This window comes from Streptomyces sp. NPDC051976, from assembly GCF_040680795.1.
Classification (GTDB): Bacteria; Actinomycetota; Actinomycetes; order Streptomycetales; family Streptomycetaceae; genus Actinacidiphila.
In genome coordinates, this window is record NZ_JBFAXL010000039.1 from 1 (window position 1) to 55,985 (window position 55,985).

General features: G+C 71.8%; 56 protein-coding genes and 1 riboswitch (1 of these 57 running past the window's edge). Of the genes, 11 read left to right on the forward strand and 45 right to left on the reverse strand.

The window, feature by feature from the left end; translation table 11 throughout:
- A partial coding sequence (locus AB0M29_RS30580) for an aldehyde dehydrogenase family protein (RefSeq protein WP_365388495.1) occupies positions 1-869 on the reverse strand: 869 nt, incomplete at its 3' end.
- Positions 870-1,054: 185 nt separating this feature from the next.
- Between AB0M29_RS30580 and AB0M29_RS30585 the strand changes: the two genes are divergently transcribed.
- The 4 genes from AB0M29_RS30585 to AB0M29_RS30600 all read left to right on the forward strand — a co-directional run bounded on the left by AB0M29_RS30585 (position 1,055) and on the right by AB0M29_RS30600 (position 5,055).
- Positions 1,055-1,531, forward strand: coding sequence for an Lrp/AsnC family transcriptional regulator (locus AB0M29_RS30585; RefSeq protein WP_365388497.1), 477 nt, complete (start codon positions 1,055-1,057; stop codon positions 1,529-1,531).
- On the forward strand, positions 1,516-2,904 hold the full coding sequence (locus AB0M29_RS30590) for an aspartate aminotransferase family protein (RefSeq protein WP_365388655.1): 1,389 nt from the start codon (positions 1,516-1,518) through the stop codon (positions 2,902-2,904). Before AB0M29_RS30585 ends, AB0M29_RS30590 begins: the two co-directional genes overlap by 16 nt.
- A gap of 182 nt (positions 2,905-3,086) precedes the next feature.
- Positions 3,087-3,815: an ATP-binding cassette domain-containing protein gene (locus AB0M29_RS30595; RefSeq protein ID WP_365388500.1), complete on the forward strand. Its 729-nt coding sequence runs from the start codon at positions 3,087-3,089 to the stop codon at positions 3,813-3,815.
- Positions 3,816-3,867: 52 nt separating this feature from the next.
- Positions 3,868-5,055, forward strand: a complete 1,188-nt coding sequence (locus AB0M29_RS30600) for a hypothetical protein (protein ID WP_365388502.1) — start codon at positions 3,868-3,870, stop codon at positions 5,053-5,055.
- A gap of 389 nt (positions 5,056-5,444) precedes the next feature.
- Here AB0M29_RS30600 and AB0M29_RS30605 read toward each other — a convergent pair whose 3' ends face one another.
- From AB0M29_RS30605 to rpsB, 9 genes are all read right to left on the reverse strand, one after another.
- Positions 5,445-6,512 carry an ABC transporter ATP-binding protein gene (locus tag AB0M29_RS30605; RefSeq protein ID WP_365388504.1) on the reverse strand — a complete coding sequence of 356 codons (1,068 nt, stop codon included), beginning with the start codon at positions 6,510-6,512 and terminating at the stop codon, positions 5,445-5,447.
- Positions 6,513-8,126 (reverse strand): iron ABC transporter permease, encoded by a 1,614-nt coding sequence (locus AB0M29_RS30610; RefSeq protein WP_365388658.1) that lies wholly within the window; start codon positions 8,124-8,126, stop codon positions 6,513-6,515.
- A gap of 125 nt (positions 8,127-8,251) precedes the next feature.
- Positions 8,252-9,355 (reverse strand): thiamine ABC transporter substrate-binding protein, encoded by a 1,104-nt coding sequence (locus AB0M29_RS30615; RefSeq protein WP_365388506.1) that lies wholly within the window; start codon positions 9,353-9,355, stop codon positions 8,252-8,254.
- A riboswitch (TPP riboswitch) is annotated at positions 9,348-9,460 on the reverse strand. Its footprint overlaps the gene before it by 8 nt.
- Before the next feature lie 54 nt (positions 9,461-9,514).
- A complete protein-coding gene (gene rlmN / locus AB0M29_RS30620; protein WP_365388507.1) occupies positions 9,515-10,621 on the reverse strand; it encodes a 23S rRNA (adenine(2503)-C(2))-methyltransferase RlmN in 1,107 nt (368 codons plus the stop codon).
- Positions 10,622-10,659: 38 nt separating this feature from the next.
- Positions 10,660-11,643: a phosphatidate cytidylyltransferase gene (locus AB0M29_RS30625; protein WP_365388510.1), complete on the reverse strand. Its 984-nt coding sequence runs from the start codon at positions 11,641-11,643 to the stop codon at positions 10,660-10,662.
- An 86-nt stretch (positions 11,644-11,729) separates the two neighbouring features.
- A complete protein-coding gene (gene frr, locus AB0M29_RS30630; RefSeq protein WP_365388660.1) occupies positions 11,730-12,287 on the reverse strand; it encodes a ribosome recycling factor in 558 nt (185 codons plus the stop codon).
- A gap of 138 nt (positions 12,288-12,425) precedes the next feature.
- A complete protein-coding gene (pyrH, locus tag AB0M29_RS30635; RefSeq protein ID WP_365388512.1) occupies positions 12,426-13,196 on the reverse strand; it encodes a UMP kinase in 771 nt (256 codons plus the stop codon).
- A gap of 174 nt (positions 13,197-13,370) precedes the next feature.
- Positions 13,371-14,207 carry a translation elongation factor Ts gene (gene tsf / locus AB0M29_RS30640; protein WP_365388514.1) on the reverse strand — a complete coding sequence of 279 codons (837 nt, stop codon included), beginning with the start codon at positions 14,205-14,207 and terminating at the stop codon, positions 13,371-13,373.
- A gap of 101 nt (positions 14,208-14,308) precedes the next feature.
- Positions 14,309-15,220: a 30S ribosomal protein S2 gene (gene rpsB / locus AB0M29_RS30645; RefSeq protein WP_365388516.1), complete on the reverse strand. Its 912-nt coding sequence runs from the start codon at positions 15,218-15,220 to the stop codon at positions 14,309-14,311.
- A gap of 261 nt (positions 15,221-15,481) precedes the next feature.
- Here rpsB and AB0M29_RS30650 point away from each other — a divergent pair, with 261 nt between their 5' ends.
- A complete protein-coding gene (locus tag AB0M29_RS30650; RefSeq protein ID WP_365388518.1) occupies positions 15,482-16,150 on the forward strand; it encodes a M23 family metallopeptidase in 669 nt (222 codons plus the stop codon).
- Here the strand turns inward: AB0M29_RS30650 and AB0M29_RS30655 are convergent.
- From AB0M29_RS30655 to proS, 18 genes are all read right to left on the reverse strand, one after another.
- Positions 16,119-16,676 carry a helix-turn-helix domain-containing protein gene (locus AB0M29_RS30655; protein ID WP_365388662.1) on the reverse strand — a complete coding sequence of 186 codons (558 nt, stop codon included), beginning with the start codon at positions 16,674-16,676 and terminating at the stop codon, positions 16,119-16,121. The genes AB0M29_RS30650 and AB0M29_RS30655 overlap by 32 nt on opposite strands.
- Before the next feature lie 54 nt (positions 16,677-16,730).
- The gene (whiG, locus tag AB0M29_RS30660) at positions 16,731-17,564 is read right to left on the reverse strand and encodes an RNA polymerase sigma factor WhiG (protein ID WP_365388520.1); all 834 of its coding nucleotides are present in this window, start codon (positions 17,562-17,564) and stop codon (positions 16,731-16,733) included.
- A 282-nt stretch (positions 17,565-17,846) separates the two neighbouring features.
- Positions 17,847-18,989, reverse strand: a complete 1,143-nt coding sequence (locus AB0M29_RS30665) for a DNA-protecting protein DprA (protein WP_365388522.1) — start codon at positions 18,987-18,989, stop codon at positions 17,847-17,849.
- On the reverse strand, positions 18,989-20,602 hold the full coding sequence (locus tag AB0M29_RS30670) for a YifB family Mg chelatase-like AAA ATPase (protein WP_365388524.1): 1,614 nt from the start codon (positions 20,600-20,602) through the stop codon (positions 18,989-18,991). Before AB0M29_RS30670 ends, AB0M29_RS30665 begins: the two co-directional genes overlap by 1 nt.
- Entirely contained in the window at positions 20,602-20,961 is a 360-nt protein-coding gene (locus AB0M29_RS30675; RefSeq protein ID WP_365388526.1) for a YraN family protein, read from the reverse strand. Before AB0M29_RS30675 ends, AB0M29_RS30670 begins: the two co-directional genes overlap by 1 nt.
- Before the next feature lie 99 nt (positions 20,962-21,060).
- Entirely contained in the window at positions 21,061-21,387 is a 327-nt protein-coding gene (locus AB0M29_RS30680) for a DUF2469 domain-containing protein (protein ID WP_033173060.1), read from the reverse strand.
- A gap of 40 nt (positions 21,388-21,427) precedes the next feature.
- Positions 21,428-21,916 (reverse strand): NUDIX hydrolase, encoded by a 489-nt coding sequence (locus AB0M29_RS30685; RefSeq protein WP_365388528.1) that lies wholly within the window; start codon positions 21,914-21,916, stop codon positions 21,428-21,430.
- Positions 21,913-22,638 carry a signal peptidase I gene (gene lepB, locus AB0M29_RS30690; RefSeq protein ID WP_365388529.1) on the reverse strand — a complete coding sequence of 242 codons (726 nt, stop codon included), beginning with the start codon at positions 22,636-22,638 and terminating at the stop codon, positions 21,913-21,915. Before lepB (AB0M29_RS30690) ends, AB0M29_RS30685 begins: the two co-directional genes overlap by 4 nt.
- 54 nt (positions 22,639-22,692) lie before the next feature.
- Positions 22,693-23,778 (reverse strand): signal peptidase I, encoded by a 1,086-nt coding sequence (lepB, locus tag AB0M29_RS30695; protein WP_365388665.1) that lies wholly within the window; start codon positions 23,776-23,778, stop codon positions 22,693-22,695.
- Positions 23,681-24,970: a signal peptidase I gene (lepB, locus tag AB0M29_RS30700; RefSeq protein WP_365388531.1), complete on the reverse strand. Its 1,290-nt coding sequence runs from the start codon at positions 24,968-24,970 to the stop codon at positions 23,681-23,683. The genes lepB (AB0M29_RS30695) and lepB (AB0M29_RS30700) overlap by 98 nt, the downstream gene beginning before the upstream one ends.
- Positions 24,963-25,682, reverse strand: a complete 720-nt coding sequence (lepB, locus tag AB0M29_RS30705) for a signal peptidase I (protein ID WP_365388533.1) — start codon at positions 25,680-25,682, stop codon at positions 24,963-24,965. Before lepB (AB0M29_RS30705) ends, lepB (AB0M29_RS30700) begins: the two co-directional genes overlap by 8 nt.
- Positions 25,683-25,714: 32 nt before the next feature.
- On the reverse strand, positions 25,715-26,065 hold the full coding sequence (rplS, locus tag AB0M29_RS30710) for a 50S ribosomal protein L19 (RefSeq protein ID WP_093716565.1): 351 nt from the start codon (positions 26,063-26,065) through the stop codon (positions 25,715-25,717).
- Positions 26,066-26,197: 132 nt separating this feature from the next.
- On the reverse strand, positions 26,198-27,019 hold the full coding sequence (gene trmD / locus AB0M29_RS30715; protein ID WP_365388535.1) for a tRNA (guanosine(37)-N1)-methyltransferase TrmD: 822 nt from the start codon (positions 27,017-27,019) through the stop codon (positions 26,198-26,200).
- A gap of 1 nt (position 27,020) precedes the next feature.
- Complete coding sequence (gene rimM / locus AB0M29_RS30720; RefSeq protein WP_365388537.1) at positions 27,021-27,593, reverse strand: ribosome maturation factor RimM; 573 nt, start codon at positions 27,591-27,593, stop codon at positions 27,021-27,023.
- A gap of 148 nt (positions 27,594-27,741) precedes the next feature.
- The gene (locus AB0M29_RS30725) at positions 27,742-27,981 is read right to left on the reverse strand and encodes an RNA-binding protein (RefSeq protein WP_037913728.1); all 240 of its coding nucleotides are present in this window, start codon (positions 27,979-27,981) and stop codon (positions 27,742-27,744) included.
- A 2-nt stretch (positions 27,982-27,983) separates the two neighbouring features.
- Entirely contained in the window at positions 27,984-28,427 is a 444-nt protein-coding gene (gene rpsP / locus AB0M29_RS30730; RefSeq protein ID WP_365388540.1) for a 30S ribosomal protein S16, read from the reverse strand.
- 147 nt (positions 28,428-28,574) lie between these two features.
- Complete coding sequence (locus tag AB0M29_RS30735; RefSeq protein ID WP_365388542.1) at positions 28,575-29,165, reverse strand: hypothetical protein; 591 nt, start codon at positions 29,163-29,165, stop codon at positions 28,575-28,577.
- 189 nt (positions 29,166-29,354) lie between these two features.
- Entirely contained in the window at positions 29,355-30,767 is a 1,413-nt protein-coding gene (gene proS / locus AB0M29_RS30740; protein ID WP_365388544.1) for a proline--tRNA ligase, read from the reverse strand.
- Positions 30,768-30,922: 155 nt separating this feature from the next.
- On the opposite strand from proS, the gene AB0M29_RS30745 reads away from it, so the two are divergent.
- Positions 30,923-31,738 carry a class I SAM-dependent methyltransferase gene (locus AB0M29_RS30745; RefSeq protein WP_365388546.1) on the forward strand — a complete coding sequence of 272 codons (816 nt, stop codon included), beginning with the start codon at positions 30,923-30,925 and terminating at the stop codon, positions 31,736-31,738.
- A gap of 64 nt (positions 31,739-31,802) precedes the next feature.
- The gene (locus AB0M29_RS30750; protein WP_365388548.1) at positions 31,803-32,324 is read left to right on the forward strand and encodes a DUF402 domain-containing protein; all 522 of its coding nucleotides are present in this window, start codon (positions 31,803-31,805) and stop codon (positions 32,322-32,324) included.
- 39 nt (positions 32,325-32,363) lie between these two features.
- On the opposite strand, the gene ffh is transcribed toward AB0M29_RS30750, so the two are convergent.
- The 5 genes from ffh to AB0M29_RS30775 form a co-directional block, all read right to left on the reverse strand.
- Entirely contained in the window at positions 32,364-33,917 is a 1,554-nt protein-coding gene (ffh, locus tag AB0M29_RS30755; RefSeq protein WP_365388550.1) for a signal recognition particle protein, read from the reverse strand.
- A 109-nt stretch (positions 33,918-34,026) separates the two neighbouring features.
- Entirely contained in the window at positions 34,027-36,459 is a 2,433-nt protein-coding gene (locus AB0M29_RS30760; RefSeq protein ID WP_365388552.1) for a [protein-PII] uridylyltransferase, read from the reverse strand.
- Positions 36,460-36,484: 25 nt separating this feature from the next.
- A complete protein-coding gene (locus AB0M29_RS30765) occupies positions 36,485-36,823 on the reverse strand; it encodes a P-II family nitrogen regulator (protein WP_365388554.1) in 339 nt (112 codons plus the stop codon).
- Entirely contained in the window at positions 36,820-38,163 is a 1,344-nt protein-coding gene (locus AB0M29_RS30770) for an ammonium transporter (RefSeq protein WP_365388556.1), read from the reverse strand. The genes AB0M29_RS30765 and AB0M29_RS30770 overlap by 4 nt, the downstream gene beginning before the upstream one ends.
- A 396-nt stretch (positions 38,164-38,559) precedes the next feature.
- Complete coding sequence (locus AB0M29_RS30775; RefSeq protein WP_365388557.1) at positions 38,560-40,023, reverse strand: hypothetical protein; 1,464 nt, start codon at positions 40,021-40,023, stop codon at positions 38,560-38,562.
- Between the two features lie 300 nt (positions 40,024-40,323).
- Between AB0M29_RS30775 and AB0M29_RS30780 the strand changes: the two genes are divergently transcribed.
- Positions 40,324-41,022 (forward strand): bifunctional DNA primase/polymerase, encoded by a 699-nt coding sequence (locus AB0M29_RS30780; RefSeq protein WP_365388559.1) that lies wholly within the window; start codon positions 40,324-40,326, stop codon positions 41,020-41,022.
- A gap of 133 nt (positions 41,023-41,155) precedes the next feature.
- On the opposite strand, the gene ftsY is transcribed toward AB0M29_RS30780, so the two are convergent.
- Positions 41,156-42,361, reverse strand: a complete 1,206-nt coding sequence (ftsY, locus tag AB0M29_RS30785) for a signal recognition particle-docking protein FtsY (RefSeq protein WP_365388562.1) — start codon at positions 42,359-42,361, stop codon at positions 41,156-41,158.
- Positions 42,362-42,499: 138 nt separating this feature from the next.
- Here ftsY and AB0M29_RS30790 point away from each other — a divergent pair, with 138 nt between their 5' ends.
- Positions 42,500-43,486, forward strand: a complete 987-nt coding sequence (locus tag AB0M29_RS30790) for an LLM class flavin-dependent oxidoreductase (protein ID WP_365388565.1) — start codon at positions 42,500-42,502, stop codon at positions 43,484-43,486.
- A gap of 15 nt (positions 43,487-43,501) precedes the next feature.
- Here the strand turns inward: AB0M29_RS30790 and AB0M29_RS30795 are convergent, their stop codons facing one another.
- The 4 genes from AB0M29_RS30795 to AB0M29_RS30810 form a co-directional block, all read right to left on the reverse strand.
- Positions 43,502-44,917, reverse strand: a complete 1,416-nt coding sequence (locus AB0M29_RS30795) for a sugar porter family MFS transporter (RefSeq protein ID WP_365388567.1) — start codon at positions 44,915-44,917, stop codon at positions 43,502-43,504.
- 120 nt (positions 44,918-45,037) lie between these two features.
- Entirely contained in the window at positions 45,038-48,628 is a 3,591-nt protein-coding gene (gene smc / locus AB0M29_RS30800) for a chromosome segregation protein SMC (protein WP_365388569.1), read from the reverse strand.
- Between the two features lie 200 nt (positions 48,629-48,828).
- Positions 48,829-49,029, reverse strand: coding sequence for a hypothetical protein (locus tag AB0M29_RS30805; RefSeq protein ID WP_365388571.1), 201 nt, complete (start codon positions 49,027-49,029; stop codon positions 48,829-48,831).
- A gap of 297 nt (positions 49,030-49,326) precedes the next feature.
- Complete coding sequence (locus tag AB0M29_RS30810; protein ID WP_365388573.1) at positions 49,327-49,608, reverse strand: acylphosphatase; 282 nt, start codon at positions 49,606-49,608, stop codon at positions 49,327-49,329.
- 128 nt (positions 49,609-49,736) lie between these two features.
- Here AB0M29_RS30810 and AB0M29_RS30815 point away from each other — a divergent pair, with 128 nt between their 5' ends.
- Entirely contained in the window at positions 49,737-50,633 is an 897-nt protein-coding gene (locus tag AB0M29_RS30815) for a CAP domain-containing protein (RefSeq protein WP_365388575.1), read from the forward strand.
- Between the two features lie 97 nt (positions 50,634-50,730).
- Positions 50,731-51,123, forward strand: coding sequence for a helix-turn-helix domain-containing protein (locus AB0M29_RS30820; RefSeq protein WP_365388577.1), 393 nt, complete (start codon positions 50,731-50,733; stop codon positions 51,121-51,123).
- Here the strand turns inward: AB0M29_RS30820 and mutM are convergent.
- The 7 genes from mutM to rsmD form a co-directional block, all read right to left on the reverse strand.
- The gene (mutM, locus tag AB0M29_RS30825) at positions 51,096-51,962 is read right to left on the reverse strand and encodes a bifunctional DNA-formamidopyrimidine glycosylase/DNA-(apurinic or apyrimidinic site) lyase (protein ID WP_365388579.1); all 867 of its coding nucleotides are present in this window, start codon (positions 51,960-51,962) and stop codon (positions 51,096-51,098) included. The two genes, AB0M29_RS30820 and mutM, sit on opposite strands and share 28 nt — an antisense overlap.
- A gap of 230 nt (positions 51,963-52,192) precedes the next feature.
- A complete protein-coding gene (gene rnc, locus AB0M29_RS30830) occupies positions 52,193-52,933 on the reverse strand; it encodes a ribonuclease III (protein ID WP_365388581.1) in 741 nt (246 codons plus the stop codon).
- 19 nt (positions 52,934-52,952) lie between these two features.
- Complete coding sequence (rpmF, locus tag AB0M29_RS30835; RefSeq protein ID WP_188281855.1) at positions 52,953-53,126, reverse strand: 50S ribosomal protein L32; 174 nt, start codon at positions 53,124-53,126, stop codon at positions 52,953-52,955.
- A gap of 2 nt (positions 53,127-53,128) precedes the next feature.
- A complete protein-coding gene (locus tag AB0M29_RS30840; protein ID WP_365388584.1) occupies positions 53,129-53,659 on the reverse strand; it encodes a YceD family protein in 531 nt (176 codons plus the stop codon).
- 198 nt (positions 53,660-53,857) lie between these two features.
- Positions 53,858-55,063, reverse strand: coding sequence for an ATP synthase F0 subunit B (locus tag AB0M29_RS30845; RefSeq protein ID WP_365388585.1), 1,206 nt, complete (start codon positions 55,061-55,063; stop codon positions 53,858-53,860).
- Positions 55,064-55,073: 10 nt separating this feature from the next.
- Positions 55,074-55,553, reverse strand: a complete 480-nt coding sequence (gene coaD, locus AB0M29_RS30850) for a pantetheine-phosphate adenylyltransferase (protein ID WP_365388667.1) — start codon at positions 55,551-55,553, stop codon at positions 55,074-55,076.
- Between the two features lie 77 nt (positions 55,554-55,630).
- Positions 55,631-55,985, reverse strand: partial view of a 16S rRNA (guanine(966)-N(2))-methyltransferase RsmD gene (gene rsmD / locus AB0M29_RS30855; RefSeq protein WP_365388587.1) — the 3' portion only. It continues 227 nt past the right edge of the window; only the last 355 of its 582 coding nucleotides appear in the window; its start codon lies beyond the right edge, outside the window — the gene reads right to left on this strand; its stop codon occupies positions 55,631-55,633.

Genomic DNA, 55,985 nt, shown 5'->3' on the forward strand with positions numbered 1-55,985 from the left:
ACGCGGGTGGCCGCCGTGCAGTCCTGGCCGGCGTTGAAGAACCCGGCCACCGCGATGTCCTCGACGGCCTTGGGGATGTCGGTGTCCTCGAAGACGACGACCGGGGCCTTGCCGCCCAGCTCCAGGTGCACCCGCTTGACGTCCTTGGCCGCCGAGCCCGCGACCTGCACACCGGCGCGGACCGAGCCGGTGATGGAGGCCATCGCCGGGGTCGGGTGCTCGACCATCGCGCGGCCGGTGTCCCGGTCGCCGCAGACGACGTTGAAGACGCCCTTGGGCAGGACGCCGCCGAGGATCTCGGCCAGCAGCACCGTGGAGGCAGGGGTGGTGTCGGACGGCTTGAGCACCACGGTGTTGCCCGCGGCGATCGCCGGGGCGAACTTCCACACGGCCATCATCATCGGGTAGTTCCACGGCGCGACCTGGGCGCAGACGCCGACCGGCTCACGCCGCACGATCGAGGTCATGCCGTCCATGTACTCGCCCGCCGAGCGGCCTTCGAGCATCCGCGCGGCGCCCGCGAAGAAGCGGATCTGGTCCACCATCGGAGGGATCTCCTCGCTGGCGGTCAGCCCGATCGGCTTGCCCGTGTTCTCGCTCTCGACGGCGACCAGCTCGTCGGCCCGCGCCTCGACGGCGTCGGCGATCTTCAGCAGCGCCTTCTGCCGCTCCGACGGGGTGGTGTCGCGCCAGCCCGGGAAGGCGGCGGCCGCGGCGGCCATCGCCGCGTCGACATCGGCCTGTCCGGAGAGCGGGGCGGTGGCGTAGACCGTGCCGGTCACCGGGTTGACCACCTCGGTGGTCCGGCCGTCGGCGGCGTCGCGGAACTCCCCGTCGATGTAATTACGCAGCGTACGCAGCTCGCTCACGGCGCTCTCTCTCCCTTGAGTTCTGTCCACTTGCTGAGACGCCTTCCAGCTTAGTCGCAGGACTGCCGTATTCGACACACCCAGATCCACCGAACAACTGAATCAGTCAAACTGAGACCCCTGAGCTACGAATTTCATCGTGGAGGGCTTGCGTGACCGTCGACCTCTCCTGCACAGTGGTGCTCGTGGCCACACGTGACAAGAACGGCGCGTCGCCGGCGATAGATGCCGTGTCGAAGGCGATCATCGAACAGCTCCAGGAGGACGGGCGCCGCCCGTACGCAGCGATCGGCAAGGCCGTGGGCCTGTCGGAAGCGGCCGTACGGCAGCGCGTCCAGAAGCTGCTCGACCAGGGTGTCATGCAGATCGTCGCCGTCACCGATCCCCTCACCGTGGGGTTCCGGCGGCAGGCGATGGTCGGCATCAACGTCGAGGGCGACATCGAACCGGTCGCCGACGCCCTGGCCGCGCTCGACGAGGTCGAGTACGTGGTCGTCACCGCCGGGTCGTTCGACCTCCTGGTCGAGATCGTCTGCGAGGACGACGACCACCTGCTGGAGATGATCAACAAGCGGATCCGCACACTGCCCGGTGTGCGGTCCACCGAGAGCTTCGTCTACCTCAAGCTCCGCAAGCAGACCTACACCTGGGGAACCAGATAGCCATGAACTCCACCAACACAGAGCTGTCGAAGACCGCTTACGACCACCTGTGGATGCACTTCACCCGCATGTCGTCGTACGAGAACGCCCCGGTGCCGACCATCGTCCGCGGCGAGGGCCCGTACATCTACGACGACCACGGCAAGCGGTACATCGACGGCCTGTCGGGGCTCTTCGTGGTCAACGCCGGGCACGGCCGGCACGAGCTGGCCGAGGCCGCGTACAAGCAGGCGCAGGAACTCGCCTTCTTCCCGGTCTGGAGCTACGCCCACCCCAAGGCCGTCGAGCTGGCCGAGCGGCTGGCGAACTACGCGCCGGGCGACCTGAACAAGGTCTTCTTCACCACCGGCGGCGGCGAGGCCGTCGAGACCGCGTGGAAGCTGGCGAAGCAGTACCACAAGCTCACCGGCAACCACACGAAGTACAAGGTGATCTCCCGGGCCGTCGCCTACCACGGCACCCCCCAGGGCGCCCTGTCGATCACCGGCCTGCCCGCGCTGAAGGCGCCCTTCGAGCCGCTGGTGCCCGGCGCCCGCAAGGTGCCCAACACCAACATCTACCGCGCGCCGATCCACGGCGACGACCCGGTGGCGTTCGGCCGCTGGGCCGCCGACCAGATCGAGCAGGAGATCCTCTTCGAGGGCCCCGAGACCGTGGCCGCCGTCTTCCTGGAGCCGGTGCAGAACGCGGGCGGCTGCTTCCCGCCGCCGCCCGGGTACTTCCAGCGGGTCCGCGAGATCTGCGACCAGTACGACGTGCTGCTCGTCTCCGACGAGGTGATCTGCGCCTTCGGGCGGCTGGGCACGATGTTCGCCTGCGACAAGTTCGGCTACGTGCCGGACATGATCACCTGCGCGAAGGGCATGACCTCGGGCTACTCCCCGATCGGCGCCTGCATCGTCTCCGACCGGCTCGCCGAGCCGTTCTACCAGGGCGACAACACCTTCCTGCACGGCTACACCTTCGGCGGCCACCCGGTCTCCGCCGCGGTCGGCCTGGCCAACCTCGACATCTTCGAGCGCGAGAACCTCAACCAGCACGTGCTCGACAACGAGGACGGCTTCTTCCGAACCCTCCAGAAGCTGCACGACCTGCCGATCGTCGGCGACGTACGCGGCAACGGCTTCTTCTACGGGATCGAGCTGGTCAAGGACAAGGCGACCAAGGAGACCTTCACCGACGAGGAGACCGAGCGCGTCCTGTACGGCTTCCTGTCCAAGGCGCTCTACGACGCCGGTCTGTACTGCCGGGCCGACGACCGCGGCGACCCGGTCGTACAGCTCGCCCCGCCGCTCGTCTCCGACCAGGCGCTCTTCGACGACATCGAGGGAATCCTGCGCACCGTGCTGACGGAGGCGTGGACGAAGCTCTGAGAGCTGGTCCGCCCGGGTGAATGGTGTAACGAACACACACCCGTCCGGACTACTCGGCCGCCGCGCCTGCGGGTCACTGCCCCGGCACCTTGCCTACGGTGCCGGGGCAGTGACCGCTCTCCCCCCGATTCGTTGACGCAGGTGTCGACGTGCCAGGGGGAACGAACCGCGGAGGTAACGGCATGGTGGCCCCGCCCGACAACGATGTGCTCTGGGCCCGCGCCCTGCGCCACTCCCACCAGGGCTCGCCCGCGCTGCTCGGCGTCTCGCTGGGCGTACGCCAGGGCGAGATCCTCGCGGTGGCGGGAGCGCGCGGCGCGGGCAAGACCACACTGCTGCACTGCCTGTCCGGGCAGCTCGTCCCGGACCAGGGCGAGGTGTGGTTCAACAGCGCGCCCGTGCACACCCTGCCGGAGACCGCGCGCGACCAGCTGCGCCGCGACCGCTTCGGCTGGATCGGAAGTACGCCGCAGCTGCTGCCCGAGCTGACCGCTTGGGAGAACGCCGCGCTGCCGCTGCTGATGAGCGGCGCCGGCCACCGCACCGCCAGGAGCAGCGCGCAGGAATGGCTGGACCGGCTCGACATCGGCGGCCTCGCGCGCAAGCGCCCCGCCCAGCTGCTGCAGGCCCAGCGGCAGCGGGTCGCGGTGGCGCGGGCGCTGGTCGCCAAGCCGGAGGTGGTCTTCGCCGACGACCCGACGGCGCCGCTGCACCGCGCCGACCGCGCGCTGGTGCTGCGGACGCTCACCAACGCGGCGCGCTCGCACGGCATCACCGTGGTGCTGGCCACCGGCGACCCCGAGGTCACCGGGTTCGCCGACCGGACCATCACTTTGGTGGACGGCCGCCCGAGCACGGCGATGCCGGCCCAGGAACGCGACGGCGCCAACCCGTACCCCGCCTCCGTATGAGCGCCCGGAAGAACCCCGGCGTCGGCTCCGGCCCGCGGGGAGGTGCCCGCGCGTGCTGAGTCTGCGCATCCTGCGGGGGGCTCGGACCACCGCGCTGCTGCGATGGGCGCTTGTCACCGCGGCCTCCGCGGCGACCGGCCTGCTGCTACTGTCCGCGCTCGGCTACGCGCTCGGGCATCCCGAACCCATCACCGACGCCGCGGTACGGCTGGCGTGGTGCGTGGTGCCGGTCGTGGTGACGGTACGGCTCGCGGTGGTGGCCGCGCGCGCGGTGCCCACCGGCTGGCCGCGCACCGGGCTCTCCTCGGTCGGCCTCGGGCCGATCAAGGTGGCCCTGCTGGCCGCGACCACCACGGCGGTGGCCTGCGGCCTCGGCAGCGGCGCCGCCCTGCTGGTCTTCCTCCGCCTCCGCGGCGACCTGGCGGGCGTGCCCTTCGACGGCGCCGGGTCCGACGGCCTCGGCGACGGCAAGCCGCTGCCGCTCGCGGGCACGATCACCCTGCTCTCGCTGGTGCCAGTGGCCGCCGCCGCGATCGGCGCCGCGGCGCTGTGGCCGGCCCGCGGCGACCGGAGGACACCGCCGAAGCGGCCCGCCCCCGCCGCACCGGCGGCACCGGCCACTCCAGCCACTCCGGCCAAGCCCCCGCAGGCGCCCGCCGGGCTGCCGTGGGGTGTCGCGCTCACCGCGGTCGGGCTCGCCATCGAGGTCAGCGCGCCCGGCGGGACCCCGCTGCCGCTGCCCGGCGGCCTCGGCTCGATCACCCCGGCCGCGGTGGGCGGCTGGATCGTCACCACCGTCGGCATGGTGATGGCCGGACCCGGCGTCGTCCACGCCTGTGGACGGCTCCTCGCCGCCTTCCGCCCCGGCGCCCTGCGGATGCTCGCGGGCCGCGCCCTCCAGGAGGAGGCCCGCCGTCTCGGCCGCCCCCTCGGCGTGGTCAGCGCCACCGCCACCGCGGCCTTCGCCGCCTACCACCTCCACCAGGAGGGCGGTCGCCCCTTCGGCCCCCTCACCTCCATGGCCGCCGTCCTCATCGCCGTCTGCGTCCTCGCCACCGCCGCCACCGCGATCTCCGAAACCAAACGCGCCCGCGAACCCTCCACCACCGCCCTCCGCCAACTCGGCGCCTCCCCCGCCCTCCTGAGAACCGCCGTCGCCTTGCGCGTGGGGGTACTCCTGCTAGTGGTCCTCCCCCTGACCGCGGTGATCGCGAACTTGGCGACGACGCCGGGGAGGTGAGGGGGGCGGTGCCTCGTGCGGGGGGGCCTGGCAGGGGTGCCTGGTGCGGGGGGCCTGGCAGGGGTGCCTGGTGCGGGGGAGCCGTCTTCCGTGGGCGGCACCGCATCAGCCCCTTTTTTGCCGCCCTCTCGCCTCCGGCGGCTTAGACCCGGTGTCGACGGTCGATCGTGCTCGATCCCCTCGTTCCTCGGGGAACTCCGCGCGTTCTCCCTTTCGACACCGGCGCCGCCTTTGGCTCGCTGGCTACATCACCGCACCCCGCGACGCAGAGGCACCGTTCCGGGGTGCCGGACCGTGCCCCGAAGGGGCGCGGGGAACTGCGCGGCCAGCCCCCCGCCGGGGGAAGGTCCCGGGGACGGGCTCGGGCGGCAGCCCGGGGGGAAGGCCGCTCACCCTTCGTCCGGGAGGACGACCGCCTCGTCCGGGGTGAAGGTGACCCCGACCCGTTCCCCGGGCTCCGGCGCGGAGCGCAACCCGCATTCGGCCTCCAGTCGGGGGCCCTGGTCGGGGCTGAGGATGAGGGCGATGTGGCTGCCGCGGAAGGTGCGGGCGAGGACGGTGCAGGGGAGGCCGGCGTCGGGAGTGGTCAGGCGGACGCCCGCCGGACGGACGAGGAGGCGGCGGGCGCCCTGGGGCGAGCCCGGGGGGACCGGCACCTTGCCCCAGGGGGTGGCGGCGACGGTGCCGCTGACGGTGGCGTCGGCGATGTTGTCGAAGCCGAGGAAGGAGGCGACGAACGCGGAAGCGGGGTGCTGCCAGACCTCCAGCGGCGTCCCCGACTGCGCGATCCGCCCGTCGCGCATGACCACGACCCGGTCCGAGAGCGCGAACGCCTCGCCCTGGTCGTGGGTGACGGCCAGCACGGTGGTGCCCAACTGCCCGAAGAGCTGGCGCAGTTCCACCACGAGCCGCTCCCGCAGCGAGCGGTCGAGCTGGCCGAGCGGCTCGTCGAGCATGAGCAGCCGCGGCTCGGGGGCGAGCGCCCGGGCCAGCGCGACCCGCTGCTGCTCGCCGCCGGACAGCGTGGCGACCGCGCGCCCCTGGGCGCCGGGCAGCCCGACGAGGTCGAGGAGTTCGGCGACCCGCCGCTCCCGCCCCTCCCGCGGCACCTTCCGCATGCGCGGCCCGAAGGCGACGTTGCCCCCGACGTCGCGCTGCGGGAAGAGCTGGTGGTCCTGGAACATCAGACCGACACCGCGCCGGTGCGCCGGCACCGCCGCCTGGTCGGCGCCGTCGAGCAGCACCCGCCCGGCGTCCAGCGGCTGGAGCCCGGCGACCACCCGCAGCAGCGTGGACTTGCCGCTGCCGCTCGGCCCGAGCACGGACACCGTCTCGTGCGCGCCGACCTCCAGGTCGACGGCGTCCAGCGCGGCCCGCGCGCCGAACCGTACGGTCGCGCCCTCGATCCGCAGCAGCGCGCCCTCGTCCGGCTGCTCCGCCTTGCGCGTCGGCGTCATCTAGAACTCTCCCGAACGGTCGGCGGAGGTCCGCAGGTTCTCCAGGATCAGCAGCGAGGCGGCGCAGACCAGCATCAAGATGGTGCTCAGCGCCATCGCCTGGCCGTAGGTGTAGGGCCCGGCGCGGTCCAGCAGCCGGGCGACGGCGACCGGCAGGGTGGGGCTGTCGGGGCGGGCGATGAAGACGGTCGCGCCGAACTCGCCGAGCGAGACCGCGAAGGCGAACCCGGCGGCGATGGCCAGCGCCCGGCCGACCAGCGGGAGTTCGATCTCGCGCCAGACCCGTAGCGGGGACGCGCCCAGCACGGCCGCCGCCTCCCGCAGCCGGTCGTCCACCGCCCGCAGCACCGGCAGCATGACGCGGACGACGAAGGGCACGCCGACCAGCGCCTGGGCGAGCGGCACCAGGATCCAGGACTCCCGCAGATCCAGCGGCGGCTTGTCGAGGGTGATGAGGAAGCCGAAGCCGATGGTCACCGCCGAGGTGCCCAGCGGCAGCATCAGCAGCGCGTCGAAGCCGCGCACCAGGCGGCCCGCCCTGCGGACCAGCGCGGCGGCCGCGAGACCGCCGATGGCCAGTGCCATGACGGTGGCGACGGCCGCGTACCGCAGCGAGTTCCAGACGGCCTGGAACGGGGCGACAACGAAGGTGCCGCCGTTCGCGGAGCCGAGCGCGCGGTAGAAGGCGAGGCCGTAGCCGCCGGGGCCGTCCAGCGAGCGGGCGACCAGGACGCCCAGCGGCAGCAGGATCAGCAGCGCCACCACCGCGAGCAGCCCGCCGAGCATCGCCCACTCGCCGCGGCCGCGCGGCCGGTGCGAGGTGCCCGCCGCGTCCACCAGCCGCAGCGCGGACTCCCGGCGCCGTACCGTCCAGGCGTGGACGGCGAGGATCGCGCCGACCGCCACGAACTGCACCAGGGTGAGCACGGCGGCGGTCCGCAGGTCGAGCAGTTCCGCGGTCTCGCGGTAGATCTCCACCTCCAGGGTGGAGTACGTGGGCCCGCCGAGGATCTGGATGACGCCGAAGGAGGTGAAGGTGAACAGGAACACCATCAGCGCGGCCGCGGCCACCGAGGGCCCGAGCGCGGGCAGCGTCACCCTGCGCCAGGCGGTGAGGCGGCTCGCGCCGAGCATCACCGCGGCCTCCTCCTGGCGCGGGTCGAGCTGCGCCCACAGACCGCCGACGGTGCGGACGACCACCGCGTAGTTGAAGAAGACATGGGCGATGAGGATCGCCCAGACCGTGGTGTCCAGCCGGACGCCCCACAGCGAGTCGGTGAAGCCGCCGCGGCCGAGCAGCGCCAGGAACGCCGAGCCGACCACCACCGTGGGCAGCACGAACGGCACCGTGACCACCGCGCGCAGCAGCCGCTTGCCGGGGAAGTCGAGCCGGGCGAAGACATAGGCGCCGGGCAGCGCCACCGCCAGGGTCAGCGCGGTGGACGCCGCCGCCTGCCAGCAGGTGAACCACAGCACGTGCCGGATGTCCGGGTCGCCCAATACGTCGCCTATGGTGGCGAACTGCCAGCGGCCGTCCTGCCGCAGGCCGCGCCCGACGATGGACGCCACCGGGTAGGCGAAGAAGACCGCGAAGAAGGCGGCGGGCACCGCCATCAGCACCAGCCGTACCGCGGTGCCGCGCCGGCGGCGGCGACGCGCGGCGTCCGGACCGGCGCCCGCGGCTCCCCCGGCAGGCCGGACGGCCGCGGCGCCCGCCTCCGCGGTCCGCCCGCCAGGGCTCACTTCAGGACGATCGACGACCATGCCTTGACCCACTCGTCGCGCTTGGCGGCGATCTTGTCGGGGGCCATCGTCTCCGGGTCGGCGACCTTCGCGCCGTACTTCACGAACACCGGCGGCTCGGTGGCGTCCGTGCGCACCGGGTCGACGTACATCTGCAGCGGCATGTCCTGCTGGAACGTCTTGCTGAGCATGAAGTCGATCAGCGCCTTGCCGCCCGCGGTGTTCTTCGCGCCGTGCAGCAGCCCAGCGAACTCGATCTGCCGGAAGCAGGTGCCGGTGGAGACGCCGACCGGCGACTGGGCGGGCGGCGGGGTCACACCGACGACCTCGGCGGGCGGGCTGGAGGCGTACGAGACGACCAGCGGCCGGTCGCCCTTGGCCTTCTTGCCCGCCGCGGAGCCGGAGAAGCGGTCGTTGTACGCCTGCTCCCAGCCGTCGACGACCTCGACGCCGTTGTTCTTGAGCTGCTTCCAGTACGCCTGCCAGTTCGCGTCACCGGTGGCGGCCGCGCTGCCCAGCAGGAAGGCCAGGCCCGGGGAGGACGTCGCCGCGTTCTCGGTGACCAGCAGGTTCTTGTACTCGGGCTTCACCAGGTCGGCGAAGGTGGCCGGGGGCGTCAGCTTGTGCGCGGTGAAGTACGCCCGGTCGTAGTTGACGCAGACGTCGCCGGAGTCGATCGGCGTCACCCGGTGCTGGGCCGCGTCGAGCTGGAGCGCGGCGGGGACCGTGCCCAGGTCCTTGGCCGTGTACGAGGTGAACAGGCCGTTGTCGAGCGCCCGCGAGAGCAGGGTGTTGTCGACGCCGAAGAAGACGTCGCCCTGGGGGTGGTCCTTGGTGAGGATCGCCTGGTTGACGGCCGCGCCCGCGTCACCGCCGCGCAGCACCTTGACGGTGTAGCCGGTCTCCTTGGTGAACTCCTTGAGCACCGGCGCCGAGGCGGCGAAGGAGTCGTGGCTGACCAGGGTGACGGTCTTGGACTTGCCGGATCCGGTGGCGGACGAATCGCCGGAACCGGAACCGCCGCCGCAGGCGGCGAGCGTCGTGGCTCCCGCGGCGGCGAGGACGAGCGCGCCTATGGCACGCCGACGGATGGACTTCATCTGGCTGACTCCCTACGCCGGTATGACCCGGATCAGGTCCGAGGGTCTGCGGCGTGTGGAAGCCGCACTCTCAGCGCCGTCGCAGGCGCTCCCCTGTCGGAATGTTCATTTGTACGAACGCACGAGTCCGTGCGACAACCCGAGCACCTTAGCAGCAGGTCAGCGCTCCGCCGCCGCGAGCTGACCACAGGCGCCGTCGATCTCCTGGCCGCGGGTGTCCCGTACGGTCACCGGCACGCCGTGCGACGCCAGCGCCGCCACGAAGGCCCGCTCGTCCTCGGGGCGGGACGCCGTCCACTTGGAGCCGGGCGTCGGGTTGAGCGGGATCAGGTTGACGTGCACCAGGTGGTTCTTGAGCATCCGGCCGAGCCGGTCCGCACGCCACGCCTGGTCGTTGATGTCCCGGATGAGCGCGTACTCGATGGAGATACGGCGGCCGGAGACGTCCGCGTAGTGCCAGGCCGCGTCGAGGACCTCGCGGACCTTCCAGCGGGTGTTCACCGGCACCAGGGTGTCGCGCAGCTCGTCGTCGGGCGCGTGCAGCGAGACCGCGAGGCGGCACTTCAGGCCCTCGTCGGCGAAGCGGTACATCGCCGGAACCAGGCCGACCGTGGAGACGGTGATGCCGCGCTGCGACAGCCCCAGGCCGTCGGGCTCGGGGTCGGTCAGCCGGCGGATGGCGCCGATCACCCGCTTGTAGTTGGCCAGCGGCTCGCCCATGCCCATGAAGACGATGTTCGACAGCCGCGCCGGGCCCCCGGGGACCTCGCCGTCGCGCAGGCTGCGCATTCCGGCCACGATCTGGTGCACGATCTCGGCGGTGGACAGATTGCGGTCCAGGCCCGCCTGCCCGGTGGCGCAGAACGGGCAGTTCATTCCGCATCCGGCCTGCGAGGAGATGCACATGGTGACCCGGTCGGGGTAGCGCATCAGCACCGACTCGACGAGCGTGCCGTCGAACAGCTTCCACAGCGTCTTGCGGGTGTCGCCGTCGTCGCACGACGCGTGCCGCACCACCGACATCAGCTCGGGCAGAAGGTCCCCGGCCAGCTTCCCCCGCGCCGCGGCCGGGATGTCCGTCCACGCCGCCGGATCGTCCGCGTACCGCGCGAAGTAGTGCTGCGAGAGCTGCTTCGCCCGGAACGGCTTCTCCCCCAGCTCGGCCACCGCCTCCCGGCGCTCCGCGGGAGTGAGGTCGGCGAGGTGCCGCGGCGGCTTCTTGGCCCCCCGCGGCGCGGCAAAAGTGAGTTCTCCAGGCACAGGCATGATCTGACAAGTGTCGCAGATCGCCGGAGCGGCTCGGGCTAGCCGTTCCCCACGAAGATCACCAGCAGCAGCCAGACCACCGGGGCCGTCGGGAGCAGGGAGTCCAAGCGGTCCATGATGCCGCCGTGGCCGGGGAGGAGGGTGCCCATGTCCTTGATGCCGAGGTCGCGCTTGATCATGGACTCGCCGAGGTCGCCGAGGGTGGCGCTGGTCGCGGCGGCCAGGCCGAGGATCAGGCCCTGCCACCAGCGGCCGTCGTCGATGACGTACTGCATGAGCAGGGCGCCCGCGATCATGGCGAAGGAGATCGCGCCGAGCAGGCCCTCGCGGGTCTTGCCGGGGCTGATCCTGGGCGCCAGCTTGTGGCGGCCGAAGCGCCAGCCGACCGCGTAGGCGCCGGTGTCGCTGATCACGGTGAGCAGCAGGAAGACCAGCACCCGCCGGGGGCCGTCGTCCGCGGCGAGCATCATCACCACGAAGGTGGCCAGGAAGGGCACGTAGAACGCGGCGAAGACACCCGCGGTGACGTCCCGCAGGTAGTTCTCCGGTGGCTCCGTCATCCGCCAGACCAGGACGGCGAGCGCGGTGAGCGCCATCGCCACCCACGCGCCGTCCGCGCCGCGCAGATATCCGGCGATCAGCATCGCCGTACCGCCGACCAGCAGCGGGATCAGCGGCGCGCGGATGCCCTTGCGCTCGGCGAGCCGGGAGGTCAGCTCCCACAGGCCGACGCCGGCCGCGGCCACCACGACACCGACGAAGACCGCCTTGACGATGAAGAGCGAGGCGGTGATCACGACCCCGAGGCCGACGCCCACCCCTATCGCCGCGCGCAGGTTCCGTCCGGCGGACTTCTTCGCGGGCGGCGGAGGCGATTGCGGCGGCTCCGGGGCAGAGGGCATAGGAGAAGTCTTCCCGCCGTCCAGGTCATCGCGCGCGGAACCCGCCGGTTCCGTCACCGTGTTCTCGGGCGCTCCCCAGTGACCGGCGCGTGGCGAAGCGCCCCAGGAAGAGTCGTTCACTGAGCTTCGCCTCGCGTCGTCGTCGGTGTGTCGGCCGGGGAGTGGAACAGGGGACGGAACTGTGCTGAGCGGTCGTGCGGCGGCGGTCAGACCTCCAGCAGCTCGGCTTCCTTGTGCTTGAGCAGCTCGTCGACCTGGGCGACGTACTTGGAGGTGGTGTCGTCCAGCTCCTTCTCCGCGCGGCGCACCTCGTCCTCGCCGGTCTCGCCGTCCTTGACGAGCTTGTCCAGCGTCTCCTTGGCCTTGCGGCGGACGCTGCGGATCGAGATCTTGGCGTCCTCACCCTTGGTCTTGGCGACCTTGATGTACTCCCGGCGGCGCTCCTCGGTGAGCTGCGGGAAGACCACCCGGATGATACGGCCGTCGTTGCTCGGGTTGACGCCGAGGTCGGAGTTGCGGATCGCCTCCTCGATGTTGCGCAGGCTGCTGCTGTCGAAGGGGGTGATCACCGCCATCCGCGGCTCGGGCACGGCGAACGAGGCGAGCTGGTTGATCGGGGTGATCGCCCCGTAGTACTCCGCCACGATCTTGTTGAACATCGCCGGGTGCGCACGGCCGGTGCGGATCGCCGCGAAGTCGTCCTTCGCGACGATGACTGCCTTCTCCATCTTCTCCTCGGCCTCAAGGAGAGTCTCTTCAATCACCATGTGCTCCTGGTATTCGGAAGGCGGGGCTACCGGGTCGCGGCCCCTGCGCGCGTCTTTCCTGCACGGTGTCCGACCGGCAGCGAGTTGTCCATCCCCGAACCGGCCGAGCCGGTCGGCGGCGTGACCGCCCGGCCGCTAGGCCCGGGTGCCCCGGTCGTTGACCAGCGTGCCGATCTTCTCACCCTTCACGGCCCGCGCGATGTTCCCTTCGGCAAGCAGCTCGAAGACGAGGATGGGGAGTTTGTTGTCCTGGCACAGGGTGATCGCGGTGAGGTCGGCCACCCGCAGGTCGCGGGCGATCACCTCGCCGTACTCCAGTGCGTCGAACTTCACCGCGTCCGGGTTGAGCTTGGGGTCGGAGTCGTAGACCCCGTCGACCCCGTTCTTGCCCATCAGCATGGCCGTGGCGTCGATCTCCAGGGCCCGCTGGGCGGCGGTGGTGTCGGTGGAGAAGTAGGGCATGCCCATACCGGCGCCGAAGATCACGACGCGGCCCTTCTCCAGGTGCCGTACGGCCCGCAGCGGGATGTACGGCTCGGCGACCTGGCCCATCGTGATGGCGGTCTGCACCCGGGTCTCGATGCCCTCCTTCTCCAGGAAGTCCTGGAGGGCGAGGCAGTTCATCACGGTGCCGAGCATGCCCATGTAGTCCGAGCGGGCGCGGTCCATGCCGCGCTGCTGCAGTTCGGCGCCGCGGAAGAAGTTGCCGCCGCCGACGACGAGGGCGATCTCGTACCCGTCCCTCACCACCGCGGCGATCTCCCGGGCGATGGCGTGCACCACATCGGGGTCGACGCCCAGACCTCCGCCGCCCGCGAACGCCTCACCGGACAGTTTCAGCAGGTAGCGGCGGTGCGTGTGGCCGCTGCCGGGGGTGGTGGCGGTCTTCGCGCCCTCGTCATCCATGGAGATCTCCTCGTGCACGTACGAAGGAGGCCATCGCCGCGGGTCCTCGTGGGTGTCCCTGTACGGCAATGGCCTCCTCGTCACATCTGCGGCCGGCCGGCGTGGGCCGACCGCGTACGACCCTAGCGGGGTCGTCGGTCACTCGCCGCCCTGGTACACCGGGCGGGACGGGTGTCAGACGCCGACGCGGAACCGGGCGAAGCGCTTGAGCGTGACGCCGGCCTCGTTGAGCACCTGCTGAACGGTCTTCTTGGAGTCCTTGGCGAACGCCTGCTCCAGGACGACGTTCTCCTTGAAGAAGCCGTTGACCCGTCCTTCGACGATACGCGGCAGCGCGGCGTCCGGCTTGCCCTCCTCGCGGGCGGTGGCCTCGGCGACGCGGCGCTCGTTCTCCACCGTCTCGGCGGAGATCTCGTCACGGGTCAGGAAGGTCGGCGCGAACGCGGCGATGTGCTGCGCGACGTCCTTGGCGACCTGGGCGTTCTCCTTGTCCAGCTCGACCAGGACGCCGACCTGCGGGGGCAGGTCCGGGCTGGTGCGGTGCAGGTAGGAGGCGACGTAGCCGTCGGTGAACTGGGCGAAGCGGTCGAGCACGATCTTCTCACCGAGGGTGGCGTTCGCCTCGTCGACGAAGGCCTGAACGGTCTGGCCGTCCTTGATCTCGGAAGCGAGGAGGACCTCGATACCGGCCGGCTTGGTGGCGGTCACGTGGGCGGCGATGGCGTCCGCGACGGCGACGAACTTGTCGCCCTTGGCGACGAAGTCGGTCTCGCACTTCAGCTCGACGAGGACGCCCTCGCTGTTGTCGGCGGCGATCAGGGAGACGACCGCACCGTTGGAGGCCGAGCGGCCCTCGCGCTTGGTGACGCCCTTCTGGCCCTTGACCCGAAGGATCTCGACGGCCTTGTCCAGGTCGCCTTCGGCCTCCACAAGGGCGTTCTTGCAGTCCATCATGCCCGCGGCGGTCAGCTCGCGGAGCTTCTTGACGTCAGCGGCGGTGAAGTTCGCCATGGGTTTAAGTCTCTTCCCGAATGGTCGGTGGTTCTACGGGTGGACGGCGGGGGCATCGGCCCCCGCCGTCGTCACGCGTGGTGCTGGAAGGCGGAGAAGGCTCAGGCCTGCTCGGCGTCGCCCTCGGCGGCCGGAGTCGCCTCGGTCTCGGCGGGGGCCTCGGCCGGGGCCTCGGTCTCGGCGGGCGCGGCGGCGGCTTCGGCGGCGGGCGCCTCGGCGGCCGGGGCGTCGTCAGCCTTCTTCTCGCCCTCGAGGAGGTCCCGCTCCCACTCGGCGAGGGGCTCGGCGACCGCGTCGGCCTTCTTGTCGCCGGTGGCGGCGCCGGAGCGGGCGATGAGGCCCTCGGCGACGGCGTCGGCGATCACGCGGGTGAGCAGCGTGACGGAGCGGATCGCGTCGTCGTTGCCCGGGATCTTGTAGTCGACCTCGTCGGGGTCGCAGTTGGTGTCGAGGATCGCGACGACCGGGATGCGGAGCTTGCGCGCCTCACCGACGGCGATGTGCTCCTTCTTGGTGTCGACGATCCAGACGGCGCTGGGCACCTTCTGCATCTCGCGGATACCACCGAGGGTCTTCTCCAGCTTGTCCTTCTCGCGGGAGAGGACCAGGAGCTCCTTCTTGGTGAGGCCGGAGGCGGCCACGTCCTCGAAGTCGATCTCCTCGAGCTCCTTCAGGCGCTGCAGGCGCTTGTAGACGGTCGAGAAGTTGGTGAGCATGCCGCCCAGCCACCGCTGGTTGACGTAGGGCATGCCGACGCGCGAGGCCTGCTCGGCGATGGCCTCCTGCGCCTGCTTCTTGGTGCCGACGAACATGATGGAGCCGCCGTGCGCGACGGTCTCCTTGACGAACTCGTAGGCGCGGTCGATGTACGACAGCGACTGGAGCAGGTCGATGATGTAGATGCCATTGCGCTCGGTGAAGATGAAGCGCTTCATCTTCGGGTTCCAGCGACGGGTCTGGTGCCCGAAGTGGACGCCGCTCTCCAGCAGCTCCCGCATCGTGACGACGGCCATGGCCGTACTCCTTGAGGTGCTCGGTTATCGCGACCACCGGACGGCGGTCGCGCCTGACGTCCCGACGCGCCGTGCCACGAGGGACCGAGGGGCGCGGCCACCGTCCCGAGGGACTTGGTGGCGGGGCGTGCGAAGTCGACCCGGTGACCCGGATCGCCAGAGAAAGTGTACGGGACCGGCGGAGTGCCGGGCGACATCGAAGTTGTCCACAGGCCAGGACCATGATCATCTCTCGGCCGCGAAACACGGGATCGTCGTGGCATGGCAATTCTGGTGTGGTGCGCGGTGGTTGCGGCGGCGCTGCTGGCCGCCGTCCCGGCGGGGGTGGCGGCGGTCGGTCCGGCGGGGTTCGACGCGGGGGCGGGCGGTGTGCGGGCGGGGTCGGATCCCGGGGTGGCGGCGGGGTGCTCGGGGGTGGACGGCGGGCGGTGCTGGCCGGTCGCCGGGCCGGGTATCCGGGGGCGGCCGGTGGTGCTGCGCGGCTTCGAGCCGCCGCCGACGCCGTGGGCGGCCGGGCACCGCGGGGTGGACCTGCGGGCGGGGCCCGGCGCGGTGGTGCGGGCGGCGGCGCCCGGGACGGTGGCCTTCGCCGGTCCGGTGGCCGGGACCGGTGTGCTGGTGCTGCGGATCGCCGACGGCCTGCGGATCACCTACGAGCCGGTGCGCGCCACGGTCGCGGTCGGCGCGCGGGTGGCCGCCGGGGAGCGGGTGGGGGTGCTGGAGCCCGGCGGGGTGCCGGGTGGCGCGGGGACGGGAGCCCGGGGGCACTGCCCGGAGAGCTGCCTGCACTGGGGACTGCGGCACGGGGACGCCTACCTCGACCCGCTCTCCCTGCTCCCGCCGTGGCTGCTGCGCGCCGGCCCGTCGCGCCTGCTGCCGGTGTACGGGGCGGGGGTGGTCAGCCGGTCACTCCGCGCAGCGCCATCGTGACGGCGGCCTCGGTGATCTGCTCGGGGTCCTCGGCGGCGCCCAGCTCGATCCGGCGGACGGCGGCGTCCACCACGCCCTGGAGCAGCATCGCGGTCAGCCGCGGCTCCTCGTGGCCGAGCGCGCTGAGCGCCGCGCCGACCATGGCGACCAGACCGCCGTGCGCGGCCCTGATCTTCTCCCGGGCGCCGGCTTCCAGCTCCCCGGCCGAGATCGCCACCACCGCGCGGTGCCTGCGGTCGCCGACCAGCGTCAACTGGCTGCGTACATACGCCTCGATCTTGTCCGCCGCGGTGTCCGCCGCCTCCATCGCGGCCTCCACCTCGGCCGCCCAGACGGGGAAGTCGACGGCGCACAGCTCCTCGACGACCGCCGCCCGGGAGCGGAAGTACTCATAGACCGAGGAGCGCGCCAGGCCGGTGCGCTCGGCCAGCGCGGGAAAGGTCAGCGCCTCCGTGCCGCCCTCGGTCAGCAGCGAACGCGCGGCATCCAGCAGGGCTTGGCGCTGCATCGTCCGGTGTTCGGCCACCGAGGCCGCTCGAATCCTGGGCATCCCACCACTGTAGACAGTGCGGCCGCCCTGTCACCGGCCGACGTCGGCGAGCTTTGCCCGCAGTTGAAGCACGGACTTGGTGTGGATCTGGCTGACCCGGCTCTCGGTGACGCCCAGTACCTGGCCGATCTCGGCGAGTGTCAGGCCCTCGTAGTAGTAGAGGGTGACGACCGTCTTCTCGCGCTCCGGGAGGGTGTTGACGGCGCGGGCGAGCAGGCGGCGCAGCTCACGGTCCTCGGCGACCTCGACCGGGTTGTCGGCGCCGGTGTCCTCCAGGGTGTCGACCAGGCTGAGCCGGTCGCCCTCGACGCCGACGTGCAGCAGCTCCTCCAGCGCGACCACGTTGGCCAGCGAGAGCGCGCTGAACACCCCGTGCAGTTCCTCCAGGCCGACGCCCATCTCGGCGGCGACCTCGGGCTCGCTGGGGGTGCGGCGCAGCTTCGCCTCCAGCGTGGCGTAGGCGCGCTCCACCGCCCGCGCCTTCTGCCGGACCGAGCGCGGGATCCAGTCCAGCGCCCGCAGCTCGTCGATCATCGCGCCGCGGATCCGGGTGATCGCGTACGTCTCGAACTTGATCGCGCGGTCCGGGTCGAACTTCTCGATCGCGTCGATCAGCCCGAACACCCCGGAGGAGACGAAGTCCGCCTGCTCGACATTGGCCGGAAGTCCCACACTGACCCGGCCCGCCACGTACTTCACCAGCGGTGAGTAGTGCAGGATCAACTGCTCCCGCAGCCGGGAGTCCCCCGTGGACTTGTAGGTCCGCCACAGCGCGTCGAGCGAGGTGGGAGCGGCGGGCCGAGAGGTGGCGCGGGAGGCGGTCGCCGCCGTCGCCCGTTCGGACCCGGGGGTGTACTGGGGCATGCGTCGTTGTGAGCCGTTCTGCCGTGACGTGAGTGGGTGATCGAGCCTCCGAGAGCGTAGCGTGACCATAGTGTCGCTTATTGCTACGTCATCCGTGTGGGACATGCGCAGATACGTTCCTCTGCGGGTACGTGGTCGCCGGACCGGCGGGGCGGCCCGGCCCGGGGTCCGCGGAAGGACCCCGTTGGCCAATGATGGAGGGCCGTCGTGCCGCTCACGGCCGGTCCTACGATCGTCCCAGGTCACGGCGGTTTCCTGTCACCTGATGGTGTGTCCGTCACGTCAACCCGCCCGCCGTGTGCGGCCGTCCCGTGCGGTACGGACCAACTTCCACCGCCCGTTGTCGCGTTCGACGAAGCCGAGGGCCTGCAATTCGTAGAGCCGTCCCAGCGTGTCGTCCCGGCTCGCCCCGGCCGCGCGGGCGATCTCCTCCTCCCCGGCATCGCCCTGACCTGGCAGCGCTTCCAGTACCCGGGCCGCCGCCCGGTCCAGCAGATCGCGCGGCAGCACCGGGCCGCGGCGGCGCGGTGCCAGATCCGTGCCGATCTCCCCCACCATCTCGATCACTTCTGCCGCGTCGGTGACCACCACCGCTTCGCCGCGCAGCAGTTCGTGCACGCCTTCCGACAGACCGCTGGTGCACGGCCCCGGCACGCCCATCGTCACCCGCCCCAGCTCGGCCGCCCGGCGGGCGGTCACCAGCGAGCCGCTGCGGTAGCGGGCCTCCACCACCACGGTGCCGCGGGTCAGCGCCGCGATCACCCGGTTCCGCAGCACGAACCTGCTGCGTGTGGGGTGGTCGCCCGGCGGCAACTCGCCGATCAGCAGTCCGCGTTCGGCGATCTCGCCGATCAACTCGGCGTTGCCCGGCGGATAGGGCACATCCACGCCGCTGGCCACCACCCCGATCGTGGCACCGTCCGCCCGCAGGGTGCTGCGCTGTACGACGCCGTCCACCCCGTAGGCCGCCCCGGAGACGACCACCCAGCCGGAGCGGGCGAGGCCGTCGCCCAGCCGGGCCGCCATGTGCGCGCCGTAGTCGGTGCAGGCCCGCGCACCGACCACCGCGACCGAGCGCAGCGCCCACAGCCGCAGGGACGGCCGCCCCCGCACCCACAGGCCGTACGGCCGCTGGAGCCCGAGGTCGTCGAGCTGGCCCGGCCACTCGGTGTCCCCCGGGCACACGAACCGCGCCCCCGCCCGCCCGGCTGCCGCGAGGTCCGCCCCCGGGTCCGCGCGGGCGGCCCGCACCGCGTACCCCGCCGTCCGCTGCTCTCCCGCCCCGGGCAACCGCTCCCCCGCCCGGGCCGCCGCCCAGGCCCCCTCGGCTCCCCGCTCCCGCACCGCCCGCCCCATCACCTCGTCCCCGGGGTCGGCGACCCGCGTCAGCGCCACCCGCGCCCACACCTCCCCCTCCCCCCGCATCACCGACCCCCGACCGGCTCGGGCACACCCCGGGGGACGCCGGTCCGCAATTGGAGTGCCTCCAGCATCTCCACGGCCCCGGGGCGCTCGATCCCGGCGAGGTCGGCCACGGTCCACGCGACGCGCAGCACCCGGTCGAGCCCGCGGGCGGTCAGCAGCCCGCGCTCCATGTCCCGCTCCGCCTCCCGGAGCGCGCCGGGCTGGAGCTGCCACCGGGTGCGCAGCTCATGACCGGGCACCTCGCTGTTGGTCCGCCACGGAGTGCCCTCGTAGCGGGCGGCGGCGCGCTCGCGGGCGGCCCTGACCCGGGCGGCCACCTGCGCGGTGGTCTCCGAGGGGTGCGCGCCGGTCAGCTCACTCCTGGACACCGCCTCGACGTCGACCCGTAGGTCCACCCGGTCGAGCAGCGGGCCCGACAGTCTGCTCTGGTAACGGCGGACCGCCGTCGGTGAGCAGTCGCAGCCCACCCCGAGGAGTGAGTACCTGCCGCACGGGCAGGGGTTGGCGGCCAGCACCAGAAGGAAGCGTGCGGGCAGCCGCATCACACCGGCCGAGCGGGCGACCACCACATGCCCGGACTCCAGCGGCTGCCGCATCGCGTCCAGCACCCTCCCGCTGAACTCCGGGGCCTCGTCCATGAAGAGCACGCCGCGGTGGGCCAAGGACACCGCGCCCGGCCGCGGCAGGCCGCTCCCCCCGCCGACGATCGACGGCATGGTCGCCGAGTGGTGGGGCGCGCAGTAGGGCGGGGTGTCGACCAGCGGTTTGCCGGGCGGCAGGATCCCTGCGACCGAGTGGACCGCGGTGACCTCGAGCGACTCCTGGTTGGTCAGGGGCGGCAGCAGCCCGCACAGCCGCTCGGCCAGCATGGTCTTCCCGGCTCCCGGCGGACCCTTGAGGTAGAGGTGGTGTCCCCCGGCCGCGGAGATCTCCAGGGCACGCCTCGCCGTGTGCTGCCCGGACACATCCGCCATGTCGGGGATCTGGTCGTGGAAGACGGCACCCGTCCCCACCCCTCCCCCCGGCACCGTCAGGCCGGCCAGTATCGGGTCCGGGCGGCCCTCGCCCGGGAGGGCGTCCTCCTCCTCTTCCGGGGCGAGTTCGTCGTTGAGGACGGCGACGAGCTGGCGCAGGGAGCGGACGCCGAGGACGGAGACGCCGGGGACGAGGGCGGCCTCGGCGGTGGTGCGGTCGGGGACGACCACGTGGCGGTAGCCCGCGTCGGCGGCGGCGAGGACGGCGGGCAGGACGCCGCGGACCGGGCGGACCCGGCCGTCGAGGCCGAGCTCGCCGATCATCATGAGATCCGCGATGGACCGCGGGGCGATCCGGTCGTTGGCGGCGAGCACCGCGCAGGCGACGGCCAGGTCGAAGCCGGAGCCGCCCTTGGGGACGGAGGCCGGGCTGAGGCCGACGGTGAGCTTCTTCTGCGGCCAGGTCTCGCCGCTGTTGACGATCGCGGCCCTGACCCGGTCACGGCTCTCGGTCAGGCTCTTGTCCGGCAGGCCGACCAGCGCGAAGGCGGCGAGGCCCGGCTCGAGGTCGGCCTGGACCTCGACCACCACGCCTTCGACACCGACCAGTGCCACCGAGCACGTACGGGCGAAGCCCATCACGCCACCCCCCGCACATGCTCCACGCGGGCCGCGCCGCGGGCGGGCAGGATCACGCCGACCAGGTCGATCCGGACGCCGCCCGGCGGAGCGCCGCCGTGCTCACCGGCCCAGCGCTCGGCCAGCGACCGCAGCCGGTCGATCTTGTCGGGGGTGAGGGCCGCCATGGGGTGCTGGAACTCCCCCGAGCGGCGGGTCTTCACCTCGCACACCACCAGGGCGTCCCCCTCTGACGCCATGATGTCGATCTCGCCGTGCCTGCACCGCCAGTTCCGCCCGAGCACCGTCAGGCCCGCGTCCTCCAGCGTGCGGGCGGCGAGATCCTCCCCGTACCGCCCCAGCGCTCCTCGCGCGTTCATGCGTACCACCTCCGTCACTCAGCGTGACGGAGGTGGTACGCAAAAGATGATCTTGGTCGAAGCCTGTGGATAACCTGCCGGGTGACGGTCCGGCAGTCCTCAGCTGTTGAAGCCCGAGTCGTCCGACGGCAGATCCAGATCCGCCTTGTTCAGCTCCTCGATGTTCACGTCCTTGAACGTGAGGACCCGCACCTGCTTGACGAAGCGGGCGGGCCGGTACATGTCCCAGACCCAGGCGTCGGCCATCGACACTTCGAAGAAGACCTCGCCCTGGACCGAGTGCACCTGCATCTCGTAGTCGTTGGTGAGGTAGAACCGCCGTTCGGTCTCGATCACGTACTTGAACAGGCCGACGACATCGCGGTACTCCCGGTAGAGCTTCAGCTCCATCTCGGTCTCGTACTTTTCGAGGTCCTCGGCGCTCATGGCATGTTCCCCTTCAGCCGTACGTGTCCCCCATTGTGCGTCAGTCGCGCTCCGCCCCCAGGGAGACAGGGGACGGTGGAGGTCCTTCGTCGAGCAGCGTACGCAGCAGCCCGGCGAGCCTGATCGGATATACCGTCTCACGAGTGCGGAGAAGTTCCTCGCAGGTCCACCAACGGAGCGAGGTCACACTGCGGCGTTCCAGGTCGGTCTGTCCACTGGTGTCGAAGCCCACAGTGCCGGTACGCCCCAGGTGGTACCACTCGTCCTGCTCCCAGCGGCTGCCGTCGAAGTCGAAGCAGGCGGTCCGCTGCCACAGCACCGGGCCGAGCGTCAGATCTGTGATACCGGTCTCCTCGGCCACCTCACGGCGGGCCGCCGCCTCCAGGCTCTCGCCCTCCTCGACGCCGCCACCCGGGGTGAACCACCAGGTCGCGGAGGGGTCGGCCGGCTCGAAGCCGTGCAGCAGCAGGATCCGGTCCTCCGGGTCGAGCAGCACCACACGGGAGGCGCGGCGCCTGATCGGCGTCATGTGCGCCTCAGCGCGCGGGCCAGCGGGGTCCAGGCGGCCCCGAAGAGGATCAGCACGGCCCCGGCGATCACCGCGATCGTCAGCCAGCCCAGCGGGCCCTGTGCGGACGCGCCGCCGCCCGTGAGCGCGTCGAAGGAGGCGGTGCGCCCCACCTTGCCCATCCGCCCCATCGGCCACGCCGTGGCCTCCACCCGCGCCTTCACGTCGGCCACCGGGACGGAGCCGTGCTCGTCGTCCATCAGGTGGGTGCGGGAGTCCTGGGAGACCGCCCGGTTGTCGCCGAGCAGGAACAGCTCGCCGCGCGGGACGGTCGTCTTGAAGTTGCTCATCGAAGCCGGGACTCCGCTGGGCAGATAGCTTTCGTCGACCGCGGTGCCGTTCACCATCAGGCGGCCCTGCTTGTCGCAGCACTGCACGGTGTCGCCGCCGACCCCGACCACCCGCTTGACCTCGGGCAGGTCGCCCCAGAGCTTGTCCTTGAAGACCACCACGTCACCGCGGTGCACCTCGGAGCCCGAGACATGCTGGGCGAGCACCCGGTCGCCGGGGTTCACCGTGGGCTGCATCGAGTTGGTCGGCACTGTGTACGGCCGGTAGTCGACCGCCGCCCAGGCGAAGCCGCCCAGGAACAGGACACAGCCCAGGGCGACGGCCAGCCCGGACACCGTACGTCCGAACCGGCCGCCATCCCTGCCACGTATCGCACCACTGCTGCTGCTCATGGACCGGAACCCTACCCGGCGGTACGCCTGAGGTCAGCAGTCGTCAGCGGTCGCTTATCGGGTTTCCGCATCTGTGACCTGCGGCCTGGCCCGGAGCAGCCGCCTGCGGCGGAGCAGCACCAGGGGCAGCGCACCGGCCAGTCCGGCCGCCGCGGGGGCCGCGGCGCCCGCCGCGTTGATCCCCGGCTGGTCGAAGGTGTCCGGGATCGACAGCGCGTCCCAGCGGTTGATCGGCCAGGCCACGACGATCGCACGGCCGACGACCTGGTCGTCGGAGACGGTGCCGCCACCGGGCAGTGACATGTGGTAGCGGGAGTCCAGCGAGTCCTGGCGGTGGTCGCCCATCACCCAGATCCGGTTCTTGGGAACCGTGATCTTGAAGGGCAGATCAGGGGTGCAGGGGGTGTTGCCCGCGAAGACGTACGGCTCGTTGAGCGCCTTGCCGTTGACCTTCACCGGGCCGGTGCCCTTGCACTCGACGGTGTCGCCGCCGACGCCGATGACCCGCTTGATCAGGTCCTTCTCCTCGGCCGAGGGCATGAGGCCGATGAAGCTGAGGCCCTTCTGCAGACCCTTGGTCACCACGTTGCCCGACGCGGGAGGATTCTCGCCCAGCCAGCCGCCCGGGTCGTGGAAGACGACGACCTCGCCGCGGGTCGGCTTGGAGCCGAACCACGGGGTGAGCTTGTCGACCAGCACCCGGTCGCCGCGCTCCAGCGTGTGCTGCATGGAGTCGGACGGGATGGAGAACGCCTGCACCAGGAAGGTCTTGATCAGCAGCGCCAGCACCAGGGCGATGCCGATCAGCAGCGGCAGCTCCTTCCAGAACGAGCGCTGCTTGCGGGCGGCCGAGCCCGAGGAGCCGGACGGCGGGGTGTCGGGCGGCGGCGGAGGGCCGGCGGGCGGGCCGGGGACCGCGGGACCGGGTCCCACCGGCTCCCCCGTACCCGGGCCGTAGCCCTGCTCGCCGCCATAGCCGTGCTCGTCGCCGTAGCCCTGCTCGCCGTGGCTCTGCCCGCCATGGCCGCGCGGATATCCGCCGTTACTCTCCGCGAAGCCCGCGTCGGTCGCCGCGTAGCCGCCGGCGCTCTCCGCGGAGCCGCCATTCTTTGCGAAATCGTGGCTCTGCGGGCCCGGCACACCGCCCGGCACCGCGCCGTACTCCGTCACATCCGCCGCCTCGGGGACTCGGCCATCGGCCTGCGCCGCCCCGGCAGGGGGCACGGACACGTCCCCCTTCTCGGGCTCGCCGGAACCAGACCTTGCGCCGACCACCAGGTCCCCCACATCCACTCCTCACTCCGGACCGCCGCCCGCTCCATGTTCGACGCAGGCCCACCACTCCCATAACGAGCGGGAGTTCCGCAGGAGTCGGCAGCCGGGTCGTTCCTTGGCCGTTGTTTGCCGTCTCCACAGTAGTGCGCGTGCCCAGCGCCGATGTTCCCGCCGCGGTCGGCTTGGGGACCGAGGCGTATGTCTCCGGCTCGGGCAGCCGCTGCCAGTGCCCGACCGGCCACGCGATGACAAAAGCCCTGCCCACGACCAGGCTGAGCGGGATCGTGCCGCCGCCGGGCTTGTCCGTGTGGTACCGCGAGTCGGCGGAATCCGAGCGGTGGTCGCCCATCACCCAGAGCCGTCCCTTGGGTACGTGCACGCTGAATTTCATCATTGAGGGTGGATTTCCGGCGAAAAGATACGGCTCGGTGAGCGGCACGCCGTTGACGAGGATGCGGCCCTGGGGGTCGCAGCACTGCACGGTGTCGCCGCCGACGCCGATGACCCGCTTGATCAGATCCTGCTCGTTCGACGACGGCAGCAGCCCGATGAAGGTGAAGAACTCCTTCACCTGTTTGAGGACGACGGGGTCCGGCTTCTTCTTCTCCTCGGGCGGCAGCCAGCCGCCGGGGTCCTTGAAGACGACGACGTCACCGCGCTTGGGTTCCGAGCCGAACCAGGGGGTGAGCTTGTCGACCAGCACCCGGTCGCCGATCTTGATGGTCTGCTCCATCGATCCGGACGGGATGACGAACGCCTGGAGCAGGAAGGTCTTGAGCACCAGCGCGATCAGCAGCGCCACCATGACCAGCAGCGGCACCTCCTTGGCCAGCGAGCGGCGGCGCTTCCGCTTCACCTTGCGGGCCAGCTTGCGGCGCTCGATACGGCTGCTGCCGGTGAGCGGCGGGGTGCCGTTGGCGGGCGTGTCGGCGGCGGCCGTACCGGTCCCGTGGGAGCCGCGGGAGCCGCGGGACGAGCCGTGGGAACCGCTCGCGTCGTGGCCGGAGGGTACGGGGGCGCGGTGGTGCCCGTAGCGCGGACGGCCGCGGTTACCCATGGTGGCCTGCCGGCGCGGGGACGGCGGCGAAGGCGGCGGGGCGGTCGAGCTTGGTCCAGTGGCCGACCGGCCAGCCGATCCACTCGGCGCGGCCGATCACCTTGCCGACGGGCACGGTGCCGCCGCCGGGATCCCCGAGGTGTTCACGGGAGTCGCGGGAGTCGTCGCGGTGGTCGCCCATCACCCACAGCCTTCCGTCCGGCACCACGATGTCGAACCGTACCTGCGAGGGGGTGTCTCCGGGGTAAAGGTAGTCCTCGGTGAGCGGATGGCCGTTGACGAGCAGGCGGCCCTGCTGGTCGCAGCAGGTCACCCGGTCGCCGCCGACGCCGATCACCCGCTTCACGTAGTCCGTCCCGCTCTGTTGCACGAACGATCCGTCACCGTCGAACACGATCACGTCCCCCCGCCGCGGCTCGCCCCCGAAACGGTAGGCGAGCTTGTTCACCAGCACCCGGTCACCGACTCGCAGCGTTCCCTCCATGGAGCCGCTCGGAACCTGGTACGGCTGGACGACATAGGTGCTCACCAGGAGCAGCACGACCACGCTGCCGACCACGAGCAGGGCGGTACGCCGCCACTGCGTCCACCAGCGGACGGCGGCCGCGCGCAGGGCGGGCCCGGACACGACGGAACGCGACCGCTCCTCTGTCTCCGCCTCATCGGCGGAAGGGGAGCGGTCGCGTTCCGGAAGTGCCGCTTCGGTGTCCATCGTGGCCAGAGCTTATCCGGCCGACCTATGGATCAGTTGTCGCGCTTCTCCTTGATCTTCGCGGCCTTGCCGCGCAGCTCACGGAGGTAGTACAGCTTGGCGCGGCGGACGTCACCGCGGGTCACGACCTCGATCTTCTCGACGATCGGGGTGTGCACCGGGAAGGTACGCTCCACGCCGACCGAGAAGCTGACCTTGCGGACCGTGAAGGTCTCGCTGATGCCCGCGCCCTGGCGGCGGATGACGACGCCCTTGAACTGCTGCACACGGGAGCGGTTGCCCTCGATGACGCGCACGTGGACGTTGACGGTGTCACCGGGGCGGAAGGCCGGGACGTCGGTGCGCAGCGAGGCGCTGTTGACGCTGTCGATCAGGTTGGGCATGGGATTCTGCTTCCTCGCCGATGCCACAGGTCATCGACGGAATGTCGTTACGGGATCAAGGTCGCGGCCACCGCGTCGGACGGGCGTCGTTCCCCCTGTGGCAGGGGCGCGCGCCGGACGGACGGCAGCGGCTCATTCTTCCACGGCCTCCGGGCTGCGCCCAAATCGGCCGTCGGGGCCGGGCTGCCAGCCGAGGATGCTGAGCATCTCCCGGTCCTTCTTGTTGAAGGCGGCGGGGTCGCAACGCTCGATCAGGTCGGGCCTGTTGGTGACGGTGCGGCGGAACGCCTCGTCCCGCCGCCAGCGGGCGATCTTCCCGTGGTGGCCGCTGAGCAGCACCTCGGGGATGCCGCGGCCGCGCCACTGCGGGGGCTTGGTGTAGACGGGCCCCTCCAGCAGGTCGGCCATCGGGCCGGGGGCGAAGGAGTCGTCCTGGTGGGACTCCGCGTTGCCGAGCACGCCGGGCAGCAGCCGGGCCACCGCCTCGGTGATGACCAGTACCGCGGCCTCGCCGCCGGCCAGCACGTAGTCGCCGATGGAGACCTCGTAGACCGGCAGCCGGGTGGCGTACTCCTCGGTGACACGGGTGTCGATGCCCTCGTAGCGGGCCGGGGTGAAGATCAGCCAGGGCCGGGCGGAGAGTTCGACGGCGAGCCGCTGGGTGAAGGGGCGGCCGCTGGGCGTCGGGACGACCAGGGCGGGCAGGTGCGCGCCCGCCTCGTAGCCGTCGGCCAGGGACTCGTCCAGCGCCTCGCCCCAGGGGCCGGTCTTCATGACCATGCCGGGGCCGCCGCCGTACGGGGTGTCGTCGACGGTGTTGTGCTTGTCGTGCGCCCACTGCCGCAGGTCGTGCACGCGGACGTCGAGCTGCCCGCGGGCGCGGGCCTTGCCGACCAGCGAGACGTTCAGCGGGTCCAGGTACTCGGGGAAGATCGTGACGACGTCGATCCGCATGTCAGGAGCCGTCCGCGTCGTGCGGGGTCCCCGGCGCGTCGGAGGCGGCGGCCACGTCGGCCTCCGCCTCGTCGAGCAGTCCGGGCGGCGGGTCGATCACCGCGCGCTGCTCCTCCAGGTCGATCTCCGGCACGATCTCCTCGACGAAGGGGATCAGCACCTCGCCGCCGTCGGGCCGCCGGACGACCAGCAGGTCCTGGTACGGCAGATGGCTGATCTCGGCGATCCGGCCGACCTCGCGGCCGTCCACGGTGACCACGTCCAGGTCGATGAGCTGGTGGTCGTAGAACTCCTCGGGGTCCTCCGGCATCTGGGCCGGGTCGACCTCGGCGATCAGCAGCGTGTTGCGCAGCGCCTCGGCGCCGTTGCGGTCGCTGACGCCCTCGAAGCGCAGCATCAGCCGTCCGCTGTGCACCCGGCCGGTGGCGATGGTCAGCGGGCCGGCCGAGGCCGGGTCGGTGGCGAGTACGGCACCGGGGGCGAGCCGCAGTTCCGGCTCGTCGGTGCGCACCTCGACGCTGACCTCGCCCTTGATGCCGTGGGCGCGGCCGATCCTGCCGACTACCAACTGCATGTACGGCTCACTTTCCGGCTCTGCGGGAGGGGTGCGGGGCCGCCGCCCACGCCCGGGGGCGCCGGGAGGCGGCGGAAGACGCGGCACGGGCCGGGAGCGGCGATCGCCACCCCCGGCCCGTGCCGGTGATCCTGTGTGTCGGCCCGGCTCAGCGGACCTGGTCCACGTCGACGAGGTCGACGCGGACACCACGGCCGCCGAGCGCGCCCACGACCGTACGCAGCGCGCGGGCGGTACGGCCGTTGCGGCCGATCACCTTGCCGAGGTCGTCGGGGTGCACCCGGACCTCCAGCACGCTGCCGCGGCGCAGGGTGCGCATGTCGACCTGCACATCGTCGGGGTTGTCGACGATGCCCTTCACGAGGTGCTCAAGGGCCTCCTCGAGCATGCTCAGGCCTCGGTCGACTCAGCCGCGGCCGGGGCCTCGGCGGTGTCATCGGCCTTCTTCTCGGACTTCTTCGCCTTCGGGGTGATCGCCTCACCCTTGGGCTCGTCCGCGGTGTCCTTGGCGGCGGCCTCGAACAGGGCGCGCTTGTCGGCCTTCGGCTCGGCCACGAGCAGCGGCGCCGGGGCCTCGAGGCCCTTGTGCTTCTGCCAGTCGCCGGTCAGCTTGAGGATGGCCAGCACGGGCTCGGTCGGCTGCGCGCCGACGGAGAGCCAGTACTGCGCGCGCTCCGAGTCGACCTCGATGCGCGACGGGTTCTGCACCGGGTGGTACAGGCCGATCTCCTCGATGGCCCGGCCGTCACGGCGGGTACGGGAGTCGGCGACGACGATGCGGTAGTGAGGCGAACGGATCTTGCCCAGACGCTTCAGCTTGATCTTGACTGCCACGGGAGTGGGTTCTCCTGGTGTTGACGTGTTTGGGCACGGCGAGTGACCACGTGGGGTTGTGGATTCGTGCGCCCGATGGACGCGTCAGCCGAAGGAGAGAGGGTTCCTGCACGGCTGTCGAGTTCTCGACTGAACATTCTGCCACACTCAGCCGACCCCTACGACCTCCGGGATCCGGAAGGGCTGCCCGCAGGCCCCGCACATGATCGGCGCCTGGGCCAGCACGGATGGCACGACCCGGACGTTGCGCCCGCAGTCGCAGACCGCCTTGACGCGCACACCGCCGCCCGAGGAGCCGTGCCGGGCGGCTGGTCCGCGGAAGGAGCGGGCGGTGTCGGCCGTGGTGGCCACGGTATGCGCCTTGAGGGCGCGCTGGAGCCGCTCGATGGTGACCCGGTAGCGCTTACGGGTGTCAGGGCGCATCACGACGAGGGAGAACCCGCTGCTGGGATGCGGCTCCTCGGCGTGGTCGAGGCCCATCTCGTCGGCGATCGCGAGAAATCGGCGGTTGTGGTAGCGGCCGGCGCGCGAGGTGTCACGGATACCGCGGGCAGCGGCGATCCCGTGCACGGCCTCGTGCAGCAGCCTGTCGAAGGAGAGCTCCGTACCGCACGCGGAGGACGACTCTCCGATCAGGGACTCGGGCGCGGCCAAGTCGGGCAGCTCGGGATGGTGCCGTTGAATATCGGCCCAGGCGACTGCCAGCTCGGCGGCGAGAACAGGTGGTGTCGTGCTCACGCCGTGACAACGAGCCGGGCGCTCCCGGTGTTCCGATTCCGGGCTACCCCAATTAATTTGCACTGATCGGTCAGTTCCGGATGATGCGCATGACGAGGGGCGGGTGCGGAGGACTGTGGAGAACCCGCGCACCCGCCCCATGACGAGACGATTCACGTATTACGTACGTCAGTTTTCGGTCAGCGGACGCTAGTAAGCGCGTGCCACGATCGCCAGCGTACCGGGGGTGTCGTCGGCGTCCGGCACCGAGCCGTCCGGGCTGACCAGGCAGCGTACGGAAACACCCTGCTCAGCCAGCTTGGCCTCGCCCTCGGGGCCGAGGTCGGCCCACGGGATACGGGCCCAGCCGGTGGCCGCGGCCTCGGCGGCCTCGGTGATCGTCGCGACGTCCACGGTGCGGGACGTCCGGCGCTCGCGGGACTCGCGCAGGAGCTGCGCCTGGTCCTCCTCCAGCACCTTGGGCAACAGGGTCACCAGGGACTCGATCGAAACCGCTTCCTTTCCGCCGGGAATCCGACGGGCCAGCATCGCGGTGCCGCCCTCCAGGTCGCGCGGCCCGATCTCGACCCTGACCGGGACACCCTTCAGCTCCCAGTCCACGGCGCGGCGGCCGAAGGGCGTGTCGGTGCGGTCGTCGACATGCACCCGCAGCCCGGCGGCCCGGAGCTGGTCGCCGATCTCGCGCACCTTGGCGATCACCGGCTCGTCGCCCTTGATCGCCAGCACCACGACCTGGGTCTGCGCCAGCCGCGGCGGCACCCGCAGGCCGTTGTCGTCGCCGTGCATCATCACCAGGGCGCCGATCATGCGCGTGGTGCTGCCCCAGGAGGTCTGCCAGACGTGCTCCTGGGTGCCCTCCTTGGACAGGTACTGGGTGTGGAACGCCTTGGCGAAGTTCTGGCCCAGTTCGTGGCTGGTGCCCAGCTGCAGCGCCTTGCCGTCGCCCATCATCCCTTCCAGGGTGAGGGTGTTGATGGCGCCGGCGAACCGCTCCTTGGCCGTCTTGCGGCCGAGGACCACGTCCATCGCCAGGACGTTCTCCATGAAGTCCGCGTAGACGTCCTTCTGGATCCGGGAGGCGTACTCCCGGGCGTCCTCCTGGGTGGCGTGCGCGGTGTGGCCCTCCTGCCAGAGGAACTCGGTGGTGCGCAGGAAGAGCCGCGGGCGCAGCTCCCAACGGACCACGTTCGCCCACTGGTTGATCAGCAGCGGCAGGTCGCGGTAGCTCTGCACCCACTTGGAGAAGTACTCGTTGATGATCGTCTCGGAGGTGGGCCGGACGACGATCGGCTCCTCCAGCTCCTTGCCCCCGCCGTGCGTGACGACCGCCAGCTCGGGGGCGAAACCCTCCACGTGCTCGGCCTCGCGCGTCAGGTACGACTGCGGGATGAACAGCGGGAAGTACGCGTTCTGCGCACCCGCCGCCTTGATCCGCGCGTCCATGTCCTGCTGCATCCGCTCCCACAGGCCGTAGCCGTACGGCCGGATGACCATGGTGCCGCGGACCGGCCCGTTGTCGGCCAACTCGGCCTTGCTGATCAGGTCCTGGTACCAGCGCGGGAAGTCGTCCGCCTGGGGGGTGAGAACGGGAGCCTTTGCCATGAACCCGATGTTACGGGTCCGGGTCGCTTCGGCGTGAATCGGGCCTGCCCCCTGGACGGGACGGCGAATCAGCAGTTGTCTGGCTTTCAGGGACGAGTACGGCAGGCAGTACGCACGGGGGGCAAAAGACGGCGCGAAGCTGATTGGGGCGGTCGATGGCACCTGTGCTCTATCGCGGAACCAGGCCCGGTGCGGAGGGCAGAGCGCGCGACTGGGCGGAGATCCAGGAACGCATGCTCGTGCCGCTGTACGAGACCGTGTACGACCGGTTGGAGGTCGGCGCGGGCACCCGGTTACTGTCGCTCGGCTGCGGTTCGGGGCTCGCCCTGCTGCTGGCGGTGGCCAGGGGTGCCACGGTCACCGGGTGCGACACGGACGGGGAGCGGCTGGCGCTGGCGCGGGAGCGCCTGCTGCCGGAGCCGCGGTGGGGAGCGCCCTCCGGCGCCCGGGCCAGGACCCGGCTGCTGCCGTGCGGTCCGCGCGAGCCCGTCGGCGACTTCGACCTGGTGACCGCCTTCGATCCGGCGCTGCCCTCGGCCGAGTTGCTGCCCGCGCTGGGCGCCGCGACCGGCCGGGCCGCCCGCGGCCGCACGGTGGTGCTGGCCGGATGGGGGCCGCCCGAGCGCTGTGCGACCTCCCGGGTGCTGCGGATCGCGGCGCGGCTGGCCGAGCCGCGCGGACCGGCGGCGTGCGAGCCGCGGCTCAGCGGCCGGGACGACCTGGAGGACCTGGCGCGCGCCGCGGGGCTGCGCCCCGACGGCTCCGGCCGGGTCTCCTGCCCCTTCGGCTACCCCGATCCGGCCAGCGCGGTACGCGGCCTGGTCTCCACCGGGCTGTTCGACGCGGCGGTGGAGGCCACCGACCAGCAGCAGGTGGAGAAGGAGATCGCCGAGGCGCTGCACCCGTACCGCAGGCCCGACGGCACGGTCCGGATGGAGAACGTCTTCCGGTACGTGATCGCCCGCGGGTGAGGCCCGCCCGCGCGGGGCGAAATCGGCTGGCCGTACGGGTACGGCGTCGGCGAGGGTGGTCCCCATGGACGCCTCCGCGCAGCAAGACGACGCCACCCCGCTCTCCCCCGGCACCCCGGTCTCCGTCCGGCTGGTCAAGGCCGCACGGGAGAAGGTCCGTTACCCGGCCGACGTGCTGGCCGACGACGGGGTCCGGGTGACGGTACGGGCCGACTGGGCGGCGCCCGGCGTGCGCGACTTCGGCTTCGTCCGCTTCGAGCCGGGCGATGTGTTCACCGAGACGTACTGGCGGGACCGCTGGTACGCGGTGAAGGAGGTGCGCGCCGCGGACGGCGCCGTCAAGGGCTGGTACTGCGATGTCACCAGGCCCGCGGTCGTCGGCGGGGCGGGCATCACCGTGGAGGACCTCGACCTCGACCTGTGGCTGTCGGGCGACGGCCGGGACGTACTACGGCTGGACGAGGACGAGTTCGCCGCCAGCGGGCTGGCGGAGCGCGACCCGGCCGCCGCCGGGCAGGCACTGCGCGCGCTCGACGAGCTGGAGGCGCTGGCCCGCGGCGGCGGCTTCGCGGCGCTGCTCGGCTGAGACCGGCCGACCGGCCCCCGGCTGGGGGCCGGTGCCGGGTCAGCCCATGAACTTCTTGAACTCGTCGGGCAGTTCGAAGTTCTCGCCGCCGGCGGGCAGGCCGAACGGGCTGTCGCCGTCCTCGCCCGGGGCGCCCTGCTCGCGGCGGGCGGCGGCCGCGGCGGCCTCCGCCTTGCGCTTCATCGGGTTGCCGCTCTGCCGCTTGCCCTTGGCCTGCTTCTGCTGCTTCTTCTGCCGCCCGGGGCCGCCACCCATGCCCGGCATCCCGGGCATACCCGGCATCCCACCGCCCTGGGCCATCCGCGACATCATCTTGCGCGCCTCGAAGAACCGCTCCACCAGGTTCTTCACCGCGCTGACCTCGACACCCGAGCCCTTGGCGATACGGGCCCGGCGCGAGCCGTTGATCAGGTGCGGATCGGCACGCTCGCCCGGGGTCATCGACTTGATGATCGCCGCGGTGCGGTCCACGTCCCGCTCGTCGAGGTTGTTGATCTGGTCCTTGATCTGGCCCATGCCCGGCAGCATGCCGAGCAGCTTGGAGATCGAGCCCATCTTGCGGACCTGCTCCATCTGCTGGAGGAAGTCGTCGAGGGTGAACTCCTTGGGGCCCTTCGCCAGCTTGGCCGCCATCTTCTCGGCCTCGGCCTGGCTGAACGTCTGCTCGGCCTTCTCGATGAGCGAGAGCATGTCGCCCATACCGAGGATCCGGGACGCCATCCGGTCCGGGTGGAACGCGTCGAAGTCGTCGAGCTTCTCGCCGTTCGAGGCGAACATGATCTGCTTGCCGGTGACATGGGCGATCGACAGCGCCGCGCCACCGCGGGCGTCGCCGTCCAGCTTGGACAGCACCACGCCGTCGAAGCCGACACCGTCGCGGAACGCCTCCGCGGTGTTCACCGCGTCCTGGCCGATCATCGCGTCGACGACGAAGAGGATCTCGTCGGGGCGCACGGCGTCGCGGATGTCCGCGGCCTGCCGCATCAGCTCCTGGTCCACACCGAGGCGGCCCGCGGTGTCGACCACGACCACGTCGTACTGCTTGGACCGGGCGAACTCCACGGAGTCCTGGGCGACCTTGACCGGGTCGCCCACGCCGTTGCCGGGCTCGGGGGCGAAGACGGCGACACCGGCCCGCTCGGCGACCACCGAGAGCTGGTTGACGGCGTTCGGGCGCTGGAGGTCACAGGCGACCAGCAGCGGCGCGTGGCCCTGCGACTTCAGCCACAGGCCGAGCTTTCCGGCCAGTGTGGTCTTACCGGCGCCCTGGAGACCCGCGAGCATGATCACGGTGGGCGGCTGCTTGGCGAAGCGCAGCCGCCGGGTCTCGCCGCCGAGGATGCCGACGAGCTCCTCGTTGACGATCTTGATGACCTGCTGCGCCGGGTTCAGCGCCTGCGACACCTCGGCGCCCGAGGCGCGCTCCTTGACCTGCTTGATGAACGCGCGTACCGCGGGCAGCGCGACGTCCGCCTCCAGCAGCGCGATACGGATCTCGCGTGCGGTGGCGTCGATGTCCGCCTCGGACAGGCGCCCCTTGCCGCGGAGGTTCTTGAACGTCTCTGCAAGGCGGTCGGAGAGGGTATCGAACACGTCGGTCGCGGGTCCTCGCGTCGGGGGTGGGCAATGGTCGACCCCCAGGGTACTTGGCCGGTCCGGGTGCGGTCTGCACTGCGCCCCGACCGGCCCGCGCCGCGGAGGGTCAGCGCAGCGCCTGCTCGACCTGGCGGGCCACCTCCGCCGCGCGGGCCTCGGGCAGCGGGGCGCCGTCCTTGCCCACCACGTAGAAGGCGTCCACCGCGTTGGCGCCCAGGGTGGAGATCCGGGCCGAGCGGACCGTGATCCCGGTGGCGGTCAGCGCCAGGCCGATCCGGTGCAGAAGACCGGGGGCGTCCTGGGCGCGCACCTCCAGCACGGTGGCGGTCTGCGAGGTGCCCTTGGCGACGCTGACCCGGGGCGGCGGCGCCGTGACCCCGCGCCGCCGCGGGTAGGCGGCCTCCCGCTCGGCCAGCCGGGACTCGATGTCGAGGGTGCCCTCGAAGGCCCGGCCGAGGTCCGCGCGGAGCCTGGCCGCCTCGGGCAGCGAGCCGTACTCGGCCGAGACCCGCCAGTTCAGCAGCGACACCGGGCCCTCGCCGATCGGGTCGACGGCCCGCAGGTCGGCGGCGCGTACCGCGAGGCGGTGCAGCGCCAGCACCCCCGCGGCCTGGGCGAGCAGCCCGGGGCGGTCGGGGACGGCGAGCACGAGTTCCACGCCCAGCGCCTCGTCCTGCGCCTCGCCCTCGCCCTCCGGCTCGGTGTGGGCGTGCAGCGCGAGCACCGGGCCGCCGGTACGGGCCGCCTCGATCGCCAGCCGCTCCTCCTCGGCGGTCGACTCGCGGTCGGCAGTCTCCGGCAGGGCGCCGGTGTCCAGCGCCTCACCGACCCGCTCGACCAGGTCGGCCAGCAGCGAGGCCCGCCAGGTGCTCCACGCGGCGGGGCCGGTGGCCAGCGCGTCGGCCTCGGTCAGCGCGGCCAGCAGTTCCAGCGTGGAGGTGTCCCGTACGGTCACGGCGACCGCGCGTACGGTCTCGGGGTCGTCCAGGTCGCGGCGGGTGGCGGTGTCGATCAGCAGCAGATGGTGGCGGACCAGCAGCGCCAGGGTGTCCACGTCGGCGCGGCCGAAGCCGATCCTGGCGGCCACGTCGCGGGCGATGATCTCACCCGCCTCGCTGTGGTCGCCCGGCCAGCCCTTGCCGATGTCGTGCAGCAGGGCGGCGGTCAGCAGCAGGTCGGGGCGGCCGACCCGGCGGGTCAGCCCGGACGCCTGGACGGCGGTCTCCACCAGGTGCCGGTCGACGGTGAACCGGTGCACCGCGTTGCGCTGCGGACGGCAGCGGACCCGCTCCCAGTCCGGCAGCAGCCGGGTGATCAGCCCCTCGGCCTCCAGCGCCTCCCACACCGGCACGGTGGACTCGCCCGCGCCCAGCAGGGTGACCAGTTGCTCGCGTGCCTCGGCGGGCCACGGCACGGGCAGCGGCCGGGCGGCCGCGGCCAGCCGGCGCACCGCGTGCAGCGACAGCGGCAGTCCGGCCTGCGCGGCAGCGGCGGCGGCCCGCAGCGGCAGTACGGGGTCGCGCTCGGGTTTGGCGGCCAGCGCCAGCACCGCCTCGCCCTCCTGCTCCACCACGCCGTCGGCCAGCGGCACCCGCTCGGGCGTGCCGGCCGCGGGGACGGTACGGCCGCGGCCGAGCAGTCCGCGGCGGCGCGGCCGGGCCTCGCGGGCCCGCAGCACCCGGCCCACCTCGCGCCAGGTGACGTCACTGGCGTAGGCGACGGTACGGGCGGCCTCGTACACCTGGCGCAGCAGCGCGTCGGCGTCGAGCAGGCCGAGCGCTTCGGCGACCTGGTCCTGCTCCTGGAGGGCGAGCCGGTCGGTGGCCCGGCCGGTCACCAGGTGCAGGGCGTCGCGGGCGTCGAGCAGCCGGGTGCGGGCGTCCTCCAGGCCCTCGCGGGGCGCGTCGGCCAGCCAGGAGGCGGCGACCGCCCGCAGCGCGGTGGCGTCCCGCAGCCCGCCGCGGGCCTCCTTGAGGTCGGGTTCCAGCAGGTACGACAGCTCGCCCTGGCGCTCTGCCCGCTCCTGGCACAGCTCGTAAAGGGCGGGCAGCCGCTTGGGCGCCTGGTTGCGCCAGTCGGCCAGCGCCGCGCTGCGCAGCGAGGCGGTGAGCGCCGAGTCGCCCGCGAGGTGCCGGGCGTCGAGCAGTCCGAGCTGCACCTTGAGGTCGTCGGCGGCGGTCTTCATGGCCTCGGCCGGAGTGCGCACCGAGTGGTCGAGCGCCAGGCCGAGGTCCCAGACCGGGTACCAGATCCGGTCGGCGAGCGCGGCCACCTTCGGGGCGCCCTCGTCGTGCAGCAGCACCAGGTCGAGGTCGCTGCGCGGGGAGAGCTCGCCGCGGCCGTAGCCGCCGACGGCCATCAGGGCGTAGCCGCCGGTGCCGGTGGCCTCGGCGGCGTCGGCGGCGAGCGCTGCCAGCCACCGGTCGGTGAGGGCGGCCAGCGCCGCACGGCGCGGCGGCCCGGACCGCGCCTCCTCGGTGAGGAGGCGCAGCCGGGCCGCCGCGTAACTGCTGTCCTGCGCTTCGACGCTGTCGGTCACTCGATCTCCGCCCGGGGTCGGGTTTCTAGAGCGCGTCCGGTCCGCGCTCGCCGGTACGCACCCGGACGGCCGTGTCGACCGGGATGCTCCACACCTTGCCGTCACCGATCTTGCCGGTTCTGGCGGCCTTGACGATGACCTCGACGAGCTGGTCGGCGTCGGCGTCCTCCGCCAGGACCTCTATCCGGATCTTCGGCACCAGGTCGACGGTGTACTCCGCGCCACGGTAGACCTCGGTGTGGCCGCGCTGCCGACCGTAGCCGCTGGCCTCGGTGACCGTGAGGCCGTGGACACCGAACGCCTGGAGTGCTTCCTTGATCTCGTCGAGCCGGTGCGGCTTCACGACGGCGGTGATGAGCTTCACGCGTCCACCTTCTTCGAGGAGGCGGTCGCCTCGCTGTTCGTGCCACCGGGGGCGGGGACGGCCGAGCGGCCGCCGCCGACACCGGCGAAGTCGTACGCGGTCTCCGCGTGCAGGACCTGGTCGACGCCGGTGATCTCCTCGTCCTCGGTGACCCGGAAGCCCATGGTCACGTCGATGAGCTTGGCGAGGATCACCGCGCACACCAGGGAGTAGCCCAGGACCGCGCCGACACCGATGAACTGCTTCCACAGCTGGGTGAAGCCGCCGCCGTAGAAGACGCCCTTGGCGGTCTGGCCGACGCCGCCGGTGGCGAAGAAGCCGATGAGCAGCGAGCCGATGATGCCGCCGACCATGTGGACGCCGACCACGTCGAGGGAGTCGTCGTAGTTGAAGCGGTACTTCAGGCCGACGGCCGCGGCGCAGACCACACCGGCGATCACACCGACCGCGATCGCGCCGAGCGGGGAGACCGAGCCGCAGGCGGGGGTGATGGCGACCAGGCCGGAGACCGCGCCGGACGCGGCGCCCAGGGTGGTGAAGGAGCCGTGCCGGATGCGCTCGTAGAGCAGCCAGCCGAGCATCGCGGCGGCCGTGGCGACCTGGGTGTTGGTGAACGCCACCGCGGCGACGCCGTCCGAGCCGAGCCAGGAGCCCGCGTTGAAGCCGAACCAGCCGAACCACAGCAGACCGCAGCCGAGCATGACCAGCGGCAGGCTGTGCGGCCGCATCGGGTCCTTCTTGAAGCCCTGGCGCTTGCCGATGACGAGGATCACGCCGAGGGCCGCCGCACCCGCGTTGATGTGCACCGCGGTACCGCCGGCGAAGTCGATGACGCCCTTCTTGAACAGCCAGCCGTCCGAGGCCCACACCCAGTGCGCGACCGGGAAGTAGACGACCGTGGCCCACAGGGTGATGAAGACCGCCCAGGCGGTGAACTTCACCCGGTCGGCGAGGGCGCCGCTGATCAGCGCGGGGGTGATGATCGCGAACATCAGCTGGAATACGGCGAACACGTAGATCGGAATGCCGTAACCGGGCCACAGTTCGGTGATACCGATGTCGCGCATACCCAGCCAGTCGGTGCCGCCCAGGAATCCGTTGCCGGTGTCGAAGGCGAAGCTGAATCCGTAGAGCGTCCACAAGATGGTGATGATGCCCAGGCTGATGAAACTCATCATCAGCATGTTCAGGGCGCTCTTCACGCGCACCATGCCGCCGTAGAAGAAGGCGAGACCGGGGGTCATCACCATCACCAGGGCCGCACTGAGCAGCATGAACGCGGTACTTCCGGTATCGAGCTTGGGCGCATCCGCGGCCAGCGTCATGATGGCTGGTGCCATCGGCGTCTCCTCGTCATCCGAACGGCCCGTGCGGGCGGTGCAAGGGTTGGGCCGGTTTTCGCCATGAGATTCGCTCAGCCGGGTTTCCGCCGATGCCGTTCGGTGTTTCGCCCCCGTGACGAAGAAGTCGCCCGTGTTACGTGAAGATGAACCGCCCCGGGGAGGCGTGAAGGCCGTATACGCGTGTGGCGTGCGAGGGGGCACGGGCGAGGGCGCGGCCCGGCCGCGGCACGGGCGGGCGACCGTATGCGGGATGGATACAGGACGGGGACGGTCGTCGCAGGTCCCGTACGGGAAGAGGACCGGCCGCGGCGGCCGTCCGGTTGACCTGGCGTAGGGGAGCCGAGTCGGGCAGTTCGGACGGCGGCCGCGGCCGGGGCGCGCGGGGCGGGGGCGCTAGGCCGATTCCGCCACTTCCGGCAGCTCGACCGAGAGCCGGTCGGCGAGGCTGACGACCTCGGGCACCTCGCCGAAGTCACGCAGCGCGGTGTGGGTGGTGCGGCGGATCCGGGTGTTGACCCGCTCGGAGCGGACCCGCTTGGCGACGCTGATGGCGTGGTCGGTGAAGTGCGCGGCCTGCTCCGGGTTGCGCTGCAGTAGATGGACGGTGGCCATCCCGACCAGGTTGAGGGCGTAGGCGCGCTGGTGGACCGAGTCGTTGCTGAACAGCTCCACGGCCTTCTCCATCACCGGGTGGGCGAGGGAGGCGTACGTGGGGCTGCGGCCCGCGACATAGGCCAGGTCGCGGTAGGAGTGGGCGTTCTCCGCGTTCAGCTCGGCCTCGTTGAAGAAGCTGATCCAGGACGGGTCCTCGGCCGGGCGGGTGTCGCCGAAGGTGTCCTCGGCCATCCGGACCGCGCGGTGGCACTTGTTGACCTGGCCCATGTTGGCGTACGCCCTGGCCTCCAGCGCGTGCAGCATCGCCTGGGTGGTGGCGGTGGCCGTCTCACGGCTGCCGTACTGCGCGAGGTGGATCAGTTCCAGGGCGTCGTCGGGCCGGTCGAGGTGGATCATCTGGCGGCTCATCGAGGACAGGATGAACGCGCCGAGCGGGCGGTCCCCCGCCTCCTTGGCCGCGTGCAGCGCCAGCACCAGGTACTTCTGCGCGGTCGGCTGCAGGCCCACGTCGTACGACATCCAGCCGGCGAGCGCGGCCAGGTCGCCGGTGATCCGGTACAGCCTGCGGGCGACCGCCTCGGGCTGCGGCTCCTGGAGCAGGTCGGTGACCTCGTGGAGCTGGCCGACCACCGCCTTGCGGCGCAGGCCGCCACCGCACTGGTTGTCCCACTCGCGGAACATCACGGTGGTGGACTCCAGCAGTTGCAGCTCCTGCTCGGACAGCCGGGACGGCCTGCCGCCGGAGTCGCGGGGGACGGTGAGGACCGGCCCGTCCGCCAGGGCGCCGACGCCGGTCGGCACCAGCCAGCGCTGCATCGGCTCGATGAGGGCGGGCCCGGCGGAGAGCGCGAGCGAGGCGCCGAGGAAGCCGCGGCGGCCGAGCATCAGGTCGCTGCGGGAGAACTCGCTGATGAGCTGGACGGTCTGCGGACCCGCCCAGGGCAGGTCGACATCGCCGCCGGCGGCGGGCTGGTGGGCGGAGCGCAGGCCCAGGTCCTCCACGGGCACGACACAGCCGAAGCGTTCGGAGAACAGCTCGGACAGGATGCGCGGGATCGGCTCGCGCGGCTGCTCGCCGTCGAGCCAGCGGCGCACCCTGGAGGTGTCGGTGCTCACGTGCAGGGCGCCCATCTGCCGCGCCCTGCGGTTCACCTGGCGGGCCAACTCGCCCTTGGACCAGCCGCTGCGCACGAACCATGAGTTCAACTGCGCGTTGGGCTGCTTCTCTTGTGTGCCGCCCACGGTCAAGCCCCCATCCCAACTAGCTCAAACCCCTGGATACCAGGGTCTGTTGAGTCCTGTCGACACTCACGTCATGCCTCCGGCATAACCGGGAGGGCGCGCGGAGGACCGTCGCCGACTCACGAACTGAAAGTAATCCTACGATCACGCATCACGCGAGGGCTGTTGCGGAAACGCCACCATTCGCCACCCCTTCGAATGAACTCGACTACGGCCACAGGCGATTCACTTGACACATGTGGGTCAGGCGAGGTCAGGCGGGTGCGTAACCATCGGGCACGGCGATCCGTTGGAGGTGTCATGGTGTTCACGATCGGCAGCATGCGTGAGTTGCGGCAGCAGCGGACCGGAGGGCGGCCCGGCGCGCGCACCGGAGCGCGCCGGTGGACGCGCGCCGCTGCGTGCACCACTGTCGCGGAGTACACCGGCCTGTGCGGATGGGCCGTCGTGCCGGGGGCGCGGGCGGCGCGCGGCGGGGGCGCGTGTTCGTGCGGTGCCGCCGACTGCAAGGAGCCGGGGGCGCACCCGCTGCCCTTCGCGGACGAGGTCCCGGCCGGCGCCACCCTGGAACAGGCCGCTCAGGCGTGGGCGCGGGTGCCCGGCGCCGCGGTGCTGCTGCCCACGGGACGCTCCTTCGACGTACTCGACGTGGCCGAGTCCGCCGGGCACCGGGCGCTGGTACGGCTGGAGCGGATGGGGCTGCGGCTGGGGCCCGTCCTGCTGACGCCGACGGGGCGCGCGCAGTTCTTCGTCGCGCCCGGCGCCGCCGCCGCGCTGCCGCATCTGCTCTACCGGATGGGCTGGGACGACGCGGAGCTGGACCTGCGCTGCCTGGGCGCCGGCGACCATGTCACCGCGCCCCCCTCCGACCTTTCCGGTCTCGGCCCGGTCCGCTGGCTGCGCGAGCCCCTGCTGGACTCCGCCGCGCACCCCCCGGAGGCGCGGCTCCTCCTGGGCACGCTTGCCTACGTCTGCCACCGCGACCGCAGCTACGCCTGACGGCTGGGTGCGGTAGACCGGGGCGCGGGCCGTACCCGGGAACGCGTAAGGGACGCCCACCAGGATGGGCGCCCCTTACTACCGCCGAATGCGTAGCACCGTGTGCGTACGGGTGCCGGCGGGACCCGCAGTACTACTCGCCGATCAGCGCGTCCACGAACGCGTCGGGGGTGAAGGGGGCGAGGTCGTCCGCGCCCTCGCCGAGACCGATCAGCTTGACCGGGACACCCAGTTCGCGCTGGACGGCCACGACGATGCCGCCCTTGGCGGTGCCGTCGAGCTTGGTGAGGACGATGCCGGTGATGTCGACGACCTCGGCGAAGACCCGGGCCTGCACCAGGCCGTTCTGCCCGGTGGTGGCGTCGAGCACCAGCAGCACCTCGTCGACCGGGCCGTGCTTCTCCACGACCCGCTTGACCTTGCCCAGCTCGTCCATCAGACCGGTCTTGGTGTGCAGCCGGCCCGCGGTGTCGATGAGCACGGTGTCGGCGCCCTCGGCGATGCCCTCCTTCACCGCGTCGAAGGCGACCGACGCGGGGTCGCCGCCCTCGGGGCCGCGCACGGTACGGGCGCCGACCCGCTCGCCCCAGGTCTGGAGCTGGTCGGCGGCGGCGGCACGGAAGGTGTCGGCCGCGCCGAGCACCACGCTGCGGCCGTCGGCCACCAGGACGCGGGCCAGCTTGCCGGTGGTGGTGGTCTTGCCGGTGCCGTTGACCCCGACGACCATCACGACGGACGGGGACTCCTCGTGGCTCTCGGTGTGCAGGGTGCGGTCCAGCGCGGGGTCGAGGAGCGCGATCAGCTCCTCGCGCAGCAGGGTGCGCAGTTCCTCGGGGGTCCGGGTGCCGAGCACCCGCACCCGGGTGCGCAGCCGCTGGACGAGTTCCTGGGTGGGGGTGACGCCGACGTCGGCGGTGATGAGGATCTCCTCGATCTCCTCCCACGTGTCGTCGTCGAGCCGCTCGCGGGAGAGCAGCGTGAGCAGCCCCTTGCCCAGCGAGTTCTGCGAGCGGGACAGCCGGGAGCGCAGCCGGACGAGGCGGCCCGCGGTGGGCTCGGGCTGCTCGATCGGCGGCGCCTCGGGGACCTCCAGCTCCTCCACGGCGTCGGGCGCGGCCGCGCCGGGGAGCGCGACCTCCTCGATGGTCCGGCGGGGCTCCTCCCGCGGGACCGCGGCCTCGTCACCGATGTGCGGTTCGGCGGGAGGTGCGGTGATCGTCGGGGTGCTCGGCGGCGCGGCGGGCAGCTTCCGCTTCTTGCGGCGGCTGCCGACGACGAGCCCACCGGCCCCGAGGATCACGACCAGGGCGATGACTACGACAAGGATGACGATTTCCATAACCCACCCAGTATCAGCCACGGCCGCCCGCCGACGGCACCACCTCGCCACCGGCACGGACGGTCACGGACTCTGTTCATCTGACGCTTCGTCAGCTAACCTCCGGCTGCCCGCACCCGGCGAAGGGGGTCCACCGCCATGACCGTCACCGTTGTGCGCTTCAACCTGATCGAGCCGGACGCGGACCCCAAGGCGCTCAGCGCCCGCTACCGCGCGGCCGTGGATATGGCCCAGCACGCCGACGCGCACGGCGTCACCATGGTGCAGACCGAGGAGCACCACGGCGCCGAGAACAACTGGCTGCCCTCCCCGCTGACCTTCGCGGGCGCGGTGCTCGGCGCGACCAGCCGCCTGTCGGTCACCGTCTCCGCGCTGATCGGCCCGCTGCACGACCCGCTGCGGCTGGCCGAGGACCTGGCCGTACTGGACCTGCTGAGCGCCGGGCGACTGGTCACCGTGGCCGGAATCGGCTACCGCCGGGAGGAGTACGCGGCCTTCGGCCAGGACTGGGCCCGGCGCGGCGCGCTCCAGGACGAGGTGCTGGAGACGCTGCTGCACGCCTGGACCGGTGAGCCGTTCGCCTACCGCGGCCGTACCGTGCGGGTCACCCCCCGGCCGTACACCCGGCCGCATCCGCTGCTGCTGGTCGGCGGCAGCTCACGGGCCGCCGCCCGCCGCGCCGCCCGGCTCGGCCTGCCGCTCTTCCCCAGCGCGCACCTGCCGCAGCTGGCGGCGTACTACGAGGAGCGGCTGCGCGAGTACGGCACCGAGGGCTGGTGCCTGATGCCGCCCGCCGCGGTGCCGCTGCTGCACCTCTCCGAGGACCCGGACCGGGCCTGGGCACTGTACGGCGAGCACCTGCTGCACGAGGCCCGCACCTACGCCTCCTGGCAGTCCGCCGACATCCGCTCCGCCGTCCGCTCGGCCGCCTCCTCCGCCGAGGCGCTCCGCGCGGAGGGCGTCTACCGGATCGTCACCCCCGAGCAGTGCCTGGAGCTGGCCGCCTCGGCGGGCGCCGAGGCCGGCCTGGTCCTGCACCCGCTGTGCGGCGGCATGCCGCTCGACGAGGGCTGGCGCAGCCTGCGGCTGCTGACGTCCCAGGTGCTGCCCGCCCTCAAGGGCTGATCCCCGCGGGCGCCGCTAGCCCATCTCCTCCAGCGCCTTGCCCTTCGTCTCCTTGACGAAGAAGACGACGAACGGGATGGAGAGCACCGCGAAGCAGGTGTAGATGATGTAGGTGCCCGACAGGCTCCAGTCGGAGAGGGTCGGGAAGCTCGCGGTGATCGCCCAGTTGGCGATCCACTGGGCGGAGGCGGCGACGCCGAGGGCGGCCGCGCGGATCTTGTTCGGGAACATCTCGCCGAGGAAGACCCACACGACGACGCCCCAGGACAGGGCGAAGAAGAGCACGAAGACATGGGCGGCGACGAGGGCCACCGTGCCCTGGGTGTTCGGGAGGGTGGCGCCGCTCTTGGAGGAGAAGGCCCACGCTTCGAGGGCGAGGGAGATCGCCATACCCGTGGAGCCGATCAGCGCCAGTGGCCTGCGGCCGATCCGGTCGACGAAGATCATCGCGATCACGGTGCCGATGATGTTCACGATCGAGGTGGTGAAGGAGTAGAAGAACGAGCTGGTCGGGTCGATGCCGACGGACTGCCACAGGGTGGACGAGTAGTAGAAGGCCACGTTGATGCCGACGAGCTGCTGGAAGACCGAGAGCCCGATGCCGATCCACACGATCGGCAGGAAGCCGAAGCGCGAGCCGAGCAGGTCGCTGAAGACCGACTTGTGCTCGCGCTTCATCGCGGTCTCGATCTCGGTGACCCGGGCGTCGAGGTCGACGTCGTGGCTCTCCACGTCGGCGAGCACCCGCTTGGCGTCCTCGCGCCGCCCGACTTCGAGCAGGAAGCGCGGCGACTCGGGGATGGCGAACGACAGCAGGCCGTAGATCACCGCGGGGATGACCATCACGCCGAGCATGACCTGCCATGCCTCCAGGCCCATGACGTGTCCGCGCTGCTTGCCGTCGGCGGCCTGGAGGATGGCGTAGTTGACGAGCTGCGAGACGGCGATGCCGAGCACGATCGCGGCCTGCTGGAACGAGGCGAGCCGGCCGCGGTAGGCGGGCGGCGACACCTCGGCGATGTAGGCCGGGCCGATCACGGACGCCATGCCGATGGCGAAGCCGCCGATGATCCGCCAGAAGGCCAGGTCCCACAGCGCGAAGGGCAGCGCGGAGCCGACCGCGCTGATGGTGAACAGCACGGAAGCGATCCGCATGCACAGGATGCGGCCGATCCGGTCGGCGATCCGGCCCGCGGTCGCGGCGCCGATCGCGCAGCCGATCAGGGCGATCGCGATGACCTGGGCGAGGGTGCCGGAGCCGATGTCGTACTTGTCGCGGATCGCCTCGACGGCGCCGTTGATCACGGAGCTGTCGTAGCCGAACAGGAAGCCGCCCATGGCCGCGGCGGCGGCGATGAAGATGATGTGGCCCAGGTGCTCGGGCAGCGTGCTGTGGTCGGCCGTGCCGGAAGCGCTCGTCGTGCTCGTCAAGGTGATCTCCTCGGGCTCGGCGGTGAGCCCTCACATGAGGGACTGGATCTTCCAGTGTTGGCCGACCCCAGGGCGGCCACCACTCGAAGAACCGGAGGGCGTCGAGGAGGACGCGGCTCGCTAGGCGGGCTGCTGCTTGCCGTTGCGCAGCCGCTGGCTGATCACCTTGGACACACCGTCACCCTGCATCGATACGCCGTACAGGGCATCGGCGACTTCCATGGTCCGCTTCTGGTGGGTGATCACGATGAGCTGCGAGCTCTCCTGGAGTTCCTCCATGATCCGGATGAGTCGTTGCAGGTTGGTGTCGTCCAACGCCGCCTCGACCTCGTCCATCACATAGAACGGGCTCGGCCGGGCCTTGAAGATCGACACCAGCATCGCCACCGCGGTGAGCGAGCGCTCGCCTCCCGACAGCAGTGACAGCCGCTTGACCTTCTTCCCGGGCGGTCGTGCCTCAACCTCCACACCTGTGGTGAGCATGTTGTCCGGGTCGGTGAGCAGCAGCCGCCCCTCGCCACCTGGGAAAAGCCGGGAGAAGACCCCCTCGAACTCGCGGGCGGTGTCATGGAAGGCCGCGGTGAAGACCTGCTCCACCCGCTCGTCGACGTCCTTGACCACCTGGAGCAGATCGGCCCGGGTCTTGCGCAGGTCCTCCAGCTGCTCGGTGAGGAACTTGTGCCGCTCCTCCAGCGCCGCGAACTCCTCGAGGGCCAGCGGGTTCACCTTGCCGAGCTGCGCGTACGCCTTCTCGGCCGCCTTCAGCCGCTTCTCCTGCTCGGGGCGGCGGTAGGGCCGCGGCTGGTTGCGCGGATCCTCCGGGTCCTCGGGCAGGATCTCGCCCTCCGCGGGCGGCGACGGGGGCACCAGCTGCTCGGGGCCGTACTCGGCGACGAGCCCGGCCGGTTCCATACCGTGCTCCTCCAGCGCCTTCTCCTCCAGCTGCTCGATCCGCAGCCGCTTCTCGGCGCCCAGCACCTCGCCCTTGTGCACATCCCCGGTGAGCCGGTCCAGCTCGTCCTTCAGCTCCCGGCCGCGCCGCCGCGCCTGGCCGAGTTCCGCCTCCCGTTCGGCCCTGGCCTGCTCGGCGGCGGCCCGCTCGTCCTCGGCGCGGCCCAGCGAGACCTGCACATGGGCGAGCAGCCCGCGGGTTCCCGTGAGCACCGCCGCGGCGACCGACGCCTCGTACGCCAGCCGGGCCCTGCGGCGCTGGGCGCGGGCCCGGTTCTCCCGCTCGGCGCGCGCCGCCCGGTCGAGTCCGTCGGCCCGGCCCGCGAGCCCCTTGACCCGCTCCTCGTGGGTACGGACCTGGAGCCTGGCCTCCATCTCGGTCTGCCGCGCGTTGGCGCCGTCGGCGGCGAGCCGGTCGCGTACCGAGGTGTCGGGCTCCTCCTCGCCGGGTGCCTCCTCGGCCTCACTGAGCCGGTACGACAACTCCTCCAGCTCCTCGCGGGCGGCGGCCAGCGACTCCTGCGACCTGCCGACGGCGGCGGCGGCGCGTTCCGCCTCCCCCGCCGCGGCCCGCGCCTGGCCGCCGAACCGCCCCAACTGCTGGGCGACCGACGCCTTCTCCTTCTCCGCCGCGCGCCGCCGCTGCCCCAGCTCGTCCACCAGCCGCGAGGCGGCGGCCCGCCGCTCCTTGGCCTCCTGCTGCTCGTCGGCCAGCTCCGCGCACCGCACCTCGAGACGGGCCAGCTCGGCGGTCGCCTCGTCGACGGCGGCCTGCACCTCCAGCACGCTGGGCGCCTTCGCGGAGCCGCCCTGCGCGCTGTGCGCGGCCAGCACATCGCCCTCGGCGGTCACCGCGGTCAGCTCCGGGTGGCGTACGACAAGGGCCTCGGCCTCGGCCAGCGAGTCGACGACGACGGTGCCGTCCAGCAGGCGGCGTACCGCTCCTGACAGGTCCTCGGGTGCGGCGACCAGGTCGGCGGCCCAGTGGGCGCCGGAGGGGAGCTCGGGTGCCGGGCCGGCCGGGTCGGGTGGCGGCGCGCCGGTCAGCAGCAGGGCGGCGCGGCCCGCGTCGTCCTTGCGCAGCAGGCGAAGGGCCTCCGCGGCGGCGGCCGGGCCCGCCACGGCGACCGCGTCGGCGGCGGCGCCGAGCGCGGCGGCCACCGGCACCTCGTAGCCGGGGGTGACCCGCAGCAGTCCGGCGGCCAGTCCCAGCACACCGGCGGGCCGGTCGTGCGCGCCGGTGCCGAGCAGGGCGCCGGTGCCGTCCTTGCGGCGCAGCGAGGGGGCCAGCGCGTCGCGGCGGGCGGCGACGGCGGCGCGGCGGCGCTCGGCCGCGGTGGCCGCCTCGCGGGCGGCGGTGAACGCCTCCTCGGCGGCGGCCTGTTCGCCGCGCGCGGCCTCGAAGCGCTCCTCCAGCTCGGAGTCGTCGGCCTCCAGGCCGTCCACCTGGGCGCGTAGTTCCTCGTACTCCCCTTGCGCGGACTCGGCCCGGTCGCGGGCCTCGTCGCGGGCGGCGGCGAGCCGTCCGATCTCGGCCTCGGCGGAGGCGGCGCGGGAGCGGGCGGCGTTGACCTGACCGTGCAGCCGGGCCAGGCCCTCGCGGCGGTCGGCGATCGCCCGGGCGGCGGCCCGCAGCCTGGCCTCCTCCTCGGCGAGCTTGTGTTCGAGTTCGGCGCGGTGGTCGACGGTGTCGTCGAGGGCGCGCTGCGCGGCGTCCAGCGCCTCGGACAGCTCGGCTTCCTGCTCGCGGATGCGGGCGGCCTCGCGCTCCATGCTCTCCGGGTCGCGGCCGTGCTGCTCCTCGGCGGGCTGGCTGGTGGCGTGCCGGTGCCGCTGCTCGGCCAGCCCGATGGTGCCGCGGACCCGCTCGGCGAGCTGGGACAGCGCGTACCAGGTGGCCTGCGCGTCGTTGAGCCGCGGCGTGAGCCGGCGTACCTGCTCCTCCAGCCGGGCCTCGTGCTGTACGGCGGCGGCGAGTTCGGCCTCCACCGCCTCCTTGCGCTCCTTGAGCGCGGCCTCGTCGGCGACCTCGGCGCGCAGCGCCTCCCGCAGCGTCACCAGGTCGTCGGCGAGCAGCCGCAGCCGCGCGTCGCGCAGATCGGCCTGGATGACGGCGGCCCGGCGGGCGACCTGGGCCTGCCTGCCCAGCGGCTTGAGCTGACGGCGCAGCTCCCCGGTGAGGTCCTGCACCCGGGCGAGGTTGGCCTGCATCGCGTCGAGCTTGCGGAGCGCCTTCTCTTTGCGCTTGCGGTGCTTGAGTACGCCCGCGGCCTCCTCGATGAAGGCGCGGCGGCCCATCGGGTCGGCGTGCAGGACGGAGTCGAGCTGGCCCTGGCCGACGATGACGTGCATCTCGCGGCCGATACCGGAGTCGGAGAGCAGCTCCTGGATGTCGAGCAGACGGCAGGTGTCGCCGTTGAGCTGGTACTCGCTGCCGCCGTTGCGGAACATGATCCGCGTGATGGTGACCTCGGCGTACTCGATGGGGAGTACGCCGTCGCTGTTGTCGATGGTCAGCGACACCTCGGCGCGGCCCAGCGGGGGGCGCCCGGTGGTGCCGGCGAAGATGACGTCCTCCATCTTGCCGCCGCGCAGCGACTTGGCACCCTGCTCACCCATCACCCACGAGAGCGCGTCCACGACATTGGACTTGCCGGACCCGTTGGGGCCGACGACGCAGGTGATTCCGGGTTCGAAGCGCAGCGTCGTCGCCGAGGCGAAGGACTTGAAGCCGCGCAGCGTGAGGCTCTTGAGATGCACGCCGGTCGACTCTACTAGCCCCCTGCGGTTTCACCAGGGAAGGTGCAGGGCACATCAGACGGTAGAGGGGTGGGGCCGGACGAAGGTGTACGCGAAAACGGGCGGGGAGGATGACGACGAAGGGACGCCGAAGCGTCCCTTTCAGACCTGCAGTTTCTCAGGCGGTGTCCTGGGGCGCTGTTCCGGTACGGGGTACCGGTTCAGGCGAGTACGGGCTCCGCGTGAGTTACGTCGATGTTGCGCAGCGACTCTTCGTGCGAGGCGACAGTCAGCGCGTCGTTCTCCGCCTGCATCCGAACGAGCTCGGATTCCAGGTCCTGGACACGCTGCTGCAGCCTTCGCATCTCGGCGAGGAGTCGCGGGTCGGGACCGCCGACGTAACCGAGAAGCGCCTTTGCCATGATGGATGGTCCTCCACGCTGAGTGACCGAACCGGAGCGGTGGGTCGTGGGTGAGGGGGGTACGCTCCCGCGCAGGTGGTATGCCGTGACCGCCGCTGAACAATCCTTGGGGTCACGATGCGCGGGGCTTCCAGCGTCTCACCAAATAACGAACCGGTCAACACGATCACAGCCCAGTCGTCGGGTCTGCCTCAGAAAACACGGCGCTGACGGCGCCGCGGGCTGCCCGCGTGGCGTCGAGATCATCCTCGATGGGGGCAGCCTGACACGCCTTCGGGCGGATGGCAACCAGTTTGCTCACCGGATCTCAAATCCGTCGTAGCCGCCGCGGGGTGTGGCCCAGATCTCGGTCACACCGTCGACCCGGCCGGGCGTGTCGCCGTGGTGCAGCCAGTCAAGCAGTCGATCACACTGATCCCGAGCCCCCTCGGCGACGACCTGCACCCGCCCGTCACCGAGGTTTCCCGCGTATCCGACCAGCCCGCCGATGTCCAGCGCGGTGGCGCGCGTCCACCAGCGGAAGCCGACGCCCTGGACGCGTCCTCGGACCCATGCGGTGAGCCGGACATTTTCGTTCATGTCCGCACGCTATCGGTCCAGTTAGACCCGCATCACATCGGTCGGCAGCGTCATTCGCTACAGTCCCCCGTCAACGGGACTTCACCCGTTCGGGTTAATCCGCCGAGCCGAGCAGAGGAGCGCACGGGATGGGCCGCCACAGCCGTCATGCGCAACCGGCAGCGCCGGAGTCAGGCCCTACAGGTCAGCCCGGCCGGACCGGCCACCGCGGCCGCCGCCGGCACCACCCGGTACGCACCGGGCTGCTGGCCTCGTCCGCGGCGATGGCGGTGGGCGCGGTCGCCGCCTCCTCCGGACTGCTGTCCGCGATATCCGGGGTCCCCGGCGGTATGACGTACGACAGCAACGGGGACCGCACCCAGGCCGAGGGGACGACCACCGGCCCCACCACCACCGACGGCAGCGACTCGCCGTCGCCGCTCAGCAGCAGCGGCACTCCCACCTCCGGGCGGACCGGCACCGGCCGCAACCCGTCGGTGCCGCCGAGCACCTCCGCGTCGCCGGTCATGACGGCGCCCTCGGCGACCGCCACCAGCCCGGTCACCGCGCCCAGCCCGACCCGTACCACCACCGCGCCGACCACGCCGGTCAGGACCACACCGCCGACCCGCGCCGCGACACCGACGCACAGCGCGCCGAGCGACAGCGGCGCCGCCGTCCGCGCGGCCGTGCTGTCCCTGGTCAACACCGAACGGGCCAAGGCGGGCTGTGTGGCCCTCACCGAGAACTCCAAGCTGGACGGCCTCGCACAGGCGTTCAGCGAGGACATGGCGGCCCGCGACTTCTTCGACCACACCGACCCGGACGGCCACACCCCCTGGGACCGGGCCAAGAAGCTGGGCATCGGCAACCTCGGCGGCGAGAACATCGCCCGCGGCCAGGCCGACGCCCAGGCCGTGATGAACGCCTGGATGAACAGCCCCGGCCACCGCGCCAACATCCTCAACTGCGACTACAAGACGCTCGGCGTCGGCATCCACTACGGCTCCGGCGGCCCGTGGTGGACCCAGGACTTCGGCTACTAGTCAGCACACTGGTCGGGGCAGCGCTCTCTCCGGCACAGCGCCATCCCTCGCACCGCGCCCCCTCTCGCGCCGCGCCGCCCCGGAGTACGCTGCCGCTATGACGGAGCGGAGTCGGGGCGAGGGGCTGCCGTTCGACGTGTTCGCCCGGGACTGCCCCTCGCGGGGGACGCTGGAGCACGTCACCGGGCGGTGGGGCAGCCTGACGCTCGGGGCGCTGCGCGAGGACACCCTGCGCTTCAACGAGCTGCGGCGGCGGGTCGACGGGGTGAGCGAGAAGATGCTCTCCCAGACGCTGCACGCGCTGGAGCGCGACGGACTGGTCGTCAGGGACGCCCGGCCGGTCAACCCGCCGCATGTCGAGTACCGCCTCACCCCGCTCGGCGTCGCCACCGCGGACCAGCTGCTCGCGCTGATCTCGCTGGTCGAGGGCCGGATGCCGGAGGTGCTGGCCGCCCGGGAGCGCTACGACGAGGTGCGCGGCGCCGGCTGACAGCGCGGGCAGAAGTAGCTCGACCTGTTCATCCATGCCCTGCGCCGGATCGGCGTACCGCAGCGGCGGCACGGCTCGTCCTCGCGGCCGTACGCGTCCAGGGAGCGGTCGAAGTAGCCGGACTCGCCGTTCACGTTGACGTAGAGGCTGTCGAAGCTGGTGCCGCCGGCGGCCAGCGCGTCGCCCATCACCTCGCGGATGTGGGTGACCAGTTCGGCCGTACGCGGCCGGGTCAGACTCGCGGTGGGCCGCTCGTAGTGCAGCCGGGTGCGCCACAGCGCCTCGTCCGCGTAGATGTTGCCGACCCCGCTGATCAGCGACTGGTCGAGCAGCGCGCGCTTGATGGTGGTGCGCTTGCGGCGCAGCGCCGCGTGGAAGGCGTCCTCGTCGAAGGCGTCGTCCAGCGGGTCGCGCGCGATGTGCGCCAGTGTCACCGGCAGGCCCTCGGGGTCGCCCGGCACCACCTCGTGCACCGAGAGACCGCCGAAGGTGCGCTGGTCCACGAAGCGGAGCTCGGTCCCGAGGGTGTCCGCGAAGCGGACGCGGACCCGCAGATGCGTTTCGTACGGGGCGGTGGTGGGCTGTACGAGCAGTTGGCCGCTCATGCCCAGGTGGCCGACGAGGGAGAGGCTTTCCGTGAGCGGCAGCCAGAGGTACTTGCCCCGGCGGTGGGCCTCGCCCATGACGGCGCCCTTGAGCAGGGCCGCGAAGTCCTCCGCTCCCGCGAAGTGGCGCCTGACGGCGCGGGGATGGAGGACGACGGCCTCCTCCACGGTGCGGCCTGACACCCAGCGTGCCAGTCCGCGGCGCACCACTTCCACTTCCGGCAGCTCCGGCACGGCTCTCCCTTTCCACGGAAGTGGTCACGCCCCGCCAGGGGCGCGAGGACGCGCGCTGCGCTGGCGGAGGACCTGTGCCCCGATAGGGGCGCGGGGAACTGCGCGCTCAGCCCCCCACCGGCCCGGTGGCCCGAACACAACGCGTCTGCCCCATTGGGGCCGGTGGTGACCTACAGCCACGCGACGGCTGGTCGCGCAGTTCCCCGCGCCCCTACGGGGCACGTCTTCCGTCAGCTCGCCGCTGAGGCGGCGGCTTTGCGGATGGCGCGCCAGGCGGCCTCGGCCGCCTGCTGCTCCGCTTCCTTCTTGCTGCGGCCGGTGCCGGTGCCGTACGCGACGCCACTGACGCGGGCTGCAGCCGTGAAGGTCTTCTCGTGGTCGGGGCCGGCCTCGGAGACCACGTACTCGGGGACGCCGAGGCCCTCGGTGGCGGTGAGTTCCTGGAGGCTGGTCTTCCAGTCCAGGCCGGCGCCGAGGTTGGAGGACTCCTCGATGAGCGGGTCGAAGAGCCGGTGGACCAGCTCGGCGGCCGCGTCGAGGCCCTGGTCGAGGTAGACCGCGCCGATGACCGCTTCGAGGGTGTCCGCGAGGATCGACGCCTTGTCCCGGCCGCCGGTGCCCTCTTCGCCCCGGCCCAGGCGGATGAACGCGCCGAGGTCGAGCCTGCGGCTCACGCCCGCCAGGGCACGTGAGTTGACCACCGCGGCCCGCAGCTTGGCCAGTTGGCCCTCGGGCAGGTCGGGGTGGGTGCGGTAGAGGGTGTCGGTGACCACCAGGCCGAGCACGGAGTCCCCGAGGAACTCCAGCCGCTCGTTGGTGGGCAACCCGCCGTTCTCGTACGCGTACGAGCGGTGGGTCAGCGCACGCACCAGAAGGGCGGGCTCGAGGGAATACCCGAGCCGCCCTTCCAGAAGCGTGGGGGACGAGGCTTTGTCCGCCGTGGCCGGCTGTGGCGCTGAGGCGTCTGACATGGAGCCTGTCACCTGCCGATCAGACGTCGATGACCTGACGGCGGTTGTACGTGCCGCAGCTGGGGCACGCGATGTGCTGCAGCTTCGGCTCGTGGCAGCGCTCGCACGCCACCAGGCTCACGGGCGCAGCCTTCCACTGCGAACGGCGGTGGCGCGTGTTGCTGCGCGACATCTTCCGCTTCGGAACAGCCACGGCTACTTCTCCTGGTTCTCGTCGGCGCCCTGGTCGGCACCGCTCTTCTGGAAATCCTGCAGGGCCGCCCAACGGATGTCGGTGACCTCGTGGTGGTGGTCCGGGTCGTCCGCGAGCCGCGCGCCGCATTCGGAGCACAGGCCCGGACAGTCGTCCTGGCACACCGGCTGCAGCGGCAGTGCGAGCACCACCGCGTCCCGCAGCACGGGTTCGAGGTCGAATAGATCGGCCTCAAGGAAGAGCGTGTCCTCCTCCTCGGCGTCGTCACCGGCTTCGTCCCTGCGGGCGGTCCGGGTGTCGGCGTCGGGGTAGGAGAACAGCTCCTGGAAGTCCGTCTCGAGCTCGCGCTCGATCGGCTCCAGACACCTTACGCACTCCCCCGTGAGCGGCGCTTCGGCGGTGCCTGTGACAAGCACCCCTTCCATCACCGACTCCAGGCGGAGGTCCAGCTCGACGGTCGCGCCGTCCGGCACCTTGATGACCTCGATACCGAGGTCACCGGGTGACGGCACCGAGCGGGAGACCTTCTTCATCGCACCAGGACGCCGACCCAGCTCGTGTGTGTCGAACACGAAGGGGTTGCGGTGGTCGAGGCGGGTGTTCAGGGCTTCCTGCTTTCATCGGTACGGCCGGACCCGATCCCTTGCGGGCGGGCAGGCCGAAGCGCCGGCGATTCACACGGCTGGAACTGACAGGATACTGGACGCGCCGCCCGCTCCCAAACGGAGCCGTCAGCGGCCCTGCTCCAGCTCCCGCAGCCGGTTGAGGTCGATCATCCCGGTGTCGAAGAAGCTGGTCTCGTCGAGCGCCGCGGGCTGCGGATAGCCGTGCTGCTGGCCGTGCTGCTGCCCCTGCTGCCGGTACGGGTCCTGCGGGTCGTACTGCGGCTGCTCGGGGTGCTGGCCGTACTGCTGCTGCTGGTCGTAGCCGTAGCCGGACGGGTCCTGGTAACCCTGCTGCTGGCCGTAGCCGGGCTGGGCGCCGTAGTCGGCGTACTCGGCCTGCTGCGCGTACTCCTGCTGCTGGTGCTGCGGTTGCGCGTAGCCGCCGTCGCCGTCGTAGCCGCCCTGCTGGTAGCCGGGCTCCTGCGGCGGGTAGCCGTAGCCGGAGTCCACCGCGGCGGGCTGCTGGGGCTGCTGCGGTTCGTAGCCGTACTGCGCGAGGTCGGCCTGCTCGGGGGCGGTCGGTGCGGCCAGGCCCGCCAGGAACTCGGCGTCGCTCTGCCGCTCCGCGCCGCCGGTCTGGTCGCCGCCCTCCGCGTCCTGGGCGGCCATGTGGGCCGCCAGGTCGTCGATCGGGTTGTGGCCGGTCAGCTTGAGCCGGCCGCGGCCGACGGCCTCCAGCGTCTTGCTGAGGACCGCCTCGAAGGCGCCCAGCTTGGCGTCCACGTACTCGTCCGCGCGGCGGCGCAGCGTCTCGGGGTCGGCGCTGCGCTCGGGGGCGTCCGCGTCCTCCTCGGCGCCGTCCTGGTAACCCTGGTCGTAGCGGTTCGGGTCGTGGCCGAGCAGCTTCTCGCGGCCGCGGTCGACCGAGCCGATGGTCTTGGTGAGGACCACCTCGAAGTTGGCCAGCTTGCTGTCGACGTAGTCGTCGGCCTCGGCGCGGATCTCGTCGGCCTCGCGGCGGGCCTCGGCGACGATCCGCTCGGCCTCGTCCTGCGACTGCCGGGCCACCTGGGTGTCGGAGACCAGCGAACCGCGTTCGGCGTGCGCCGACTCGATGATCCGCTGGGCTTCGGCGCGGGCCTCCCCCACCATCTGCTCACGGTCGCCGAGCAGCGCCTGGGCCTGGGAAAGGGAGTCGGGAAGCGCGGCGGCGACCTCGTCGAGCATGGCGAGCAGCTCGGCACGGTTGACCACGCAGGAGGCCGACATCGGCATCGACCGGGCGTTGGCCACGGTTGCCGCGATCTCATCGAGCTTCTTCTGGACGTCCACGAGGGAGAGCCTACTGCTGCCCGAGTTTTCCGTTGAGCGCCTCCAGAACAGCCGGGGGCACCAAGTGCGAGATGTCGCCGCCCCATTGGGCGACTTCCTTCACCAGACTCGACGACAGGAAGCTGTAGGCGGGGTTGGTGGGGACGAAGAGGGTCTCCACGCCGGTGAGGCCGACGTTCATCTGGGCCATCTGCAGTTCGTAGTCGAAGTCGCTGACCGCGCGCAGGCCCTTCACGATCGCCGGGATGTCGCGCTGCTTGCAGAAGTCCACGAGCAGGCCGTGGAAGGACTCCACCTGAACGTTGCCCAGTTCGGCGGTCACCTCCTCGATGAGCGCCATCCGCTCCTCGATGGTGAACAGGCCCTTCTTCGACTGGTTGATCATCACGGCCACGTGCACGGTGTCGTACAGGCGGGAGGCGCGGGCGATGATGTCGAGGTGTCCGTTGGTGATGGGGTCGAAGGACCCCGGACAGACTGCGCGGCGCAAGAGTGGCTCCTCGCTCTCCGTACGATCATGACGGGTGCTGCGGCTCATGGCGGGCTCGATGTCGCTCTCGGGCGGGCTCATGACCCGGCGGTAACCTGGGCGGCGCGACCGTACCAAAGAGTCGCCTCGCCGTACCGCCGGGACCGCAGGCCCTCGAAACCGGGAGGCCAGCCGAACTCGCCGCCCCGGGTCCTGCGCTCCACGGTGACCAGCGCTTCCCCCGTCAGCCAGCCCTTGGCCGCGAGTGTGAGCAGGATCTCCCGCAGGTCGTCGTCCGGGACGTCGTAGGGCGGGTCGAGGAAGACCACGTCGTACGGCTGCGCGGGGGGCGGGCCCGCGACGATCTTCTCCGCCCGGCCGGAGCGCACCTCGGCGCCGGGCAGGCGCAGCGCCGCCACGTTCTCCCGGATCACCCGGGCCGCCCGCGGCTCG

Excerpts from the sequence above, each read along its gene's own strand:
- AB0M29_RS30595 (WP_365388500.1), top strand. The coding sequence starts at position 3,087 with ATGGTGGCCCCGCCCGACAACGATGTGCTCTGGGCCCGCGCCCTGCGC.
- AB0M29_RS30605 (WP_365388504.1), bottom strand. The coding sequence starts at position 6,512 with ATGACGCCGACGCGCAAGGCGGAGCAGCCGGACGAGGGCGCGCTGCTG.
- AB0M29_RS30610 (WP_365388658.1), bottom strand. The coding sequence starts at position 8,126 with ATGGCGGTGCCCGCCGCCTTCTTCGCGGTCTTCTTCGCCTACCCGGTG.
- AB0M29_RS30615 (WP_365388506.1), bottom strand. The coding sequence starts at position 9,355 with ATGAAGTCCATCCGTCGGCGTGCCATAGGCGCGCTCGTCCTCGCCGCC.
- rlmN (WP_365388507.1), bottom strand. The coding sequence starts at position 10,621 with ATGCCTGTGCCTGGAGAACTCACTTTTGCCGCGCCGCGGGGGGCCAAG.
- pyrH (WP_365388512.1), bottom strand. The coding sequence starts at position 13,196 with ATGGATGACGAGGGCGCGAAGACCGCCACCACCCCCGGCAGCGGCCAC.
- tsf (WP_365388514.1), bottom strand. The coding sequence starts at position 14,207 with ATGGCGAACTTCACCGCCGCTGACGTCAAGAAGCTCCGCGAGCTGACC.
- rpsB (WP_365388516.1), bottom strand. The coding sequence starts at position 15,220 with ATGGCCGTCGTCACGATGCGGGAGCTGCTGGAGAGCGGCGTCCACTTC.
- AB0M29_RS30650 (WP_365388518.1), top strand. The coding sequence starts at position 15,482 with ATGGCAATTCTGGTGTGGTGCGCGGTGGTTGCGGCGGCGCTGCTGGCC.
- whiG (WP_365388520.1), bottom strand. The coding sequence starts at position 17,564 with ATGCCCCAGTACACCCCCGGGTCCGAACGGGCGACGGCGGCGACCGCC.
- AB0M29_RS30665 (WP_365388522.1), bottom strand. The coding sequence starts at position 18,989 with ATGCGGGGGGAGGGGGAGGTGTGGGCGCGGGTGGCGCTGACGCGGGTC.
- AB0M29_RS30670 (WP_365388524.1), bottom strand. The coding sequence starts at position 20,602 with ATGGGCTTCGCCCGTACGTGCTCGGTGGCACTGGTCGGTGTCGAAGGC.
- AB0M29_RS30675 (WP_365388526.1), bottom strand. The coding sequence starts at position 20,961 with ATGAACGCGCGAGGAGCGCTGGGGCGGTACGGGGAGGATCTCGCCGCC.
- AB0M29_RS30680 (WP_033173060.1), bottom strand. The coding sequence starts at position 21,387 with ATGAGCGCCGAGGACCTCGAAAAGTACGAGACCGAGATGGAGCTGAAG.
- AB0M29_RS30685 (WP_365388528.1), bottom strand. The coding sequence starts at position 21,916 with ATGACGCCGATCAGGCGCCGCGCCTCCCGTGTGGTGCTGCTCGACCCG.
- lepB (WP_365388529.1), bottom strand. The coding sequence starts at position 22,638 with ATGAGCAGCAGCAGTGGTGCGATACGTGGCAGGGATGGCGGCCGGTTC.
- lepB (WP_365388531.1), bottom strand. The coding sequence starts at position 24,970 with ATGGGTAACCGCGGCCGTCCGCGCTACGGGCACCACCGCGCCCCCGTA.
- lepB (WP_365388533.1), bottom strand. The coding sequence starts at position 25,682 with ATGGACACCGAAGCGGCACTTCCGGAACGCGACCGCTCCCCTTCCGCC.
- rplS (WP_093716565.1), bottom strand. The coding sequence starts at position 26,065 with ATGCCCAACCTGATCGACAGCGTCAACAGCGCCTCGCTGCGCACCGAC.
- trmD (WP_365388535.1), bottom strand. The coding sequence starts at position 27,019 with ATGCGGATCGACGTCGTCACGATCTTCCCCGAGTACCTGGACCCGCTG.
- rimM (WP_365388537.1), bottom strand. The coding sequence starts at position 27,593 with ATGCAGTTGGTAGTCGGCAGGATCGGCCGCGCCCACGGCATCAAGGGC.
- AB0M29_RS30725 (WP_037913728.1), bottom strand. The coding sequence starts at position 27,981 with ATGCTCGAGGAGGCCCTTGAGCACCTCGTGAAGGGCATCGTCGACAAC.
- proS (WP_365388544.1), bottom strand. The coding sequence starts at position 30,767 with ATGGCAAAGGCTCCCGTTCTCACCCCCCAGGCGGACGACTTCCCGCGC.
- AB0M29_RS30745 (WP_365388546.1), top strand. The coding sequence starts at position 30,923 with ATGGCACCTGTGCTCTATCGCGGAACCAGGCCCGGTGCGGAGGGCAGA.
- AB0M29_RS30750 (WP_365388548.1), top strand. The coding sequence starts at position 31,803 with ATGGACGCCTCCGCGCAGCAAGACGACGCCACCCCGCTCTCCCCCGGC.
- AB0M29_RS30770 (WP_365388556.1), bottom strand. The coding sequence starts at position 38,163 with ATGGCACCAGCCATCATGACGCTGGCCGCGGATGCGCCCAAGCTCGAT.
- AB0M29_RS30780 (WP_365388559.1), top strand. The coding sequence starts at position 40,324 with ATGGTGTTCACGATCGGCAGCATGCGTGAGTTGCGGCAGCAGCGGACC.
- ftsY (WP_365388562.1), bottom strand. The coding sequence starts at position 42,361 with ATGGAAATCGTCATCCTTGTCGTAGTCATCGCCCTGGTCGTGATCCTC.
- AB0M29_RS30790 (WP_365388565.1), top strand. The coding sequence starts at position 42,500 with ATGACCGTCACCGTTGTGCGCTTCAACCTGATCGAGCCGGACGCGGAC.
- AB0M29_RS30805 (WP_365388571.1), bottom strand. The coding sequence starts at position 49,029 with ATGGCAAAGGCGCTTCTCGGTTACGTCGGCGGTCCCGACCCGCGACTC.
- AB0M29_RS30810 (WP_365388573.1), bottom strand. The coding sequence starts at position 49,608 with ATGAACGAAAATGTCCGGCTCACCGCATGGGTCCGAGGACGCGTCCAG.
- AB0M29_RS30815 (WP_365388575.1), top strand. The coding sequence starts at position 49,737 with ATGGGCCGCCACAGCCGTCATGCGCAACCGGCAGCGCCGGAGTCAGGC.
- AB0M29_RS30820 (WP_365388577.1), top strand. The coding sequence starts at position 50,731 with ATGACGGAGCGGAGTCGGGGCGAGGGGCTGCCGTTCGACGTGTTCGCC.
- rnc (WP_365388581.1), bottom strand. The coding sequence starts at position 52,933 with ATGTCAGACGCCTCAGCGCCACAGCCGGCCACGGCGGACAAAGCCTCG.
- AB0M29_RS30840 (WP_365388584.1), bottom strand. The coding sequence starts at position 53,659 with ATGAAGAAGGTCTCCCGCTCGGTGCCGTCACCCGGTGACCTCGGTATC.